This window comes from Myxacorys sp. (assembly GCF_059501405.1).
The window spans coordinates 1-57,671 of record NZ_JCACCM010000184.1 but is presented as its reverse complement, the minus strand read 5'-3'; the positions used below and the strand labels follow the sequence as shown (position 1 = coordinate 57,671).

The following is a 57,671-nucleotide window of genomic DNA, read 5'->3' as shown; positions in this document are numbered from 1 at the left end:
GATACTCCTGAAACTAAAGATTTGATTCACCTAGCCCTCAATCGGTTAAAGCAACTGCGCCGAACCGTTTTGGGTGCCGTGGTCAAAGCACGAGTCTTGATGGCTCAACCCCAGCTTACGATTGTCCCCTAACGCACAATAATCTATGCTGCCTTTACTAGAAGTTAATCCTAAAACTCAGAACCAGCGCGTCAATGGCTATGACGTGATGGATGAGGACGATCCGATTAAATATCGGCTAGCGGACGCAAGAGGTCCAGAAGATGTCGAGCTCATCATCTGGGCAGCCTACCGCCAGATTTTCGGGGAGCATCTAATCCTAGAAAGTTACCGTCAAAAAAATCTGGAATCGCAACTGACAAATCGCGCCATTACGGTTGCTGATTTCATTCGCGGACTCGGAAAATCGGATGTGTATCGTCGATTGGTCGCTGACACTAATTCTAATTATCGACTGGTTGATATCACGCTCAAGCGCTTCTTAGGTCGGTCGTCTTATGGAAAAGACGAGCAGATTTCGCAATCGATCATCATTGCGACTAAAGGCTTGCATGGGTTTATCGATACGATCGTCGATAGTGACGAATACCGCGAAAACTTTGGTACAGATATCGTTCCGTTTCAACGGCGTCGGCTCGAGGGGCGTCCATTTAACTTGGTCAATCCGCGCTATGGCGACTACTGGCGCAATCGCTTGATGTCGCTAGATTTTGCGACGCGTTCTTACTACCAAGTGCGGACTTACAGCGCGGGCGATCTCGATAAGAAAGTGATTCGCCAAGCGATTCCAGCCAACTTCTTAACGATGGCGCAAAGCTTATCGACGCCTCAATTGGATTCGCAACGTCACGTAGCACGGGCGACTTCCAGCGCGATCGCGGTTCCTGACATGAGCCGTAAGACCGTAACGACCGGATCCACAGTTCGCCGTCCTTCCGTCGCGTTGCCCTACCGCTACCTTCCTTCAACGAAGAAAGTGTAATTTTAGGAATGAGGAATGAAGGATAAGGGATGAATTGTACTCCTACAGCATCACATCTCTTCTTTCATCCCTCATGACTCCTTGCGTTAGTGTTGCCGAGAGGCATCCTTCATCCCTTACCTTTTACGCCTTATGCCTATTCCTCTCCTTGAGTACAAACCGTCTTCGCAAAATCAGCGCGTCGAAGGTTACGAAGTTCCGAGTGAAGATACGCCCTATATCTATCGTCTAGAAGACTGCGCGGATCAGAGCGATATTACGGCTCTGATCTGGTCAGCCTATCGTCAGGTCTTTAGTGAGCACGTGATTCTCAAGAGCAATCGTCAGACCAATTTAGAGTCCCAGCTTAAGAATCGGACGATTACTGTTCGCGATTTTGTTCGTGGCTTGGCGAAGTCTGAAACGTTTCGCCGATTGGTGATCGAAAAGAATTCTAATTACCGTTTGGTTGATCTAGCGTTGAAGCGATTGCTTGGTCGTGCGGCATACAACCAAGCAGAAGAAATCTCTTGGTCGATCAAGATCGCCACCTTGGGATGGGATAACTTTGTTGATGCGATCGTCGATAGTGACGAATACTCACAGTCGTTTGGCGATAACACGGTTCCCTATCAGCGCCGTCGGTATAACAATCGCCCGTTTAATCTCGTGACTCCAAGCTATGGTGACTACTGGCGCGATAAAGAAACCGAAGGTCGCTACAAGTGGGGTGACATCTCTAACTTCCGCGATATGGCGCGATCAGTGACCGTGAATCCAGTGCAGTATCAGCCTGTATCCACGGCCAACATTGCCATTCCTGATATGACTCGCGATCGCGTTGCCCCTGGAACAGCAGCCTCAATCAGTACTGGCTCTAATTTTCCGTTGCGCTAAGCGTAACGGTTGCGTCCTCGACGCGAGATAATAGTGTGACGTGGATGATACATCCATTCTTCAAAACAGACTTACCTTATTTATTACGGGGGAGATTCTGGCATGGCATTGCCCTTACTCGACTATAAGCCCACGACTCAAAATCACCGAGTCAAGAACTTCGGCAAGGTGGATCAAAACGAAGATACGCCCTATATCTACCGGCTGGAAGACATCGGTTCTTCAACCGAAATGGAAGCGCTCATCTGGGCGTGTTATCGGCAAGTGTTCAGTGAACATGAAACGCTAAAGTTTAACCGTCAGATCACATCTGAAACTCGCTTGAGAAACGGTTCGATTACGGTGCGTGGATTCATTGCTGAATTAGCAAAGTCTAGCCGGTTCTACAGCACTGTTGTCGAAGTCAACAACAATTATCGCTTGGTGCAGATTTGCCTCAAGCGTTTCTTGGGTCGTGACTCTTATAACAAAGACGAAGAGATCGCTTGGTCAATCAAAATTGCCACCAAGGGTTTTAAGGGTTTTGTGGATGAGTTGCTCAATAGCGAAGAATATACGGCAGCGTTTGGGGAGTACACGGTTCCCTATCAGCGTCGTCGGATGGAAGGTCGCCCGTTTAATCTGGTGACGCCTCGCTATGGCGAAGACTTCCGCGAAACGGCTGGAACGGTGAAGACCGACTGGCAGTTTGTGGTGAAAAACTTCTCTGCTAAGAAGTTCCAAGAGCGTCAGTTGGCAGAAGGCGATCCTCGCAAGTATCGCGATATGGCAGCTTCAGTGTCGAACAAGGGCAACTACGCTCAAAGTGTCTCGGCATCTAGCATCGACTACCTGAACAAAGTGCCTCGTCGGAAATAACGAGACATTCTTATCGGTTCAAACTTGGGTTTGATTTCTATTTATATTGCGTCGCGGAGTCATTCTGCGATCGCGATGTAAGCAGAGATCAAACCCAAATTTTTTGCTTAGAGCACTAATCTGCTCCCATCTTCTATTTTACTCTTAAGAAAGAGTTGAATGAGGTAATTCTGTCTTTATGGTTAGATTAACTTTCATAAATTTGATCTCTCCCATCTTCTATTTCACTCTTAAGAAAGCGTTGAATAAGGTAATTCTGTCTTTATGGTTGAATTAACTTTCATAAATTTGATATATGTCTATCGCCATAGGAGTTAAGATGCAGCCTCAATTGCTTGCATCACCTTCTGACGCAAGTCGTAACTGTAAGCTTTTGCGATCACGGGGGACCAAACTCCTATGGCGACAGCTATAAAGTGCAGCTTTGCCACCCAAAAAAGGAGATAGTTATTAAACTATCCCCTACCAAATTCCACCCAAATTCCACTGAGATTAATTAATCTTGAGGGAAATTAGCCATTGCTAGCAAGCAAGACTTCACCTTTCAGCATTCGTTGAGCAGCATCCAACAGAGCCTCTTCTAAGTAGGGCTTAGTAAAATATCCACTAGCTCCCAATGATGCCGCCATTTGCCGGTGACGATCCGCCCCGCGTGAGGTCAACATCGCGATCGGTAAGTTGCTCAAGTTGGGGTCTTTCTGAATTCTCGAAAGGAATTCTAATCCATCCATTCTTGGCATTTCGATGTCGCAGAACACAATATCACACGGCAATCCTGACCGTAGCTTCTCCCAAGCTTCCTGACCATCGCGAGCTTGCTCTACTCGATATCCAACCTTGTTAAACGTCATTGAAAGCAATTCGCGCACCGTAATCGAGTCATCCACAATCAGAACCATTGGCTCCGTCTTAGTGGTAATCGTTTCAGTCACACCTTGGGCTGCACCTTGATCCCACATGCTGCCGACATCTCGACGGATACGACCGAGAGAGAGATCAATCAGTTCCAACACATCTGCGATCGGCATAATCCGACCGTCTCCCAGAACGGTTGCACCTGCTACTCCCACTGGCTTTGGCACAGGGCCTTCGAGTTGCTTAATCACAATTTCCTGTTCGCCCAGCACCTGATCCACTTGGAGGGCCAAGTAGTTGCCTGCACTTCGTAAAATCACGATCGATACCATGTCATCGTCTTGACTCCCGCCATAAACCGTGCCTCGGCTGAGATGACGGCTGTAAGCGAGAAGCTCGTTGAGTGGACGAACAGGCAGCATGACATCCCGCCATGAAATAGAATGTTGTCCTTCAGCATTAGTTTGAAGACGCTCCTTGGGCACATCCAGCATGTCTTCAACACCGTCCATGGGGAAGGCAATCCGCGCGCGATCGCTGATGCAGCAAAGTGCCTTAGAGATACTAAGCGTCAACGGCAACCGGATCGTGAATGTCGTTCCCTTACCCTGCACAGAATCTGTATTAATTGCGCCGCGAATCTCGCTTAGGCTCGTTCGCACAACATCCATACCGACTCCACGCCCTGAGAAGTCATCCGCCTGATCTTTCGTGCTAAAGCCAGGATGGAAAAGCAAATCGTAGATGTCTAATCGAGACAGAGTTTGAGCTTCTGCCGAGGTGATTAAGCCCTTCTCGATCGCTTTTATTTTCACCCGCTCAATATCAATTCCAGCCCCATCGTCAGAGACCGAAAGTACCGTTTGGTTACCTTGGTGAAAAGCACGAATCGTAATTTGTCCCGTTGGAGCTTTTCCTGCCCGTTGTCGCACTTCCGGGGATTCGATTCCATGAGTAATGGCGTTGTTTACCAGATGGGTCAGAGGATCGTAGAGATGCTCCAAAATCATCTTGTCAATTAGCGTATCTCGACCGTCAATAACCAATTCGGCTTGTCTACCGCACTTCATCGCGATATCACGCACAGCACGAGGCAACCGATCCGCCGCTTGCGCAAAGGGAACCATTCGAGAGCGGGTCAATCCTTCCTGAAGCTGGGTTGTGACTTGCCGGAACATACGAGTCACTTGATCGGTTTCATCGACGATGAACTCAATGTCAGACGCCGATTCCCGGACTCTCACAATTAGTTCAATCATCTCTTGAGACAGAGAGTGAAAGCCCGTAAAGCGATCCATTTCTAGAGGATCGTACTCTACCCCAGTAGGACTTGTGTCATTACTATGACGCTCAGGCGAACCAAACGGCGCGCGATGATGTTGACGACTGGCTAACAAAGAGCTTTCGAGCAGCGATCGCTCATACAAATCTTGCATCCGTTGACCAACATCACTTAGCTGCTGCACCTGATACAGCAGGTTATCCAGCGATTGCCTCAGGCGTTCTTGGTCTTGCTCTAAGCTATTGCGATTGACAACGAGTTCCCCGACAAGGTTGCTCAGATTGTCGAGGTGTTTCACCGGAACTCGCATAGTCTGTTCGCTTAGTCCCTTAGTAGGACGAGGCGCACGACGTCCTGATGAAGCGACAGTTCGACCTTTGACGGCTGGAGAGCCTCCCATCGCGTTGTTGGTGTCCTCCAACATCTTCTCTAAATCATCAAACTCTGTATCTACCTCAGAAGACTCGATGAAGGAGGTTTGTGAAGTTACTGACGCATCAGGTGCATCAGACAGAAGCAACTCTAGATCCGCAAAGTTGTCAAAGTCGTCCTCGGCTGCCAGGTTAGATGCTGCAAGGTCGTCGTTCAGGAATACATCAAGGTTATCGAAGGAGCTGGTCGCCTCTAGTAACTGATCGAGATTATCTAAATCGTCCGTTGTTGGCGAACCAGAGTTCTCGAACAAGCCTTCATCTAACAAACTATCTTCATCCAGCAGACTATCTATATTTAGAGCATTTAGAGCATCAAGTTCTACCTCATCTGAGGCTGACGCTGATAGCTCCTGCTGTGGGATTAGGTTATCTAAAGAAGTAGTTGCTGCCTCTGCAATTTCAGCCTCTACAAGTGGATCAAACTCCTGCTCAACAGCATCACTAGGAGCATCATTGAGCAAGCTCTCTAGGTCTTCGAGACGATCAGGGGCTTCTGTAGATAACTCCAGATCGTCTAAGCTCAGCTCCAAAAGTTCAGAGTCTACATCATCAATCTTTAAATCTGTACTTAGATCCGGACCCTCAAAGTCTAAATCACCACTTGCTAAACCTAAAGATGGCTCTTCCAGATCTAGACCCTCAAACTCTAAGTTCATACTAGAGTTGTCTATTGAATAGGCCACCTCATCTGTACTCAGATCCAGACCCTCAAAGTCTAAATCATCACTTGCTAAACCTAAAGATGGCTCTTCCAGATCTAAACCCTCAAACTCTAAGCTGGTACTAGAATTGTCTATTGAATAGGCCACCTCATCCAAACTGTTCAGGTCAGATTTATGCAACAGTTCATTTTGAGTATCTGAAGGGAACGCCACTTCTTCAGGCGTTTCGCTCAGAGAGAAGTCTAGGTCTTCTAGATTGGGAAAAGAAGCATCCCCAAAAATCTTTTCAGAACTTTCGGGAACATCAGCCATTAAGCTGCTTAAGAAGTCATCATTCAAAGAAAGCTCAGTGCTAGAAGTCTCCTCTGACGGAGGTATCTGTTCTAAAAGCAATGACTCATCTAGACTGAATAGCTCATCAATTTCGGTTGATTCTAAACTTAATAAACCGTCAGGGTTAGCAGATAGCTCTTCTACATCTATTTCCAGAGATTCTATTTCTACAGCATCGAATAAATCAGACGGAGCTTCTATGTCTAGCTCAACTGTCTCTAGCTCAACTGTTTCGGCAACCAGCGAATGTGAATTGTTAGCTTCTGGCTCTACTGTCTCAAAATCATCATCGAGTAGTCCGCCTAGTTGCTCCGCCAAGCTAGAAGTGCTACCAAACTCATCATTAACCAGACTTTCAGTTTCAAATAACCCATTTAGCTCTGTTGGAGAAAACTCTATTTCTAGTGAATCTGGCCCTAGGGCAGAATTCAGCGTAACGGTTTCATCTATCAAGTCATCTAAATTATCTAAACTAACTGTTTCTGAAAAATCATCGTTTAGCCCTTCTACTTCTAAATCGAGTTCCACTAGCAAAGAAGCTTCTGTGTTGGTTTGATTCAGTAACTCGTCTACACTATTTGGATCGAGTGTTTCTGAATCTAGAAGATGATTATCCAAACTCTCCAAGTCTAGTGTGAAATTTGTCTCAGCATCAGGATGAACACCCAAAGATCGTTCGTTGGACAACTCCACTAATTCATCAAGCTGTAAATTAGAAAGCTGTAAATTAGATTCTGCACTCAGTAAGTTATCTATTGAGCTGAGCTCGTCTAAGCTTAGTGAGAATTCTGATAAATTTTCTGACTCACGCTCTACTTGTTCTTCTGTGAATGCAGACTCGATTAGCAGAGCATTATCTTCTAAGACAAAATTCAAAAGATCTAGCGGATCAAATTGTCCTGTCTCTGTTTCAACTGATGTCTCAACTGAATGAGTCACTTCTAGGCCAGCATTTAGGTCATCTAAAATTAGTTCATCTAAATCATTCGCATTTTGAGCATCTGCGTTTTCAAAAGGAACGTTTAACTCCAAATTTTCTAAATCGAAAAGAGAACTTAATTGAGTATCGTTCCATGGATCGCTCAAGTTCGAGATATCTATAGAACTGCCCTCAGAGATAGAGTCTGAGATCGCAGACCCCATCAATTCATCGATTGAATCACTCTTCTCAAAAACGGAGTCAACCTCTGAGTTCTCAAAAGGAGTGAGATTTTCTTCCAAACTGTTGAATGCATCAAGTGAAGCTTCAACATCAACATTGACGGGCAATGCTTCAAATAACCCACTCAGGTCAAGCTCATTAAGAAGAGAGTCGCTTGAGAAAGAATTATTCTGCAAACTATTAACGGCATCGAACGTTAAATCACTCTCGTCTAACCCTGCAAATAATTCACCGAGATTGGTGAGCGAATCAGACGTCTCCTCTGTCTCAAGTTGAGCAAATTCCACATCTAAGCTATTAGGATCAAGCTCTACTGCATCAGACGCTGCTGAATCTGCTGAAATACTGTCACTTAAGGCGCTGATATCTACTGATAAATCTTCACCTGTGGCCAGCATTTCAGACGACGGCACAGACAGTTCAAAACTATCGCTTGTTGCGTTAGAAGCATCAAAAGCTTCTAGTAAAGCGTCTCCAAACAAACTACTTAAATCGTCATCTGAGCCGGCCAATGTAGCTTCGTTAGTGACAGGTGTATTAAATAATAGGTCTGAAAAGTCGTTTGTGTTCCCATCAAATCCATTAGAGCCATCAGGCTCAGAGCTGGCAGGAGCAGCGCTAATCACTTCTTCCTTCTGCCAAGTTGAGCCTAGATCTGGAACTTCTCCTTCAAAAAGGTCAGCCAAACTGTTCAACTCTGCCATACCCATTTCTGGTCCATTGCGATTGGCTTCACCAAGCGCTGAGGGATCGCGCAGTGTTTCACTGACTTCATCAGTACTAACAGAGGCAAAATCGGATAGGTCAAACAGACTATCAAAATTCAAATCAGCCGATTCTGCATCAGCAGGCGTTGTTGCGGCCACATCGAACTCGCTAAGGTCCAGCGTAAAGGAGTCAGCCTCCGCCAAATCGAAGTCGCTGAAATCGAGTTCGTTTGTCGCTTCTAGACCATCTGCTATGGCGAAGAAGCTCGCCAGATCCGAATCTACTGAGGATTCGGTTTGAGCTGGAACTAACGCTTGTAATTCACTGCTAGGAGCAATTTCCTGTGCTCGTCCCAGAAGTACTAAATCCTGCGCCTGCTTAATGTCCTTCAGAACAATAGGTGCTAGGGATCGATAAGAATTTTCAGAGTGCGCGATCGCTAGTCGGGTCACTTCTAGCAAATTGATCCACTGCGTTAAGCCAAACGCTTCGCCTAGATCCCTCAAACCCTGGCAGAAATCTTGTAAGCGATCGCGACCATCCGACAGCATTTCTGCCTGCCGAAATAATTGCAACATCTCCCGTAATTGCATTGGAACATCAGTTTGAAAAATCAACACCAACGCATGAGCGTCCAACTGTGTTTCAGCCTGGATGATAGTTTCTCGGTCAGCACTGGGTCGTGACGGCTCTAATGTTGCCGCCTGACGTTCTAGCAACGTAAAGTATTGGCTAAGTTCTTCAAAGACGGGCTGAGCCGCTGTCATTGCCTCATCTGCGGCTTCATCTGTCAATCCGGCTGGCGTTGGCAGTTGCTCTAACAACGCTTGCAACGTGTCAAAAACCTGTAATAAAAGAGTTTCTAGCTTTTGATCAGGCTTGATTCTAGGTGTTTCCTTTAAGATTTTGAAATAGTCTTCGAGGCGATGGGCAGTCTTTTGGATGCTGCTTAACCCCAACATAGCCGCTCCCCCTTTCACAGAGTGGGCTGCTCGAAACACCTCATTCACCATTTCTGGATCGTCAATGGTGCTTTGCAGATTCAACAAACCCTGCTCAAGGGTATTGAGGTGGTCTTTTGCCTCCTCAATAAAGTAGCCCATGATTCGCTGCTGTTGTTCCGGCTGCATTGCAATGTCCCTTTCGTTAGATTGAGTGATCTCCGTCGGACCGTCTCCGTACGCGATGGAGCAAAGGTTTCAGAAGATGGATGACCTTTCCTAGAGGTGCGATCGCTGGGATAGATCATCCTATTGCTTAGACTCGATGCTCTGCGAAGCAATCAAATTCTAAGTTGTTGGCTTTACTGTAGCCGACGAATCCTAGATGAATGCACAAATTCTTCTGAATCTAGGATTGTTTTCGCTCGATCGTCTCAACGCGGAACCGCTCGACGGAGGTCAGCAGGTCGCGGGCCACCCCAACAAGACCCTGTAGCGACCCCGACACCCGCTGTGCTTCCTGAGATGTTTCTTGAGCAGTCAGTTCTACCGATTGCATCACCTGAGACACGGCTCGTGACGTTTCCGTCTGCTCTACCGTATCAGCAGTAATAGAACGGACAAGGGTGTCAATCACGCTAGAGACCTGAATAATGTCTTCTAGCGATCGCTTGGCTTGTTCTGCTAGTCGAGTTCCCTCAATCACCTGTTGGGTTCCTTCTTCCATCGCCGTCATCACCGACCCGGTTTCTCCCTGAATCTGCAACACAATCTGTTCGATTTCTTTGGAGGCCTTAGCGGCGCGGTCAGCCAGTTGACGCACTTCATCGGCGACGATTGCAAAGCCTCGTCCCGCTTCTCCAGCTCGTGCCGCTTCGATACTGGCATTGAGTGCCAAGAGATTGGTTCGGGAGGCAATTTGCGAGATCAATGCCACGATTTTAGAGATCTCTTGAGAGGACTCCGCTAGACGCTTCACCTTTCGAGTCGTTTCAGCCACCGTTTCACGGATTTCTAAAATACCCGCTACAGTGCGTTCTACGGCTTCACCCCCCTTAAGAGCAGTTGAGGAAGCGGTTCGAGCGACTTCTTCTGCCTCACGAGCGCTTTCCGCCACCCGTTGAATAGAGTCTGTCATCACTTGAACAGAATTCAAAGTCACCGCCAGTTCTTCCGCTTGTCTCAACGCATCAGAAGACAAACTCCGAGCAAATGTTTCATTCTCCGTCGAACTCTTGCTGACTTGACGGGCAGCTTGCTTCACCTGTTGCACAATTTCACGAAGGTTCTGAATGGTTAAATTAAACGAATCTGCTACTGCACCTAAAACATCGGCAGTAACTTCCGCCTGAACCGTCAGATCACCTCGTGCAGCGCCTTCTACATCATCTAGCAAGCGAATGACTTGACGCTGCAAGTCTTCTTTAGCTTGCTCTTGTTCCTCTGCCTTGCGCTGGGCTTCACTGGTCGTGGTTAAAATGACCCGCGCCATCTGGTTAAACTCAGTTGCCAGCCCGCCCAATTCATCTTCTGAATAAACTGTCGCCCGAGCATTAAAGTTTCCTTGGCAGACCGATTCAAACTGACTCTTAAGATCATGCGTCGATCGCTTCATTTGCCTAGCCGTCACCTGTCCAACCGCTAAGGCAGTGCCGCCTGCACACACTCCCCCTGCCAGTGCCATCAAAATTCCAGTGGTTCGGAGCTGTGAAACCACCGCCGTATTATTTTGCTGAGTAGCAGAATTTGCCGAAACAAAACTAACGGCTGCAACAGCAACGGCTGAAACTATTCCCGATGCCAGAGCAGTAATAATTTGCTTAGAGGCAAACGAAGCATTTTCTAACGGAGCTAACCAACCTTGTTCAACTGTAGGAGTGGGTTCACTCGTCTGATGTTCCAATTGAGTAAAGCTTGGAATCTGTTCGCTAGTACTCGCAATATTAAAAAGTTCATCTTCTCGAATTGTGGAAGAACGCTCATCCTCTCCAAAATCAATATTTGCTCCCTCGGGAGAGGTAGCAATGCTGCTAGAAAACCCAAATCCACTGCTGACAGAGGGACTCGTAAAGCCAGCAGAATCTTCAGACAAGTCAAAGTCAGACAGGTTGCGTATGTCATCAAAATCGTCAAAATCATCAAGGAAGCCTGTGTTGCCTTGATTTTGATCTAGATGCGGCGCAGAGCTGCCACCATTCCTACTACCCGAATTGCTGTAAAACGCGCCGAGGTGATTCTGCCCAACAGATGCGTCAGATTCAGAGCTATTAGGTTCATCATAGAAGTCAGGACCTCCCATAAACAAAGTGTCTTCACCCATCGTTCGCGGGTTGAAATTCATGCCGTTGGAGGAAGGAGCTTCAGGCGGTTGAGAATGGTTAAATGCGTCGGCTTGCGGTGTAAAAGATTGAAAGTCGGCGCGATCGTCTTCCTCTTCAACTGCAAAAATACTATCAAACTCTTCTAAGACCGTTGCAGCGCCGTTGCTATTATGAGCGGCGTGAATCGAATCCCCATCAAACGAGAACTGGTCCGCCTTCCCATAAGTTACGTTCGCCTCAGAGATCTGAGCAGAGGAATTTAGGGCGAACGGATCATCTATTGCTTCAGATTCTGTTGGCGTCTTTTCATTGTGATGGGAAAATGGATCGGCAAAAGGAGATTCGCTAAATAGAGCAGACTCCTCCGACTCAAACGGGAGGTCGTCCAATACAAAATTCTCGTTTAGAAAACTAGACTTTGAGAAAGCGTTGTCCGACGCTGTTGCAAGGTGATCGAATGCATCATGATCTGTTTCCAGATCACTATTGGAGTTATCGGACAGATCAAAGTCATCGGATAGATCATCGGTGAATTGACCCGCATAGGCTAAACCACTGTTGGCATAGTCTACAAATTCCGGATCGGACGTCAGAGCTAACACAGACTGGTACTGCTCTTGTGCCACCTTATATTGCTGAAGACCATAGCAGTAGATATGCCCGCACAATAGCCGCGCGCTTGGTTCTTGTGGATAGTCGTTGACCAAGCGATCGACGAGTTGAGCAGCCTCTTGATACTTGCCCTGCATATAGGCGCGTTCTGCCTGTTGATACTCTTGGGCAAATTCAGTCTCTCGTGCCATGTGCCTCCTCCTGCATGTACGCCGTTGTGCCAAAAGCTTGGCTACAAAGATTTAATAAATTACAGAGCAATTTTGAAAAAATGAGCAGTGAGTGTAAAGTGAGAATGATACATCTGAATAAGAATCAGTGAGCGCTGCGTCTGTCGAAAAAACAATTCTCCAGAGAGCTGGAAATAAGAGTTTGACCTCAAGTGGAATAGAAATCCACCGACTTGAACGCAATTATCCTTAAGACAGCATTCCCAGGTTTCTGGAGAAAGCGATGATTAAGCTTGATTCTACGAAGAGTTTTTGATTTTAGAGCAATTCTCATGCTGCCCACCGCGCCGAGCGCAAAATAGCAACTTGATCTAGCAACCGCAAAAATTGTTTGTTCGCCTCATTCATCACCCATTCCCCTCGAAGAAAGGGTGAGACACTATCCGGTACTGCGGTTGGTAGTTGTACATTCTCAACATCAAGCCATTCCATTCCAACAATGCGATCGACGGCTAAACCGAGCATAATATCTTGATCTTCGATCGCGATGACAGAAATCTCAGGCTTGTCCGTGTTCAACGGAACGGCATCGCCTAGAAATTGACCTAAATCTGCCACCCATACGACCCGTCCACGAACATTTAAGGTTCCGAGTAGGAGAGGCGAAACGTTGGGAACAGGGGTAATGCGATCGGGAGATGGAGAAAGCACCTCTCGAATTCCGGTAGCAGGCAACGCAAATTCAGTTCCTGAAGAGGTATAAAATCGTAAATGTAATTCTCCCTCTGGACTTTCAAGTTCCTGAAATTCGGGTGCTTGATCTTGCCCTCTACCCGTTAAGAAATCTGGATTTCCGACCATCACACCTGTCTTTAACCTCGCAACAACTGCTTGACTGTGCCGACTAGCTCGGTCGGCTGAAAGGGTTTTGCAATATAGGCGTCTGCGCCTTGCTTCATGCCCCAATAGCGATCGAACTCTTCACCTTTTGAGGAACACATCACGACAGGGACTCCCTGAGTTTTGGGGTCTGCCTTGAGTCGTCGACACACCTCATACCCGTTCATGCGGGGCATCACGATGTCCAGTACCACTAAATCAGGGCACTTTCCTTGAATGTGTTCCAACGCTTCAACTCCATCAGCGGCGACGGTCACTGTTAATCCACTGCCTTTCAGCAGATCCGTAATCATTTCCCGTTGCGTGACGCTGTCTTCCACGACCAGAACTGTACTCATAACCCCTTACCTGCTTGCTGGCTGAACCGATGCCGGGAGAAATTGACTCTAGTAAACCGAAACGTCGTAACCTTAACGTACCCTCGAACACCCACTTAATCTGACATCTGTAAAAAAGAACTTTGTGCAGTCTTGCTTTAGGTGATATTTAATTTAAGTTCTTCTAGATCGTGAGTGGCTGGATGATGTGGATCAGGGGGTTCCGGTTGCCCTTGTCCGACATATTTCTCTACTAGCATCAAAAGTTCGCTCTTCCCAAACGGTTTTGTTAAATAGTCGATTGCGCCTACCATGCGGGCTTTAACCCGATCGATAAAGCCATCTTTGCCCGTTAGCATGACAATTGGTGTTTGTCGAAATGCGGTGGACTGATGCAACATAGCACAGAGTTCATATCCATCTAATTCAGGCATTGATATATCACACAAAATAAGATCGGGCTTGAGTTGAAATACGAGACTTAGCGCTTTTAGAGGATCATCAATGGTACTGACTTCATATCCGTGCTGATCGAGAATATACTCGACTGCTTTGCGAACGGTGGCTCCATCGTCAATACACACAACTCGTGGAACTCGAGCCGCCCGCCGCCCACCTAGAGAAGGGCGATTTGCTCCAGATTCTTCAGATGAAGGGTGCGTTAGCTGCAACCATCCCCGTTGCACATAGGGATAGATTGCCCTTGCGACTGTTAAAATATCGCGGTTTAGGTAACGTGCAATTTTGCGAAGAGAGGTTTGCCCGTTGGCATAGCGATCGAGAGTCTGAAAAGTGGTTTCTGGCAGCGCTTCTCGCAGCAGAACAGCATTAGCAACTACTGGGCATTGATCTGGCGACTGCAGATGGGGCTGTAGCTGCTTCCATTCCTGCACTTGCTTGATGATGTTTGTGAGTAATGGCGCAATTTCTAAAGTAGTTAGTTGAGGGGTTAACGGCGTGCCTAATTCAAACGTGAATGATCCTTGGGGCAAGCTCAACAAGTCAAACAGAGTTTCATGAACCATGTTTTGAAGAATGCTGCGTCCCTGGGCAGGAGTGAGGAGATGGGCTTCTAACAGGGACCACAGGTAACCATATTCAGGAGTGTTGAACGGCGCGATCGCAGAAGCAACCGCCCGATTGAGCGTCGTTTCTGCCTTATAACGGCGTAAATAGTCTCTGAGGCGCGACAGATCACTTTCTGTCTCACCAGCATAAATTATTTGTCCATTGAGAAAAAATATGAACCAGGAAGGAGTGGACTGAGGCAGCCGAATGTCTGGAGATACCAGCCCGCCGAAACTAGAACTGCAAGTTGGATATCCCTGCACAAATAGTTCACCTGTACGCTGACCGAGTTCGATCAGTTGGAGGATACTACGAATATCAATCTCACTCAACTGTCCCTGCATTTAGTTCAACCATTTTCTAGAACGTAGATTTGCACTCAACACGATGTTGCTCTTGAAGGAATTACGTTTTTCAAACTGACTCGACTAGTTTTTTGTAGCATTGGCCTTAGCCGTTCATCATGCCAACCTAGAAACGGTGCAACGCTAAAGTCGCATCATCGATTTTCCCTAAAAATAGAAATTAGGAATGGACGCTCAGCAGGAACCTAATTGCCCAAACATTGTATCCACTAAATTGATTAAAATGACAAACTTTACTTAGGTTTGCTGAATACCTCAGAAATTATTACTAAAGAACAAGTGAAGAATTAGGGCTAAAGATCAAATCCCATTTAATAGTTTGGTGGGAACAGCGATCGTAACAATCCAAAACTCGCCACCTCGACTCAGCAATCGGTCAATGTATCTATCTAAACTCAGTAAAGCGATTGGAATGGGACAAGCCTGGGCATACTTTGAGGAGAAGGACTTTGCCCAACCCATCGATTGCACTTTACAAGCCGTTGAATTGCAAGCCGTTGAATTAAGTTACAACGTGCAGCTTCTTAATCGACAGTAAGAATGATGTCGTCAGCAGAAGCTTTAAAGCGTCTGAGCGGATTGAACAGAATTTGGGCAAACTACATCTCTAGGATTGAGCGTAGACACGGAAGAGGACTATCAGCGTGCTGTATCTAGCAGAAGTCATCCAGAAGAAAGGCGGGATCATGGGTGGTGGCAAGTGCGAGTTGAAGCTACTTGCTTGCCAACGAACGGAACAAAATTGGTCTGCGGTTTCTGGCGATGAGTCAGTCCAAACGGAGGAGGCAAATCGCTATGGCTCTGGAACATTGCTGCTAGTTGATTTAACTGGAAGTAAGCAAGTGCAGCGCATCCAGGAAGCGAGTCGTCCCTTAGTGAGCATTCTTCAGAACTTCTCGCGCTTGCAAGAGAAGTTTAAGACACAGGAAGAAGAGATTGAGCAGTGGAAGCAGTCATTGACATATCAAAGTCAAGAATTAAACCGTCGGGAAGTGGAAATGGAATCCCGGCAGGAACAACTTCAGCAGATGGAGTCGGACTTTGAGCACTTGGAGCAACAGCGTCAAGAGTTTGAGACAACGCGCCAAGAAATAATGGCGCAGCAAGAAGAGATGGAGCGCCAACGTCAAGAGATGCAAGGCGCGTGGGATCAGCTGCAAGGGCAAAAGCAGCAGCTTGAAGACCAACGAGCAGAGTTGTTGGGAGCATCAGTGTTAGACACCGAAAAAGCGCAGGTCATTCATCAACTTTTGGAGCAAATTTGTGATGGAAGTGCTTCTTCAGAGCAGATAAACATTCACCTTCAGCAGCTTTATGAGATTCTGGGTCAGCAGCAAACTATTCTGACGCACCACTGGCACATGTTGGAGCAACACCAGCAAGCCTTGCACCAAAAGCAGGAAGAAACTGAGCAGCAGTCGCAAAGATTAGAGCAGCAGTGGCATGTTTGGCATCAAGCTCAGGAAGCAGTAGAGCAGGCGCGAACTGAGGCGAAGTCACAAGAATGGGTGCTGAACACTAAACAGGAGCACGCGCAATTTGTGAGTTCGCAAATTCAGCGCTCCAACGAGTTATACCAGCAACTAAGCCAAATAACCGCAGGAGGTACAGTCAATGAGACAGCCCAAGTGGATCTAAATGCTCTAGAAACTATGCCTTTGCAGAACCTGCAAGCGATCGCTAAAACGCTACAGAAAGAGTTTGATCAGTCTTCTCAATTTGTTCACGGGCAGGAAGAGGAACTTGATCTCAAAGAAAAGGAACTTGAAGCCCTCAGAGCAAAAATTCAGCAGGTGAGTGAGTTCGATCGCATGAGCTTAGAGGCTGAATTGGCCGATGAGCAAGATGCCTATCAGTTTCTCAATCAAACGCTGGTTGGGCAGCGCCGTAGTCTTATCGAGAAAGAGACGATTTTACGTCAGCATAAAGCAGTCATCGCTAGAAGAACAGGTAAACCCGATCCAACGCTGGTCAATAGCGGCATTGATCTAAGTCCGATTTTGACGCAGATCGAGGCTCAGCGCCAACAGCAAGCAGATGAGCTAGAAACCGTCGAGGCTCAAATTGAGCAGATTCGCAGTGCTGTTCAGCAAGCGCAAGAGTATATGAATGCGCAAGCCGAGGAGCAAGATGCGAAACGTCATGAGTTGAGGCAACTTGAGGAGACACTTCAGGCTCAAAGAGCGTCCACCGCAGAGGTCGTTGGCAAAGTCTCGCTTTACCACGAGATGCTTCAACCGATTCAAGATGTGGTGGCAGGACTTCATCAATCCCTTGATGAGATCGCGGTGTTGCTTTCTCAACAGCAAGAAGTCGGTCACCATCATCAGCAAGGGATTGAGCAAATGAGACAGATGATTACAGATCTGACACAAAAGCCTGAGTTCGCGGCCGTTTAAGAGATAGAGGCAATCAGTCCTGAATTTAATGCGATCGCTTCAATAAGGGATTGAGCAAATGAGACAGATGATTACAGATCTGACACAAAAGCCTGAGTTCGCGGCCGTTTAAGAGATAGAGGCAATCAGTCCTGAATTTAATGCGATCGCTTCAATGGGGTAGCACTGATTTCAGCATTCATCGAACTTCTTGCAAAAGTGCTTATATTGGGATAGCCGCAGCCATTTGAGTTGGATCGTATACGATCCAACTCAAATGGCTGCGGCTTCAGTGTACAAAATACTTTGTTGATTTCGTGGTTAGCACTGAAACGATTGTGCAAACGACGCACTCAGAAACTGCTTTTTCATACAAGAACGATCGCGCGTCTCCTCAGAAGTGGGGCGGCGAATTGCAGGTAACCCCTCTCCACTTACAAAATTTTAAGCGCTGACCAACTGAAAGCGACGATCGGCTTGTAGCAGTATTTTGACCTCAGCAATAGGAATAGCGGGGCTGTAGAGATAGCCTTGCATGACTTGGCAGCCCATCTCTTGAAGCACCAGCAGTTGCTTAACGGTTTCAACACCCTCAGCGACAACTTTCATCCTTAAACTTTTTGCCATGGCCACAATAGCGGTTGAGATCGCATTCGCTCCTTCACTTGTGGCTAAATGTTGAACAAAGGATCGATCAATCTTTAGCGTGTCAATCGGTAAAGAATTTAGATAATTCAGCGATGAATATCCCGTGCCAAAGTCATCAATCGAAATCTCAATGCCTAGACTCTTCAGCTTCGACAAGATCGAGACAGTCGCTTTGACGTCTTGCATCAGGCAAGTTTCCGTTAATTCCAGGACTAGAAGATGAGGATCAAGTCCTGTTTCGTCTAGAATGGCGGCGATGCGATCGACAAAGCCTTCCTGCTGAAACTGTCGCATTGAGAGATTAACTGACACTCTAAGGGGCACTGAGTTCCATTGCTGCCAAACCTTTGCATGCTGACACGCCGTTTTGAGTACCCATTCTCCTAACGGAATAATTAATCCTAGTTCTTCGGCGATCGGAATGAACGTTGCAGGAGAAATCATACCCCGTCCAGGATGCTTCCAGCGCAGCAACGATTCCATGCCAACAATTTCGCCCGTTTTGAGATTGACCTGGGGCTGATAATGCACCTGAAACTCGGCCCGCTCGATTGCTTTGGTCAAATCCATCTCAATGAGGCGACGCTCCACTTCGAGTTCATCCATGCTGGATGTGTAGAAGCAATAGCTCTGCCCATGTTGTTTGCACCAATGACGGGCAGTTTCAGCTTGACTAATGAGATGTTCTGGATGTTGAGCCAGGTTTTGAGTCAGCGTGATCCCCAAGCTAATTTGAATGCAAACTTCTTGCCCGTTAATTTTGAAGGGGGACCCGATCGAATTGATAATTTGCTGTGCTAACTCCGTGACTTCCGCTTCCTGAGGATTATGAGTCAGCACAATCCCGAATTCGTCACTGTTAAGACGAGCGAGCAGCCCATGAGAGTCGGCGAGTTTTGCTAAACGGTGCGCCACCATTTTTAGGAGAATGTCGCCAGTTGCATAACCAAAGCTGGCGTTAACCGAGCGAAATCGATGAATGTTGAGACAGAAGATGGCGATCGCTCCATGGGCTTCTCTGAAAATTGCGCCGTTCTTGTTTTGAAACTTAGCAAGGCTAACCGGAGCTTGTTCTGAAGTCCAGCGCTGAATTTGCTGACAGAGCAAGCCACGACTCGGCAGACTCGTGAGTGGATCGAAAGTGGCTCCGCGTTGGAGGGCTTCGACGGCTTGGCGCTGTTCGTTCGCGTAAAGTTGAGCGATCGCAGTTCGTTTGGTCAGCCGAGATGCGATCGCGTCGAGCAACTCGGAGACCGAACACGGTTTTATCAAGTAGTCATCTGCACCTAAGTTCATTCCGTGCCTAATTTCTTGATGTTCGCATTTAGCGGTGAGAAAAATGACAGGAATTGCCGCTGTTGAGACGTGGCTACGAAGCTCCTCTAAAACGCCATACCCATCTAGTTCGGGCATGCGGATGTCACACAGAATCAAATCGGGCAAGTAAGCTTTTGCCTTACGAACTCCTGATGCACCGTGCTCTGCACCCATCACCCGAAACCCTTCCAAATCTAATATTTCTAGAAGATTTGACCGGATTGTTTCATCGTCCTCGATCACCAAGATTGTTTTCATTGGAGCGTGTAAGGCAAGATTTACGAACCCTTAAATTAGATTGAAACATACGATAAATCAAAGAATTGAAATCAGCGTCCAAAGTGAAATGAAAAGTTAATTGAGTACTGCCAGTAGTAACAGACTATTAACTACGTTTTTCAAAAGGTGCGCCGCTTTTATGTTCTGAGGATTTCTATTAAGCTGAAGATGCAATAACTTTTTGCTATTTATTTAGCATTACAAGAGTTATTTTGAAATTAAGCTTTTTGCCATCCAGACGCCGATCCTCTCTAGGTACAGAGCCTATGATGCGCTTGTTCCAGTTTATTGGTAACCTCGGTAAAGCTAAGTATTTCTTTAGTTTCATAGCTTGGTCTTCACGTACCCTAAGTGTTTTTACAATCAAGACGTTATCAGGAACTGGTTTAGGGAAGCTATCAGCAAGCTTTAGTAGTCCTCAATAGAACCGGCGGGCAGTGTAGAGAACAACAGAGGGATTACATTTACAGCTTACTGAACTGAGGATTATGCGGACAGTAAATTCTACTACTTTATACTTTTCATACTTAAGTTTGCCCCTGAACTTATTCTTTGACTACTCAAGATCACCAATTAAGACCACAATTTAAGTAAGGACCAGTAAAAACTTTGAGAAAACCACGGTTGTCAATTTACCTTTGAGTGTTTCAGCACCTCAGCTAGAAGCTGTTTGTTCGGCACTTGGTTTAGGTCGAGCCTAAGTGCTTTGAAAAGCTGTCGTCTGTCAAGACATGCAATAGATACTTTGATATATCGAGTTTAGTTTAAACTTAGTTGAAGAAACTTAAAGAAATTCTTTAAGTAATATAGTTTTCTTGTCAGAATTGGGAGAAAATACAATTTATCTTCAGCACAAACCAGTGGTTACACTCAGAAAACTTAGACGACCAAGCTTAAGTGATCAATGACTTGCAACTAAAACCAGTATTCACAGCGCCTATTTGGAGATGGCTGTATTGGGGATATTGCGGAAGAGGATTTGAGGTGTAGGAGTGGGGATCGGTAGGTTTTAATATTTTTGTTATATAAAATTTTCTGTTGCTTTCGCCTTCTCAGTTGATTTCACTACCTTTAGTCGTCAAAATCCATTTTCAGGTCCTACTCTATGCCTCACCGAAGTCAACCCATCAAGCGGAAGCGCGGAATTATGCTTAATGCAAGAGGATGGCAGCGCTTGCAAGCAGCTGAACAGCACGCCGCAGATCAGCACAATTCTGGTAAATCCTTCACATTACAGGAACTCAGCGATCGTACGGGTCTAAGTCCTAACACCCTCGCAAGAGTACGGGGGCGCAAAGTTTCAGTTGATCAGCAGACGCTAGAGAGCTACTTTCGTGCGTTCGGGTTGACACTGGGAACGGAGGACTACACCGATGCAGAATCGGCACCAGTGAGCAGCCGTCCACCAGTGATGTTGACGGGTCAACTTCCCAGCGATTCTCTGTTTTATATTTGTCGTCCACCGAGTGAAGCCTTGTGTTACGAGGGATTGCTGCAACCGGGTGCTTTAGTCCGCATCAAAGCGCCTCGGCAGATGGGGAAAACCTCCCTAGCCGCCAAAGTGCTGTCTCAAGCGAGAGAACAGCATATTCTAACTACAATGACCAGTCTGCGATTAGCAGATACAGTGGTTTTATCGGATTTGAAGCGATTTTTACAATGGCTGTGTGCGGTTATTACGCAGACTCTTGAACTGCCAAATCAGCTTGAGCAACATTGGGATGACCTGTTTGGCAACAGCTACAACTGCACGAACTATTTTGAGAGCTATATTTTATCGAAGCTAGATCAGCCTCTAGTGCTTGCACTAGATGAAGTTGATGTCGTGTTTGACTATCCGCAGATTGCGGCGGATTTTTTCGGGATGCTGCGAGCTTGGTATGAGAAAGCACGGTATGGCGATGCCAAAAGCGAGTTGTGGCAAAAATTGCGGATTGTGCTAATTCACTCCACGGAGGTGTATGTGCCGTTGAATCTGCACCAATCGCCGTTTAATGCTGGACTTGCGATCGATCTCCCCTCATTTAATTCAGAACAAGTAATGGAGCTGGCACAGCGCTATGGGCTTGAAAACCTCGACGAGACGGTTGCAGAACTGATGAGCCTGACAGGCGGCAACCCGTACCTAGTGCAAGTCGGACTTCATCACTTAAGTGGGCAGTTGGTTTCGTTAGAGCAGTTAGTGCAGCATTCGAGTGCGATCGATGGGGTGTATGGCCCACATTTGCGACATTTGCTAGCGGATCTGCAAAAATACCCTGATTTGATCGCGGCGCTAAAGCGGGTGGTGTTATCCACTAGCCCCTTTGAGCTTGAGCCGATGCAAGCGTTTAAGCTGCAAAGTAAAGGACTCGTCTCGATGCAAGATCAGCAAGTGGTGCCAAGCTGCAATCTGTACCGCAGATACTTTTCTCAAGCGTTGTCCACAACAGAAGTGTTTTGACTTATACATTTCTATTTGCAAGTCTCAACGCAATTCTTAATAGGGTCTTAAACAAGAGCAAAAGGATAGAAAGTTACAGACAATAGAACAAGCTGGTGCTAGTCAAAGGTTGCTTCCCCGTTGGTATCTGAACCAGAGCTTTGTCAGATCTAGAGTTAGTTACAAACGTTTCACCTAATGTAAAGTTGACGGCGAATCATGAATTATCAGGTGGGTGGAAGTTTGCCGCCCAATGCACCGTCTTATGTCAAGCGGCAGGCAGATGAGGTGTTGTATGACGCCTTGTTGAAGGGCGAGTTCTGCTATGTGTTCAACTCGCGGCAGATGGGGAAGTCAAGCCTGCGAGTACAAACAATGCAACGCCTGCGATCGCAAGGTGTGTGCTGCTGCGTGATCGACATTACTGCAATCGGCACTCAGCAAGTCAGCAGTGAACAGTGGTACGCCTCAATTGCCGCCTCTGTGATGAGCAGCGCTGGGCTGTCGATTAAATTGGCAGCATGGTGGCGCGATCGCGCTCATATTACGGCTGTGAACCGATTGGCAGAATTCTTTAGAACCGTTTTGCTAGAACAGATCCCAGGAAATATTGTCATTTTCATTGATGAAATTGACAGCGTTTTGAGCCTTGATTTCTCAGTGGATGATTTTTTTGCCCTGATTCGAGCGTGCTACGACCATCGCTTTGAGTATCCAGCATTTGAGCGACTGAACTTTGCGCTACTTGGCGTGGCTACTCCAGCAGATCTGATCACTGATAAAACTCGAACACCATTTAATATCGGTCATGCGATCGAACTGGGTGGATTGCAGTTTGCAGATGCTCTGCCGCTCTTACCGGGGTTAGCAAAGACCGTTCGCAATCCTAAAATGGTGCTGCGTCACATCTTAACCTGGACGGGCGGACAGCCGTTTCTGACCCAAAAACTGTGTCAACTGGTGGTCGAAGCGATGAGGGAACGCGACCTTCTAGACGGCGCTGCGTGCTCCTGCCAACGGGCTCTGTCTCCAGCGGAACTCGAACAGCTTTTCCGCATTCGCCTGATCGAAAATTGGGAGGCCCAAGATGAGCCGGAGCATTTACGAACGATTCGCGATCGCATTCTCACCAACGAACTCCGCGCTGGAGGTTTGCTGGGACTCTACCAGCAGATCTTGCTGAGTCAAACGGCGCTAGAGAGCGAGGCAGTTCTAGTGCACCACAGTGATGTGGCAAGTAGCACTGAGGGCAATGTCGGAACCAATGGTAGCCGCGAACAGATGGAGTTAATCTTGTCAGGACTCGTTGAAAAACACAACGGACATCTGCAAGTCAAAAATTTGGTCTATGCGGCGGTCTTTAATTTGGAGTGGGTCGAGCAGCAGTTGGCTCGATTGCGTCCCTATGCTGAATCCCTAACCAACTGGCTGCATTCGTCAGGCGACGATGACTCCCGTCTGCTGAGAGGAAAAGCTCTGATTGATGCTCAGGCTTGGTCAATTGGCAAAAGTTTGAGCGATCAAGATTATCGATTTTTAGCTGCAAGTCAAAGGTTTGATCAGCGCGAGATGCAGCGTGATTTAGAAGCCGCTCGCACTCAAGAAATTGAAGCTAGGCTCGACATAGAACGAAAAAGCACAAAACGTCAGCGCCTTTTGCTGGCAGGCATGACTTTGAAATTAGTTGTCGCGATCGTCATGGGATCTCTAGCCTATGGGCAGTATCGCCATGCCGCCCGCAATGAAATTCGGGCAATCACCAGCACGTCTGAGGCCCTTTATAGCGTGGGTAAAGGACTTGATGCGCTAGTGATGGCGTTGCGTGCCCAACAACGACTCGTCCGTTTGGGCATTGCTGACCCTACGATTCACTTGCAAGTCGAACGGGCGCTGGGTCAAGCCGTCTATTCTGCGGCAGAAGCAAATCGGCTAACTGGGCATCAAAGCGACGTGCGCTGCGTTAGCATCAGCCCAAACAGTGAATTTATGCTCACCTGTAGCACTGATAGAACGGCGAAGTTGTGGCGGCATGACGGTTCGCGAGTTGCTACTTTGAGACATCCGGCGAGCGTGTTCACGGCAGTTTTTAGTCCCGATGGCGCGATCGCAACGGCAGGGGCAGACAATACAATTCGGCTTTGGACGCACGATGGTTGGATCATTCGTGCCATGACCGGACACACTGCGCCGATTAACGGACTCGCCTTTAGCCCAAACGGTCAACTGCTGGCGTCAGCGAGTCAAGACAACACCATCAAATTGTGGAGCCGTGACGGGCGGTTGCTCAAGACCTTAACCGGACATCAAACGGCCGTGCAGAGTGTTGGCTTCAGCCCGAACGGGCAGGAGTTAATTTCGGGCAGCCTAGACGGAACAATTAAACATTGGAACCGAGCCGGATTGATTCGCACTCTAGACGGACATCGCGATGGCGTCATGAGCGTTGCCTTTGATCCGGATGGTCAATCGTTTGTCTCTGGTGGGCTTGACGACAAGATTCGAGTGTGGAAACTAGATGGCACGCTGATCAAAAGTCTTGATGCCGATCAGCAGGGAGTGACTGCGATCGCGATTAGTTCAGGTGGAGGGACGGTTTCTGCGGCGTCTCGCAGTGGGTTAATCGCTTCGGTTGGCTTTAACAAAACTTTTAAACTGTGGCGGCGCGATGGGACATTGCTCACAACGCTCCACGGTCATGACAACATCATCTGGAGCGTGGCATTAAGTCCCGATTATCACTACGCGCTCACCGGAAGCTTGGATCAAACCGGGCGAGTGTGGCGATTAAATAATGGACTGCTAACGCGCATAGAAGGACACCAAGCTCCCGTCCATTCGGTCAGTTTTAGTGCCGATGGGCAACAGTTGCTCAGCGCCAGTCAAGATAAAACGGTCAAGGTTTGGACGCAGAGCGGAGTTTTATTAAAGACAATTCGAGACGAACAGCGTTGGGTGACCGAGGCAAAGGCGAGCCCAGATGGACGAGAGCTTGTGTTGGTTGAATCTGATCAAGACATTCAGCTAAGAGGCCGAGACGGAGCGCTGATTAAAACGCTGTCTGAACCGGGAGAAGCGATTTATAGCTTGCAGTTCAGCCCGATGGGAGACTGGTTTGTGACGGGCGGAATCCAGAAGGTGCTGCGGCTACGAGGGCGCGATGGCACCTTGGTCAAAACTTTAGCGGGACACACAGATTCAATCTGGAAAGTTGCCGTCAGCCCAGATGGGCAAATGGTAGCCTCTGCCAGTCTAGATGGCACAGCGAAGCTTTGGCGCGTCAAAGATGGGGCGCTGTTGGCAACCTTAGCTCAGCATCAAGCCGATGTGCGTGCCGTGGCGTTTAATCCGAGTGTTGCAGCCTTGCCCAACGGTCAGGGGGCTGTGGCGACGGGCGGTTCTGATCAGACGGTAAAGTTGTGGACGCTGGACGGCAAATTACTTAGAACGCTCCAGGGTCATCAGGGGATGGTGTATGAAGTCAAATTTAGCCCAGATGGACAACTCATTGCATCTGCTAGTGCCGATAAGACAATCAAATTGTGGAAGTTAGATGGAACGCTATTGAGAACACTAAGCGGGCACACAGATACGATTCGAGGAATCGACTTTAGTCCAGATGGTAAACTTTTAGCATCTGCCAGTGCAGATAAAACTATTATTTTGTGGAACTTACAGCAAATCCTGTCTCTCGCTCCGATGACAGCCGCGTGTGATTGGGTACGAGATTATCTGAGGACTAATCCCAGCGTTGACGGTAGCGATTGGCTCAGCCAAGCTCCTGAGGATCGTACCTTGTGTGACAAACCGTAATTATTAATCGCGCTGTTATATCAATCGTTTAACTGTAATGCTTAACCATAGACCGATGTGTTTACCAACATTGACTAATGTGTTAGTGAACACACTACTAATGTAAGAATGAACACATTTTAAGCTATCTCAGATCTTGCACCATTCCTAATAAGCCAGCATTGGTCGTGATTTGAGAACAATCTCAAACTGGTATCGTGCAGCAATATGAGTTGTTCTTCGGAGATGTCGAAGAAACTGGAACCACAGCACAGAAGCAAACAAAATGGACAGAGTGAGATCGCTAGCAATCTTCCAATCGAGTTGAGGCAGTAAAGTGCTTTGATGAATCCAATGGACAAGGAGATAAGCAATCAGAACCAGAATCAACCAGCGATAGACTCCTCGCTTTGTGGATTGTCCAAAGCGATGTAACCCAAAGCGATGCTTAATCGTTTTGAAGAAGGCTTCAATTGCCCAGCGCTTGCGACCTAAGCGCACGAGATAGACACCAGAGTAAGGATAGGTGGAGACAACAAAGCGCAGTTCTCGCTTGCCATCGGCTTGTTTGAGCCAGAACCAAGAGACAGTCAGTGCAAAGGCCATTCCTTCGAGTTTGATTTGCGCTCCCCGCTTGCCGTGGCGGTAAAGCTGTTTGAGGTTGCTGCCATCTTGCAATTTTCGATTCCAACGCATCCCGACTACCGCTCGCCAACCTCGGTTGTGAACGGCTTGGAGAAACTCAATTGTGCCAAACTCAGTGTCGGCAAGCACAATCACAGGCGCACCCGCCGCCAAGCGAGGGGACACACTCGCCAGAAGCTTACAGGCTAATTGCGCGGGACTCGCTTGCCCCTTGCCTCTCCAGACCCGAAAGCTCCAAGGAATGCGCCAATTGCCATAGTTGAGATACAACACGACCAAATGCAGTCCGCGCTTGCCGTTGAGCATTCGCACCCATGGGTCAGGCGCATCTGGATTCTCGGTCGGGGTACTTAGATGCAAAAACTTGCCGCATTTCTCTAATGTTGTCAGGTCTATCAGCACTCGGATTGGCAGGTCTGGGCGTGGAGGATGCTGCCTCAGTTGGTCAAACGCAGCCTTGCGGGTGGCGCGAATCACGCTGCGCGTAGACCACGAGTAGTGGTTCAAAAATCGACTCAGCGAACTAGCAGATTTTACTTGGGTGTGTTGGGGCATGGGATGTCCCAGGGCTTCGAGGAATAAGCCAAACAGCGCATTCAGACTGTCTTTCTGATAAGTGCTAGGTATCAAGCAAAGGAGGCTATACACTAGCGATTGGGCGGGTACAACGATGGTTTCCATAACCGTCCATTTATTTTTCTACGCCCTTTCTTTCAGATTTTGATGCGTTTGGCAACCCCTATTGAGAATGGTGCAAGATCTCAGCTATCTCTTTCTCAGTCTAAAATTTCTCAATCTGAAACGCAGTGATGATTGTTCTGGCACACACTCGCCATTCCCCATACTCCTGACAGATTGCGATCGCGAGGTAATTGCTGATAATTACCGAATTCACTCGCGAGTTAACTTTTATGACCGTTGCTAACTCAGTTAAACTCCAATCGCCGTTGACAGCGGAAGAACTGCAAAAACTGAATGCCTACTGGCGCGCCGCTAATTATTTGTCAGTTGGACAAATTTATTTGCGGGATAATCCGCTCCTCAAGCAACCGTTAACGCTAGAGCAGGTCAAACCTAGATTGCTCGGACACTGGGGCACAACGCCTGGCTTGAATTTCATTTACGTGCATTTCAACCGATTGATCAAACGCTATGACCTCAACACGATTTATGTTTGTGGTCCTGGACATGGCGGACCGGGAATGGTCGCGAACACCTACCTAGAAGGAAGCTACAGCGAACGCTACAACCGCATTACGCAAGACGAGGAAGGGATGAAACAACTGTTTTTACAGTTCTCTTATCCCGGTGGAATTCCGAGCCATGCAGCTCCCGAAACGCCCGGTTCGATTCATGAAGGCGGAGAACTCGGCTACTCGTTGGCTCATGCTTATGGTGCAGCGTTTGATAATCCTGACTTATTGGTTTGCTGTGTCATCGGCGACGGGGAAGCCGAAACTGGAGCGTTGGCAACAAGCTGGCACTCGAATAAATTTATCAATCCTGCACGAGATGGAGCGGTGCTGCCAATTCTGCATTTAAATGGATACAAAATTGCAAATCCAACGGTTCTTGCCCGCATGAGCGATCAGGAACTTGAAAGTTTATTTGTTGGCTATGGATATAAACCTTACTTTGTAGAAGGTGATGATCCAGAAACGATGCATCAACTCATGGCGGGAACGCTAGATCAAATCGTAGCTGAGATTGGAAGCATTCAGCGAGAAGCAAGAACGCATGGATTCAAAGAACGACCGCAGTATCCCATGATCGTTCTAAGAACGCCGAAAGGGTGGACAGGCCCGAAAGAAGTAGACGGCTTGCCGATTGAAAACACGTTCCGCGCTCACCAAGTTCCATTAGACAAATTGGGCAGCAAACCAGATCATCTGCGAATGCTAGAAGCGTGGATGAAGAGCTACAAGCCAGAAGAATTATTTGATGACACGGGGAGACTCAAACCAGAACTAGCGGAACTTGCCCCATCTGGCGATCGCAGGATGGGAGCTAATCCTCATGCGAACGGAGGCGTGTTGCTGAAAGATTTGCACCTACCCGATTTTCGCAACTATGCGGTAGATGTGTCTGATTGGGGAACGGTGGAGGCAGAATCGACTCGCATTCTCGGTCAGTTTCTGCGCGATGTGATGAAACTGAACATGGACAACCGCAACTTCCGCGTCATGTCTCCTGACGAGAACAACTCTAACCGCCTTAATGCCATTCTAGAAGTGACCGATCGCGTCTTTACCGGAGACATCTTACCGATCGACGATCATATTTCTACCGATGGCCGTGTCATGGAAGTCTTGAGCGAACACCTCTGCCAAGGTTGGTTAGAAGGCTACTTGCTGACGGGACGACACGGATTTTTCTCTTGCTATGAAGCGTTTATCCACATTGTCGATTCGATGTTTAATCAACACGCGAAGTGGCTGCAAGCGTGTAACGATATTTCGTGGAGACTGCCGATCGGATCGCTCAATTATTTGCTAACTTCGCATGTGTGGCGGCAAGATCACAACGGTTTTACTCATCAAGATCCAGGCTTCATAGACATTGTGCTCAATAAAAAAGCCAGCGTGGTGCGCGTGTATCTACCACCGGATGCTAATACATTATTATCGGTAGCCGATCACTGTTTGCGCAGCCGTCAATATGTCAATGTGATTGTGGCGGGTAAACAACCAGAATTGCAGTGGCTGGATATGGATGCAGCCATCAAACACTGCACCGCCGGACTTGGCATCTGGGAATGGGCAAGCAACGATGATGATCAAGAACCTGATGTCGTGATGGCATGTGCTGGAGATGTGCCGACCTTAGAAACCCTAGCCGCCGTAGATTTCTTGCGATCGCACTACCCCGACCTAAAAATCCGCGTGGTCAATGTGGTCGATCTGATGACGCTACAGCCGCAAAGCGAGCATCCGCATGGATTAAGCGATCGCGATTTTGATTCTATTTTTACGGTCGATAAGCCGATTATTTTCGCGTTCCACGGCTACCCCTATCTGATTCATCGGCTTATGTACCGCCGCACGAATCATAAGAATTTGCACGTGCGCGGATACAAAGAGGAAGGAACCACGACAACGCCATTTGATATGGTGGTGGTCAACGACCTCGATCGATTCCATTTAGCGAATGATGTGATTGACCGAGTGCCAAAACTTAGAAACACAGGCGCATATACTAAACAGTTGATTCGAGATAAGCTGATCGATCATCAACACTACATTGTTGAACATGGTGAAGATATGCCAGAGGTTCGAGACTGGAAATGGCAGTACTATAGTGGTTCTGCTGTAGAAAAAGAGACAGGGAAAACAAGAGTTCAACAGTCGAGCAGCACGGATTCAACGATCGTCGGGGATGATTCGGCTGCCCGATCGTCGCGGTAAATTTACCAAATGGAGGGCGCGATCGCGCCCTCTATCCAACTTGCTCCACTCTGCAATCTCAATCTTCTAATTCCAGTCACTTAACTATTCAAGACATCCACAACCTGTTCAAACTTCATGTTTTATAATCTTCATGCCTCTTAAACTTTATTTTCTTCGCCACGGACAAACAGAGTTCAGCAGAGCAAATCTTTACTGCGGCTCTCTCGATCCGGACTTGACAGAATCCGGTACGCAAATGGCACAAGCCTTTGCAGATCACTATCGCACGTTTACTTGGGATGCCGTTTATGTGAGTCCGAGAAAACGCACGATCGCCACGGCAAAGCCACTGTGCGATGCAATCCAAACTGAGATGCACTTGAGAGAGGGCTTAATTGAACTTAACTACGGTAAATGGGAAGGTGAAACCGTACAAACTGTGCAAAAGACCTATCATGATGACTATGTAAAATGGTTGGCAGAACCCGCTTGGAACCCGCCTACTGGAGGAGAAACAGCGGTTGAGGCGGCGAGTCGATCTGCTCTGGTGATTACCGAAATCCAGCAGCACCACTCGACGGGCAACGTGCTGATTGTGGCGCACAAAGGAACAATTCGGATCATATTGTGTAATTTGCTGGGCATTGATTTAGGCAGATTTCGCGATCGCATTGCCGCTCCGGTAGCATCGGTGAGCGTCGTTAAATTTGATGAACATGGCCCATTACTCGAACAGTTGGGCAACCGCGACCATCTCAGCGAAGCACTGCAAAATTTGCCAGGAACTTAGGTCACATTAAAATAGGCAATTATCAGAGCCATGAAAATTTTAGTACTGAATGCAGGCTCAAGCAGTCAGAAGAGTGCGCTCTACGATTTGTCTGAGGAGGCATCAGATCGCCCGCTACAGCCCCTTTGGGAGGCAAAAATCGATTGGACGCATCGTGAGGGCGTCGCCGAAATCGAGGTAAAGACCAACAGCAGCAAAATTCACGAAGAACGTTCAGCATCAGATCGAATCGATACGCTGTCCCATCTGCTGGAAACGTTAACTAGTGGTGATACTCAGGTTATTCAAAACCTATCGGATATTGAAGCGATCGGGCACCGTGTCGTGCATGGCGGACAGGACTATCGAGAAAGCGTCCTGATCACACCCGAGGTCAGAAGCGCGATCGATCGTCTATCTACCTTTGCGCCGTCTCACAACCCTGCAAATTTAGAAGGCATTGAAGCGATGGAACAGTTGCTCGGAACCGTTCCTCAAGTCGCTGTTTTTGATACCGCATTTCATGCCCAGCTACCTTTATCAAGTGCAGTCTATCCGATTCCTTACTCATGGTTTGAGAAGGGCATCCGTAGGTATGGCTTTCACGGCATTAGCCATCAATATTGTGCGAACCGAGCGGCTCAACTGTTAAACCAAGATCTAAGAGAATTGCGGCTGATCACCTGTCACTTGGGCAATGGGTGTTCTCTAGCGGCAATTCAGAAGGGGCGGAGTATTGATACGACAATGGGATTCACCCCGCTCGATGGCTTGATGATGGGCAGCCGTTCTGGCTCGGTTGACCCTGGAATCTTGATCCATCTGATGCGGGAGAAACAATACTCTCCTGATGACCTGGATCATCTTTTAAATGAAGATTCTGGGCTGAAAGGAGTGTCTGGCATTTCATCAGATATGCGGCAAGTTCTAGCGGCAATCGCCGCAGAACATTCTTCTAAAGAGAGCGACGCCACCCATTCGCAAGCAAAATTAGCATTTGAAATCTATATCCATCGCTTGCGATCGGGAATCGGTTCGATGATGGCATCGCTACAGGGAGTTGATACCTTAGTATTTACAGGGGGAGTTGGTGAAAACAGTGCTGATGTGCGATCGCAGACCTGTGAAGCCTTCCGCTTTTTAGGATTAGAATTAGACACTCAGAAAAATGCAAACCATCCTGTAGATCAAGATATTGCAACACCAGCATCAACGGTACGAGTGCTGGTGATTCACACCGAAGAAGACTGGGCGATCGCTCAAGAGACCCAACGCATCGTTTGCAAACGGTGAACCTTGCTCAACTCGTCGAGAAGGTCAGGACACTTGCTTCAGCACAGTGCCCAATAAGTCAATCATCTGATCAATGTGCTGCTTTTCTAGAATGAGTGGGGGCGAGAGCGCAATGATATCGCCTGTCGTCCGAATCAATAACCCTTGCTCAAAACAACGCACCATACAGTCGTAGGCGCGTACTGAAGGCTGTCCAGCGATCGATTCCAATTCAATTCCCGCCACAAGCCCTAAATTCCGAACATCAATGACATGGGGCACTCCCTTTAGGGAATGCACCGCATCCTCCCAGTAGGGCGCTAGTGTGTTTGCCCGCTCAAATAACCCTTCTTCTTCGTAAATATCTAACGTTGCTTGCGCCGCTGCACACGCTAATGGATGCCCCGAATAGGTGTAGCCATGAAATAGCTCAATCATCTGTTCTGAGCCTTGCATAAAGGCGTTGTAAATGCCCTCGCGCGCAAACACGGCTCCCATTGGTACAGTTGCATTGGTAATGCCTTTTGCTGCCGTCACCAAGTCCGGCATCACCCCAAAATAGTCAGTCGCAAATGCTGTTCCTAACCGTCCAAATCCAGTAATAACTTCATCGAAAATCAGCAGAATGCCGTATTTCGTGCAGAGCGATCGCAGCCGCTCTAAATATCCCACTGGCGGAATTAACACACCTGTTGATCCGGCAACGGGTTCAACAATCACAGCGGCAATGGTAGAAGGATCATGGAGCACCACAATGCGCTCTAACTCATCTGCAAGATGAGCACCCCAGCTAGGCTGACCTTTGCTAAACGCATTCTGCTCCAAATTGTGCGTGTGGGGTAGATGATCGACACCCGGCAGCATACTGCCAAAAAATTTGCGATTAGGAGCAATGCCTCCCACCGAAATTCCGCCAAACCCGACGCCATGATATCCCCGCTCTCGCCCAATCAGTCGCGTGCGGCTGGCGTCTCCTCGGACTCGATGATAGGCCAGCGCAATTTTAAGCGCTGTGTCAACTGACTCAGAGCCAGAATTGGTAAAAAACACATGATTGAGATCTCCTGGGAGCATTTGCGCTAGCCGTTCTGCCAACGCAAAGGGACCCGGATGTCCCATCTGAAAGGTTGGGGCGAAATCGAGCGTCGCGGCTTGCTGCGCGATCGCGCGTGCAATTTTGTCGCGGCAGTGCCCTGCGTTGACGCACCAGAGTCCTGCCGTTCCGTCTAGCACCTGCCGACCGTCTACAGTGGTGTAGTACATGCCTTTTGCCGATGCCATCAGCCGGGGCTTCGCCTTAAACTGCCGGTTGGCAGTAAAGGGCATCCAGAAAGCCTCTAAGCTCTCTGGCAATGAAAACGATTGTGCAAGGTCTTGCATGGCAGATCACTTCAGACATAGCGATACGTTCCACCATACCGTAAATGGAGGTGCGTTCTCTTGCGTCAGCCTGTGCTAGTCACAGATCAGGGGTAGCCCATCAAAAGCAGATTTTTTCTGGGTACAAGATATGGGCACAGCAGAGTGATTGCTCGGGTGCAAGCCTATGCGCGATCGCAAACTAGCCTGCGGCTTTCTTCCGAGTTCTACTGGCGGCTGTTTTAGCGGCAGCGGGTTTTTTAGCGGCGGGTGCTTTAGCGGCAGCGGGTTTTTTAGCGGCAGCGGCGGCTTTAGGCGCAGCTTTGCCTCGCTTGGCAGGAGTTTTAGCAGGAGCCTCTGCTTCTGCTTCAGGCTCTTTTTCCATAGCCGCGTCAGACATGCCATTTTGCAGAGCTTCTGCGGGCAAATTTAGAGTTCTGCGGCGTCTGCGAGTCTTGGTTTTGCCACCCCCATCGTCTTTCCGCGCCGAAGACAGATAGTACTTCAACGTAGATGGGCTGATTTCTACACCTGTTTTCGATAGCATTTGCGAAACTTCGGTGTAGCTGTATCCGCGATCGAGTGCCACTGTGATCTGATCTTTGAGCAAGTTAATCGCTTCTCGGAGTGACCAAATCTCTTTTGGCTTTTCGGGTAAGTCTTGCAGAGAGGTAGAGGCTTGGCTGATAGCGTTCTTTGAAACTAACGTTGATGTCGGTGATCTTCTTTTGGTTGCTGCCATTGTTTTGTTCCTTGTTGCTGGGTAAGGTTGATAACTTTGCGCGATATTTACCTCAACTGTGGAGTTTTCGGTTGCTTCGCAGTTCCCTGTTCGGGGTAATTGCAGATGCAAACGAACTGCAAACATGACGTTACTCGCTGAGGTGGATTGTTGAATTTCTGCTCTCAAGAGTTGTTTGCGACTCTACGAAGTTTGCGATTTGTATCGCATTGCTGTTATCGCTGTAATTATAGAGACATTTTCTAATTTAGCACCAAAATTTAAGAAATTGATGTCTAAATTTGTCTATATTGCCGTTGTGATTACTTCGATGTTGGTATTGACGAGTCGGAGTGAGGCGTATGTTATCGCTTCTTAGCCAATGATCGCTGCCCTGATCGCGCTGCTTATTCCCGATGGGTTAGCGGTTGTGATCAGGCGAATTGTTGCAGCAACGCGATCAGTAACGGAGCTAAGATCAGCGCGGGTAAAAAGGACGCAATGCTAAGCTGAGTGACTTCGAGCAGGTTTAGACCTAAGCCGATGATCATAAGTCCGCCAACGCCAGACGTAAGCAAGACGGGCGGTGCGGTGGCTGGATCGGGCAGAGATTGAGCGAAGATGCCAGCCGCGATCGACAGTCCGCCTTGGTAGATCAAAATGATGAGGCTAGAGCAGGCAACGCCGATGCCGTAACTGCTGCTTAGTGCGATCGCAGCAAAGCCATCCATCGCTGATTTGATCGATAGCACGGTGTTATTTCCTGCTAAGCCATTATTAAGGCTGCCAAGAATGGCCATCGGTCCGACACAAAACAGAAGGCTTGCGGCGACAAATCCTTCGGTAAAATTGCCGCCTCCTTTAAACAGTTGACGGAGCCAATTGCCTAACGTCTGTAGGTGGGTTTCGATCTGCCACCATTCACCTAAAAGTCCACCGATTACTATGGTGATCAGTCCAAGAATAATTCCGTCAATGTGGGCGGCTTGCACTTTGAGCAAACTTCCAGCCATGGTGACGCCTAAAAATAGGGTGAGTAGTCCGAGACCTTGGGTGATGATGCGCTGCATTCTGCGGGGCAATGCGTCTTGGAGTAGAAGTCCTAGAAAGGTGCCGAGCAGGACGGTGACGATGTTAATCCAGGTTCCACTGGTTTTGTCCCATAGGCTCAACGTTGCGGGGTAAATCAGCCACAGTGGGGGTAAAGACATGAATGAGGATTAGAGGATGGTGAAGTGGTTAATTGGCTGGCTCTAGTCTTTGCTTGGCAGCAGGCCTTTGGGACGCATCATATCAAAGATAAGGTTGCCTCACCGGAACGACGTGTAGTGGCTAATTTGTTAGTGGTGTGTCGGGTTCAAATTTAATGAGGAATAAAAAATCTGTGTTCGTTTCATCCCTCATAAATTTATGCAGTAATACTTTAGTCTAGCGATCGCGGTTTCTCAGCGATCCAGCATTTTATTTTCTGCACTCTTTCAATAGAAAGAATAATTGGCTGGGTAGATCCACTCCCTCGATAGAGAGATCTACCCGCTCTCTCCTGTATAAGTTTTGATAAGTCAGCAGTCTACTGTTTAGGTCAACGAATGCGATCTCAATGGGCTTGCTAAATCACTAGGGAATGGAAAGGATGAGTACAGGAATGATTTCAAAGCCCAAGTTTAGCCAAGACCAATCGGTGCGCTTTATTGGCGGTAAGGGCAAGGTGAAAGGATTGAATTCGGAGCCGGGTGGCTGGTTGTATATGGTTGAGATGGAGATGGGCCCTGAGCCGGAGATGGGCAGGATTGGGTATGAGACAACAGTTGTGCTGTCTGAGGTGGATTTATTGGCGTAGAGGGCGGCAAACGCTACTGTGACGGCTTGAGTTTGGTTATGGTCATGATCAGCCTCTAGGGGCTGTTTTCTTTTGTCCTAAAAGCAAAACGGATGAAAGATAGAGTGCTCTCATCCGTTATTAATCGGGTTCATAAATTCAATGGGTCGATTGTTTCTTAAAAATCAGCGGCTACGAAACTTTGCTGATGGGAAGGTACAGAACGTGAGGCTTGCGCTGATTGACAGGTTCGGGGCTACCCAAAACTCGCTTCTGAGCTTCTAACCAAATTACAACTTTAGAACTACTAGGGTAATACTGCTGCACAAACTTAATAAAATCATCAATCGTGCAAGGCTTGCCATACCCTCCCATGTATTGATGGAACTGTTCGTGTACTTCACACGTAAGTGTAATTAAATTGTTCTCGATATCTGCAAGATAAGGATAGGCGCTGCGAGAATATAAATGATGGGCAGCGATTTTAAGAGCATTTACTCTGTTTGGCTTCTCTCCTGTAACTTGGCATGTCTTGCGATCGCGCCTCTTTGCTTTATCCATTGCTTTCTGAATTCCCTTATCTCGGTCAACAATCTGACCGACAATATCTTTAACTTGCGGTTGAATCACTTCGCCCACATCCGTACACCACTCCTGACGGTTCTTCTTTGTTAGGGACGTCCCTAAGGTTTGGGACAACTTGACAATGCCTGACAGCGAATAGTGCAAGCCGCCTTCATCAATGAATTCGTCGTAATCTTGACCTTGAATAAGCGGTCGCTCGGCACGTTGTGCAGTCTCAGACATTTTGCTGAGGTAACTAGGCTTAGTTCCAAAGATGGCAACTACATCAGATTTTGAGATGAAAAAAATATCGTTTCGTTTAACCAGTGAGGAACAGTTATCTAGAATCTTTTTCCTAACGAATGCTCTACGAACTTCGCGCTTGGTATGCGAGAACCACTCTTTGATTACATCCCAAAAACCTGGCTTTCGCGTTGCATCCAAATAACGAGCAATTGTGTAAGCTCCCGATGTGGTGTACTCGCGCAATCCATTTCCAGCGACAACTTTGTAGTCTTTTCCTTCAAGCAGTTCCCATTCATCGTCTGGAATGGCATCAAAAAATTGTTCAATCGTAATCAGATCTTGAGAGCTAATCTTTAGGGTGTTGACTAGTTCTTTGGATGTAATATAATGCTCTGCCATTCTTAAAATCTCTCAGTCAAACTTTTGTAGAAAATAGTCAAACGGTTAAAAACTTCGGCATTCCCTGTTTCACTGTTATCGGGGTGGTAGATCTTGCTTAATGATCGGTAAGCAGATTTCACATCTTCTGTTGAAGCAGTTTTACGATCGAGTCCAAATGCTCGCCAAGGCAAATCATATTTAAAGATATTGATGCCGTTGATGCATCCCGCGCCTGTTTCGTTGTCTTCCTCAGGTAAAACTCCAACGAACTTGCGATACAAGGCTTCCCAGCCGTCTTTTTTGCCAAGCTCAAGCTTGCCCATGCCACTGGTCGCCATCTGGAAAGAGCTAGATTTCTTCAAAGCTGTTGTGTCTTGCTCACCGAAGTGGTCATAGACTGCTGCTTTAAGTTGAGCGAGCGTTAAGGGCTTGATTTTTCCAGGTTTGGGTAGTTTCGGCTTCTTCTTATAATTCTCAATAACAAATTGAGCGAAGTCTTCAAGAATAGCTGAATCTACACCTTGTTCTGAAATACGAGAAATTTCATTCTGTATCAGGTCGTTGAGCAGCACTTTAGTTTTGCTTGGTTGATCGCTTTTGGGTTTCTTAGAGGCTGATGTTTTGTTTTTAGTAGAAGTTTCTGCCATGATGCAAACCTCTGTGATGGATGACTGAATGCCGTAGCACTCGAATTTAGACTTTTCTGCGTTCTGAGTCTTTAGCAGATAAAGAGTCGTATGGAATGAAGCGAAATGTCGTGTCGAAAGTCTAGTACTCGGAGAATACCCTAGCTTAGACAGGGACTAACGTAAAAAAATTACGAACCTATATTCAGTAGGGTAAGAATTACTAGCTTGCTGGCAATGCACAGGTTTTGACTTGCTTTTGACAGTTTCAGCATTACAAAGCTGCCCTACAAACCAAGATACAAACTTTAAACAGGAAGTGCCGTATCAGTACGATGAATTCAACACTGATAGGCGTAAAGTTGCTATAAAGAATAGATTTAAGTATCAATTACAAATCAGCTTTGCGTAATTACACACAAAATTTTAGCGTTAACGATGCTGATTCTCAATCCACTGAAATAGTCCTAATGTACTTGTGGTTGCAACGAAGTTTCCAGCAATCCCATTCATATTTGCGATCGCGACAAGAACATCAAGCGATCGAATGATGCGCGCCGGATCGTAGATCGCCACTCCTTGAGGTTGCGCGATCGCTTTAGACAGCAATAACCCTAGCGTTGCTCCGCCGCCCAAAATCGTAACCAACATTCCAATCAGTCCAGTAATAACGCCGACTCGCAGCACTTGTAGCACTTCCGCTTTCTTAGGATGCACATTCGCGTTCGGATTGCGTAATCGTCGCGCAAATCGCGTCAATCGAAAAGCAAAATAGAGATTTGCAAGCAGCACCACTACCCCACAGGCCGCCCAAAAAATACCAATTCCTAACCCTGGCGTTACTCCTTCCGTTGGAACCCCGCCCGGAACACCTGGAACAGTCGTCTGGCTCACCTGTTGGCTAAAACTTCTGCCCGTGATTGCAAATACTAAGGTCAGGGCAGCAGCAGCCGTTAAAATGAACTGGAGGCAAAAGCTCGCCAGTCCAGCCCATCGAAGAACAGTAGCAATCCGATCGAGTTTGTGTTGGTTGAGGCTAGTTGGGGTTTGGGTTTGCATGAGAACGAAGGGCCACCGGACGACAGAATCTGAACGATTGCCTTTCACAGTAGCTCCAGATCAACTTTGTCAACACGACCGCAAGTAGCAAATTTTAAGTAGCGAATTTTGGTAAACCCATCACTCAGGGCATCACCCATTCGATTCCCAGTTCCCAACAGTTCTAGGAAATCACATCCGGCGGAAGAAAAAGAGAATTGACGAATTCCAAACCAGACGTTTCAAAAAACTCGATGGTCAGATTGCCAACGGCTTGAGTTGTAAACCAATCTACTCCACCGCTAATTGTTGCACCCAAAATCGGAACCGTAACCGCGAATGACCGTTGCAGCAGTTTTTCAGTCATTTTTCTGCCAGACACTTTGCACAGCAGTTCGGCTAAATATTTAGGAGCCTCTTTTGTTGCAACCTGAATTGACGACGTTTTAAGGACATCTACTGCGTTAAATGCAGAGTGTTTCATCATATTGGAGGCTTCGTTCATTGCAAATTCCTTCAGTTCATTTAACGAACCGTTGGCAAGCAGGAGAAAAACGGCGGTTTTGAGGTCAGTATTGTAAGGCGTATACCCATAAACGGATGCGATCGCTTTAATCATAAAATCCTGCGTCTTCCACGTTCTCACGAGATCTAGGGGCAACGTGAACGGCAACGCACCAGTTCCCATTAAGCCTGTTGCAGCGCCTAACCAACCGTTATTAAACGCTTGCTCCTCAACAATCTTTTGGGCAATTTCTTTGCGATCGAGGTGAGAATAGCTGACGCGAAGATTCTCAACGTAGGCTTCAATCGCCTGAGCATCAGAAACTAAAACCCAATCAACAAAAAATTCAAACGTCTTTTCTGCTAAGTTGAGGGATACAACATTCATAAAAATCTGCTCACAAAAATTTATAAACTGAACTTCAGTTCTCTGCATTCTAAATGATTTGCGATTCAGCCCGATTAAGGTTTTTCTAAATGAATAACTGAACGGTTAGAGATCTGCTGCGGGCTACGCTTGACCAAACGGTAACCTCACTGTAAACGTTGTCCTGCCGTCTCCACTATCAACCTGAATCTCTCCATTGAGGCATTCGACCAAGCGTTTAACCAGGGCGAGTCCTAGCCCTGTGCCACCTTGCTTCCACGGGTCAGCTTTCGGCACTCGGTAGAAGCGATCGAAGACCCGGGACAATTCTGCCTTAGGAATCTCAACGCCCGAATTGCACACCGTAATTTCAAATTCTGGATCTACCGCGTCTGCCGTCACCAAAATTTCTCCTTCAGGAGGTGTGTATTTGCAGGCGTTATTCACCAGCTCTACAATCACCCGTTCTAAACTAGAGCGATCGCACTCAACCTCTAGTAGCTCTTCATCGACTCGAACGGTTAACGCCTGCGATCGCGCCTCGGTGCGCTTGTAGAACGGTTCGATTAGCTCTGGAAGCCAGCTTTGTAAATCAAGTCGCTCAGGGCGCAGCACTTGCCCCCCCACTTCTAAACGCTGTAAGTCGAGCAAATCATTGATCAGTTCTGTTTCGCGCGTGCATTCGTTGTCGAGAATTTGTAAATAGTGATCGCGCTGAGTCTCCGTTCCCACCATTTTGAGGAGTTGAATGGCCATTTTCATGTTGGTCAAGGGCGTCCGCAACTCGTGAGACACCGTACTCAAAAAGTCGTCTTTGAGTTGGCTCATCTGATGCAGTTCATCAATTTGCTGATCTAAACTCGCCTCGATCTTTTTGCGATCGCTAATGTCTTCGAGCAAAATGAGAATGCCATCTAATTGAAAATCGCTCTCCGTTTTCTCAAACGAACGAGACTGATAGGATAACGGCTCTAGCTGCAAACGGTACCAGCGCGCGCCGAGCAACTGCTCTTTCGGTCGAGCAGGATGTTCAGATTGCAATGCGGCTAAGGCGTCTTGCCACTCACTTTTGCTCAACCAGTGGGGCACTAGCTCAAATTCTAATCGACTGCCGATCTCGAGTTTCAGCAGATTGGTGGCGGTAGGATTGCAAAACCAAACCAGCCCATCGAAATCAGCGGCAGCAAGCCCCATTGAAAGACTGCGTGCGATCGCAGCTTGGGTCGATTGCGATCGCCCAAATCGCTCAGCAAGGGCAGCTAGCTGAATCACGCGTTGCATTGAGGCAAGCGAGTTGGGCGGCAGCGACTGCGGCTCCCTAAACGTGGTCGGGCTAATCACAAGGTCAGACTCGTAGCGTTGCCACAGTTGCCGCACCTGCTGCTGCAAAATCGAATTCATGCGCAACCGCTCGGTCAACGCGACCAATATTGTCGTTGAAACAATCAGCCCAATCGGAAACGCAACTGGAATCAGAACATTAAATTTCAGTAAGAGTAAGCTCGCTCCCCCCCAACCTAGAGAACTGCCTAGGGCAATTAACGCTTGAATCTCCGACCGCCAAAAACTGAGAATCAAGCTTAGCCCTGGGCCTCCTAACAGCAGCAGCAGCCAGACAGGCTCCACAGGATGCAGCGCATTGTTTTGCAATACATTGTGAATCAGGGTGGCTTGCAGATGCACCCCGCTCGCAGGCGGATTGAGATTAAACGGAGTCCGCGCTGGATCGAGACCCGAAGCAGTTGCGCCGACCAGCACAATTTTGTTCCGAAAGGCACTATCGCCCACCAAGCCTTGCACCACGTCTGCAAAGGAATGACGATGAATGCGTTTGACCGAGCCTGCCCAATTGAGCCAAATCGGTCGGGTTAAATCTACGTGTGGAACAGGAGCTTGAGTCAGTGAGTAGCTATTGGTCGCAACTAGCCCAAAGGCAAGATTGGTTTGAAACTGAGGCTGGAGTTTTCGCACAATCCCATCCGAATCCATACTGGCTCGGATATGACCACTACCGAAAGCGGCATCTTGCAGTTGGGGTACGGGAAGCAGTGGAAACTCGCTTTGCTCGTCGGCTTGGGCCAGCACGACTCGCCTCGATCGGGCGATCGCTTGCGCTAAAATCGCGTCGTCTGGTGTTGTCTCAGAGAATAAAACATCGATCGCAATAACACCTGCTCCTGCTTTAGTTAAGCGATCGATGAGTTGAGCATAATATTTTCGCGAAAACGGAAATTGCTCTAACCGTTTAACGCTAGCATCATCGATCGCGACTAGCACCAAGCGATCATCCCAGGCAACTTCACCCCGCGCCTGAAATAGGGCCGTGTACGCCAGCTGTTCAGCAGGTTTCACCACTCCTAACTCTAGTAAGGCGGCGATCGTGATCGCCGCGATTCCACCCGGGAGTAAGCGCCATCCGAGTTCACTAAAGCGCCAGTTCATAAGTTTGTGTCTTTCCAAGCGGAGTAGTGACAACGACTTTAAGCTTCAGGAAGGAAGGAGCCAGATAGAGAACCCGGAAAAACCCATTGCGATCAACGGGTTCGGGCACTCCATCGATCGTGACTGTATTGACCGGATCAACCTGACCCACCAGACGCACATTCCGAATGCCTCCACGAGCGATTTGTCGGTCAAATCGGTATGCCAAGCCCGGATCATCTCTTAACGGTACTGGGTTTGTTGGCGCTTCACCTGAAATTGTAAAATTTTGATAGCCGCCTGGAACTCTCACTTCTACTCCTTGCGCGGTGGTGGCGACGGCTCCTTCTAGGGTTGCGATCGCGGTTTTGCCGCTCGGCCCGACGTTGAGTCCAAATTCTGTTCCTCGCACGCCACTCAGCCCTGCTGGAGTCCGAATCTCCAACTCCGATTCTCGGTTGGTAAACCTGCGGAGCTTGAGGCGAACCTGCCCTTGCAGGACATCGAGCCGCGTAATCCGTCCATTGTTTGGGGTTATTTTGAGTTCTCGCACCCGGAGTGTAGTTTTCTCTAACACCCGAATCGTCCCAAGTCCAGTATCGACCAATAGGGTTGCTGACGAATTCTTACCGGTGGTGATGCTGTCTCCTACAGCAGTTAAGCGATCGCCCACACGGGCAGGGCGAGCCACGTTTTTAGCCGCATAACTCACGTTGCCAGCGACCTGCTGAACTGAAATCCATCGATTCACTCGAACTCGGATACTGTCTTGCTGTGCTGTGCTTTGTGATACAAGCATCATTAACGGTGAGATAACGGCAGCAATAGCGCCGGGTAGAATCCTGCATTTCATAACGCTTTATTGTTGCATATCATCTCACATGTGCCAGAGTAAACAGAGTCAAATTTTACAGTCAAGTTTTTGCCGATCTGAAACAAGTACTTAACCTAATCCGTCACGCTGCTTTCAGGAATGCACTATTTCTATGAATGTAGTCGTTTCATGAATGGACTGGTTGAAAGCTGTAATGCCTCTCAGAGGACGGATTCAGATGGCTCTTGCATTTTTCTACTCAAACTAATATTACCAGTTCTAAAAGTCAAGTTTGAAAGAGGTTGACGACTGCGAACCTTACAGATGGATAGGAGTTATGAAAGTGGGTGCATCTACAAATGATTGGTCTAAAAACGAATAGATTGTGTTAGAAGAATTGAACAAAATCTGCTTGTTTAGCTGTTGAAGTGGGAGTTATGAAGAAAGTATTGACTTTAGGTGCAGTTTCATTGCAAATCAGTGGAGCCTTAATCGCAGGATGGTCAAGCTCAACTGCGGCGGCTCCAGCCCAATTAGCACAAAACGTGACTCCGAAAGCGGTAGATCAAGCTGTTGCCTGTGATGTGCTAGTTGTCGGCGGCGGAATTTCTGGAGTGGCCGCGAGTTATGAAGCGCTAAAAGCGGGGCGAACGGTTTGTTTAACTGAGATTACGGATTGGATTGGCGGACAGCTAACCGCTCAAGGAACCTCTGCCCTCGACGAAAAGCCGACTCAGCGATCGCAGCTTTATTTTCCACAAGGCTACACTGAACTACGGCAGCGCATTCTTGCTCAAAATAACAACAAAAATCCCGGCAGTTGTTGGGTAAGTTTGGTGTGTTTTTTGCCGAAGGAGGGGCACGAGATTCTACAATCTCTCTTGAAAGAAGCTGAAAAGCAAGGCAAAGGAAAGCTTTATCTTTTCCCCAATACGGCGGTCAAATCGCTACAAATTGAAGGGAGCCAGATTCAGTCGGTGCGGGGCATCCAACACAGTCCAGCCGCAGGCGCACCACCGTTAAATACATATCCGTTGTCTCGCACGATTGAAGATAGCTATCGCGAAGCGGACTCTGAGCTATTTAAGAAGAAAATTGTCCGGTTTACGCCGCCTGCATCGGGCAAATGGTCTGTGGTTGAAGCGACCGAAACAGGAGAATTATTAGCCTTAGCGGATCTGCCCTACCAAGTGGGAGTGGATGCGCGATCGTATCGCAATCCGTCGTCGTCGAGCGAGACGGGCAATCCTTACTGCGCTCAGGCGTTGACTTACACGTTTGCAATGGAAGCAACCAAAACTCCGCAAACCGCTCAGCCGCCGGATTTTTATGCTCAATACGAGAAGTCCTATAGTTTCAACGACGAGCGTTACGCTCAGTCGCCCGAACTTGTGTTCACCTATCGTCGCATCGCTAGCCAAAAGCCAAATTCGGGATCTAAAACGGTGCTCCCCGGCGATATCTCGATGCAGAACTGGAGTTGGGGCAACGACTATGCTCCCGGAACCTCGGCAGATAACTATTTGCTGACTCGTGAACAACTGCGTTCAACCGGACAACTTGAACCGGATGGCTGGCTGGGTGGCTACCGGGTCAGCACGCTCAAAGGAGCAGAAGAACAAGCGATCGGCTTTTTCCATTGGTTCCATTCCGGCACGTCCGATGCCAAGCAGCCGATCAAGAAGCCCTATCCCAACATTCGCTATCTTCAAGGCTTCGATTCTCCGATGGGAACGGCGCACGGATTATCGAAATATCCTTACCTGCGCGAGTCTCGTCGGTTAGTCGGTCGCTATGCCTATGGCTATCCCAACGGATTTTTAGTGGATGAAGTCGCGATGTCGCGCAAGAACTTTAAAGATCGGTACTACACTGAAACCTTGTCGCCAGAAGCCTACCGAAATTTAGCCGCCTCGATCGCGGGATTGCGCACTATTGATGTGATTCGCGGCAAGCTTGAGCCGCAGCAGGTCGAAACTCGGGGGCGATCGCACATCTATCCCGATAGTGTGGGCATTGGTCATTACAATCTGGACTTCCACCCCTGCATGGTCGAGTCGCCGCCCGAAAAACCGGGCAATCAGGAGCGTCCTGGAGAACGGCAAGGAGCCGGTGAAGCGTTTCCGTTTCAGATTCCGTTGCGATCGATGATTCCGCCGAAGATCGATAATTTACTTGTGACCGGAAAAAGTATGGCGATGAGTCACATTAGCGCCTCGGCGTACCGAGTTCACGCGATCGAATGGTCGATGGGTGCGGCAGCAGGAACAACAGCCGCCTATTCATTAGAAACGGGAATCATGCCGTATCAGTTAGTGGAAAACTTACCGAGAGCAAATCCTAAGTTAGAGGAATTGCAAAAACGGTTAAACGCGAATGGCAATCCGACTGCGTTTCCAAACACATCGATTCTGAATACGAATTGGAAGGATTGGAAATAAATCTAGGAATCGGGGTTGGTGATCAATGTTGGAATGTTGGTCATTGATACGTCGTCGCGTAGAGGCGCGACATGTCGCGCCTCTACGCGAATTTCCATCGCCTGCGATCGCGTTGAACCGTACCCCGAAACCTATCAAAATCCTGCGGCGATGCCTTCGCCGCGTGGATCAGCCGCTCCTTCCAACAGTCCATCTGGCTGCACGACGATCGCAGTTGCATTGCCCCAGTTGGGTCGCGATTCGTCAATCTGATGTCCGCGCTGTCGCAGTTCTGCAACGGTCAACGGATCAAATCCCCATTGTTCGATCATTAACTTATCAGGCAACCATTGATGATGAATACGGGGGGCGGCAACGGCTTTTTCAGCGCTCATGTTGTAGGCTAAAACGTTCAACACCACCTGCAATACGGTTGTGATAATGGTGCTGCCTCCGGGTGCGCCTGCGGTCATTCGCAAGCGCCCATTTTCGGTCACAATGGTTGGCGTCATGCTGGAGAGCGGAATTTTTCCCGGCGCGATCGCATTGGCCTCTCCGCCGACTAACCCAAAGGCATTCGGTGTATTCGGCGCACTTGCAAAGTCATCCATTTCATTGTTCAGCAGGATTCCGGTTCCTTTTGCCACCACTCCTGCCCCAAATCGAAGATTCACAGTGAACGTCAAACTCACAGAATTGCGATCGCGATCGACAACGGTCAAATGGCTCGTCTCGTTCGACTCGCGAGACAACTGCTGGATTAGTTTTGGATCACCCGCTTTGACTTGACTCGATGGAGTTGCTGTTTTAGGGTTAATTTCTTGCCGCCGAAGTTGGGCGTATTTTGGACTCGTCAACGCTGCAACGGGCACTTTGACAAATGCTGGATCACCTAAATAAGTCGCGCGATCGGCATAGGCAATTCGCATCGATTCTGTCAACAAATGCAATGTATCGGGACTATGCCACCCCAATGTTTTGAGATCAGTTGTTCCAATCAGATTGAGCATCTCAAGTAAATGCACTCCACCGGATGAAGGCGGCGGCATCGAACATACTCTTGCTTTGAGGAAATTGCCGCACACCGGATTTCGCCACGTCGGACGATATTGCTTCAGATCATCGAGCGTAATTAACCCACCGTTGACCGTCATATCCTGCGCGATCGCAGTCGCCGTCTTGCCTGTGTAGAAACTATTGGGATTTTCGGAGAGCGATCGTAACGTTGCCGCTAACTCTTTTTGCACCAAAAGTTCGCCAACTTGCAGCGGCTTTCCGTTGCGGGTAAACAGGCGTCGAGCATCCGCATTTTTTCCTAATATTTCTAAGCGCTCTTGTGAAGCCGTGGCTAAAGGCTTGCTGATCGGAAATCCAGTTTCAGCAATCCGAATTGCGGAGGCCATCACGGTCTTCCAAGGCAACTTCCCATAAGTGCGATGGGCTTCATACAGTCCGGCAACGGTTCCTGGTACGCCCACAGCGAGATGTCCGTCAGTGCTGGCCTTTGGACGCACCTTACCTTGAGCATCGAGATACATCGTGCGGCTGGCTTTGAGAGGAGCCTTTTCGCGAAAATCTAGCGCTCTAGTTTCGTTCTTGTTCGCCTGATACACCAACATAAATCCACCGCCGCCAATTCCGGCTGAAAACGGTTCGACAACAGAGATTGCAAATGTTGTGGCAACAGCCGCATCCACGGCATTTCCTCCTTGTTGCAGCATGGCAAGCCCCGCTTGAGAGGCGAGGGGATGGGCAGAGGCAACCATGCCCTTAGAGGCGCGATCGAGGAAGGGATAGGGAGTATTGGATGTAGGAGATGGGGAAGCGGAGGATTGAGCAATATCTCTAGCGTTCCGCTCTGCGCTGATGGCAGCAGTGATGGTTAGGGGATAAAGAATTGCAACAGAAGTTGAAATACTAAGGCAGATAAATTTGGAGAAATGTGAAAAGGCAAGTCGTTTCATAACTGACATCGATGCAGATTTAATGACGATACCATCAACCCATTTCTGTTACTTTGTTTTCGCAAATTTTGTTGTTTTCGCAAATCTTGTGAATGTCTTTTACATCTATTGCCCTATCCGCTGCCAAAGTTGCTCACTATCCCATACCCTACGCTCCATACTCCAAGCCAAATTAGAAAACACCAGCGCGTCAGCCGCAGCGCTGCCCGAATTCGCTCTGGAGTGATCGGGCGAATGGGTTCGCCTAACAAGGGCTTCGGTTTCTCAAGGCCGCGATAGTAGTTAACACCGCCAACTTGTACCTCTAGCGCGGCAGCGTAAACACACTCGCTCCAACCCGAGTTTGGGCTTGGATCTTGAGCCGCATCCCGTTGACATACCTTCCAGACCTGAATAGGTTTACCCGAAAGAAGACCTAATGTAATCACCGTCAATCGGCAGGGAAGCCAGGTTAAAACATCATCTGTTTTGGCACTAAACCAACCGATTTCAGCATAGGGCGCGGTTCGATAACCGACCATCGAATCGAGTGTACTCGCGGCTTTGTACGCGATCGCGAGTCCAACGCTCCCCACTGGAAAAAATGCTCCGACCAATGCATAGAACAACGGAGCCATCACCCCATCAACCGCATTTTCAGCAACGGTTTCAAACACGGCTCGGAGGATTTCGGGTTCTGATAAGGCGTCTGTATCACGTCCGACGTATAATCGCAGCCGCGATCGCGCCGCTTCCAAGTTTCCCTCGGTCAATGGTTTCAGCACATCTTCCGCCGCATGGCGCAAACTGCGCCCGGCAAAGCAACTGGCAAGTAGAACTACTGCGACTGCAATTCCCAATCCTGAATGAATCGAGTGAGCAATCGCAACGATAATTTGTGCGATCGCACTACTTCCAACAATGAGTGCGATCGCCAACCCAACGCCTGCCCCTTTCCGCAGTATTGGGTGTTTAACAAATCGGAAGGCAGTCGTTGTATATTGACCAATGCTCCAACCCATTACCTGTACCGGATGCAGCCATCCCCACGGATCACCAATCAGATAATCCAATACTGCCGCACTCACTAGAACGATCGCTGCATCCTTCAAATCTGCCTCAACCAAACTCATACCAACTCAGCAAATACTTAAATATCGTACAGACGTTTCGCCGAAACATCTCTTCACGATTTCGCACCATATAGCAATCTGCTGCATTGAAAAATAAATTGGCATCACACAATAAAACTAGCTTCTTCCCCTTGGGCAGCTTGCCAGCTTCGCGCATCGTAATATAAATCTTCTAACGAAATGCTGTACAAGGCTTCTTTCATTTTCTGATGCAGTCGATTCCATAGACTAAACGTGACCCAGTCTCCCGCCTGAGCGCTGTCAGGAGTGCGACGCGGCAACGGATCGATTGTCTCGCCCACCGCCTCTAAAATTTGCCCTAGCGAAATGTGAGCAGGCTGCCTTGCCAGTTGATAGCCGCCTTGGACGCCCCGCACGGAGCAGACAAGTCCTGCCCGTCGCATCTCAATCAGCAGTTTTTCTAAGTAAGGTGCAGGAATATCTTGACGCTGCGCGATCGCGCTCACTGGGGCGGGCTGTTGTTGAGGCTGAAAGCATAAGTCAAGCAGTGCCTTAACGCTGTAATGTCCGCGAGTTGTGAGTTTCATAATCGCAATAGCTACGTATTGATATTTTATGATGTGCAACGGCTGGTTGCACCTTGCATTCAAGTTTTCGAGGTGGTTTCATTCTTCCACTATTTTATCTGGGTACAGTGGTTGGGTTTGCGCTCTCATTGAGATTTCCGCAACTCCATCCGACGATTAGTATGATGTGCATGATGGCAGCCGTGACTGTAGCCATTACAAAGACGCCGATTAGTACAACGGTGATTCTCAGCATTTTGTCGAGGACATCAATGGTGCCGGTGATCCTAATTTCGTGTATTGTTAGTTTCTTGCTGACGACTGAATTGTCGTTAACTAAAATGCAGCGATCGCAGAGTGAGCTTCCTTCAGAATCACGCATTTTCACCAGCGAATCGGCCCCCAATCCGTTCCAGCCGAAGTTTAGTGAATAATTCAACACAACAAAAATTCCTCCAGTGCTACGCTCAGAACACCGGAGGAATTTTTGTTATGCGTCCTACGAAGTCTCGCCTAAATTATGGTCGCATCTTCAGCAACTCTTGTGCTGAGGCGACTAGTTTGATGTAAACATCGGTTATTTCTTGTGCTGGATTTAAGTGAAATGTCCAGACAATGTTGACTTTGAATCCTGCGTACTTCGCAAAGCCCGTCACTTCTACCTGCTCGTCTTGAGTGTCAACAGTCTGCGGAGTGGCTTGCATTCCCTTCGCTTCAGTTTGGAGATAATGCGCGATCGCATCTCTGCCCATCACCTCAGTCTTAAACGGCGCGTGCATGATGGCATCAACCGTAAATAGCTCTGCGGTTGCCTCAAATTCACCTGCGTTAAAGGTTTCAAAATACCGTTGAACCGTTTCAATCTCAATACTCGTAGAATCTAAAGTAACGTCACTCATAGTTCATTCTCATTACGCTTCTACAAATTACGAACTACAACGGGCGTATAATCTTCTCTCCCTGGATTGAAATGCACGACTTGACGAACCAAATTAAACAAAAAGCGTTAGAGCTTGGATTTCACAAAGTTGGAATCGTTCAGGTAGAAGATTTTAAGGACGATACAACTGCAACGGCATCTCTGCGATCGTGGCTCGATCAAGGTTACGCCGCAGATATGGCATGGATGGCAAATCCTAAGCGAGAAGATATCTCTCAGGTGATGCCAGAGGTGCGATCGCTGATCTGTGTAGCGCTTAATTACTACACACCTCACGCTCGACAGGAGGGCAAGGAGTACGCCAAAATTTCTCGCTACGGCTGGGGACGAGACTATCATCGCGTGTTGCAAAAGAAACTCAAAGCGTTGGCCTCGTGGCTAGAAACTCAGGGCGATGGGATTGTGGCTCGTTACTATGCGGATACGGGACCTGTGCAAGATAAAGTCTGGGCGCAGCGTGCTGGGATTGGTTGGATTGCGAAGAACGGTAATGTGATTACGCGGGAGTATGGATCATGGGTGTTTTTGGGTGAGGTGCTGACGAATGTGGAGTTAGAGCGCGATTGCCCGCACACTCACCACTGCGGAACCTGTACGCGATGTATAGAAGCTTGTCCTACTGGCGCAATTACTCAACCCTTTGTCGTTGATGCGAATCGATGTATTGCCTATCACACGATTGAGAATCGGTCTGAAACGTTGCCAGATGCGATCGCGCCTCATCTCAACAATTGGGTCGCTGGCTGCGATATCTGTCAGGATGTCTGTCCTTGGAATCAACGCTTTGCCCAAGAAACCGACGTTGCTGACTTCCAGCCTTACCCGTGGAACGTGAATCCGACGTTAGAAGAATTAGCCGAGATTTCTGATGAAGAGTATGAGCGACGATTTCCAGCTTCTGCATTGCGGCGCATCAAACCTGCAATGCTGCGCCGCAATGCTAGCAGCAATTCTCAGTATGGCGATTCAACAGGTGTTTAGCGGGATGTCTATCTCTAGACCTTCTAGCATGAAGGTGAGCAGATGATCCCAACTGTCGAAATATAATGTAACGGGTCAACGCCCGCAAATCATCAAAGAAGGTCTTACGAGTCGGCAAGTGAGACCGCAGCAACTTGTACTTTTGGTTGAGCAACTCTAGCAACGTGTGGAATAGCAGGGACAGGATATTCAAGGTCGCAAGCCGCGAGGAGAGGTGCTGTTTCCCGTGCCCGAAATTGTGTTCCAGGTTGTAGCCTTTGGTCTTAAGCGTGTTGTTATTTTCGTTTTCGACCTTCCATCAGGTACGCCCTGCTAGAACGATCTCTGCTAGGTTTTCATCGCTCAGCAGGTGATTGGTGGCAAGCGAATTCTTATATGTCACCAATTTAGCGATTACAACACTGAGTCAGAACCTCCACCGAAACCATTGATTATTTCGGATTTGGCTCGTTTCTGTGCTGTTGTTCACACTTTAATCAATAGCTAACTTGAAAGGGAATTACCCATGATGGTACTTTGTAAAATAGCCATCTCGGTTGCATATTAGCTTTTAGTAAGGCGGCAGAATTTTTCAGCGTAGTAGATATCCATACATATGTTTAGCTACTTGATAGAGATCGACTTAAAAACGATCTCTATCAAGTAGCTATTCCGCCCTGAACTGAGGTTCAGGGCGAGACAAAATCGCAGCGAAGAAGCTTTAAAACATGCCCTGGTTTCTTACTGCTATTCAACTAGGACACAGCATTATTTGTTCCTCCGCCTAGTGCCGCCAACTATTCAATTCGGCGTTTCGCCAAAATGTTTCTAATGTGTTTTTTAACTGTATGTTCTGTAATGTATAGCTGCGCCGCAATCTCCCTGTAGGATTTCCCCAGCAGGCGAAGTTGCCAGATTTCGCCTTCACGAGGCGTGAGACTATGTTTCTGAATGTCTGTCCTTGCGAGATTTTGTAGTGCCTGACTGCGATCTTCTAATGTTACCAATATATATGACTGAGACGAATGAGAGCTGTGTTTGACTTGGTCAAACATTGAAGCAGCATTGGTAGCATTAATCGTCAGCCACTGCGATCGAATGCGGATGATGGTCGAATTCATCAGCACTTCAGATTCTGGTATGAGTTTTTGATTTGCGAAGAGTTCATTACTTTCAATCAGCGCTTCACAAACACGCCAAATAGCAGCGGAAAAAACAAATGGCTCAAAGTTATCACTGTGATTAAAAGAATGCTTAATCGAATGACTTTGGTTCAATGTAGGGCATAACTGAGCAGCACGATGATTAAACTGAATAACTTCGCCATTGGTTGTCACAACGATAATGCCATCGATAAATCCCTCGATTACGGCTTGTGTAAAAGCTGAGTGGGATAGTGTCGATCCATTCGTGAACTGATGTAAAGAAGAGCGATCGTGTAATTGAAGAGAAGGCAGTTGAGTAGTAGCAAACACTGTTGTTTCCTCTTGAAGTAGGATTAGGCAGAGACTTCCAAAGATTTGCTTTCAAACTGCGATGCGATCACAAGCTGAAAGCTTACATAGAATTAGAACGAGAACCTAACGAGGAATATTCCAGAACTCCAAAAATTACTATTTAGGAAGCTGATCAAGATAGATTAAGAAGAATAAGAACGAAGCACTTTTAGAAAATATTCCAGACTAAGCGGAAAATTTTCTCTAATTTGCAAATGAGTATTCAAGCGCTCAGTCAGGATTCGTTAGAATTTGATTTCGCCTCTGACCCTAAATTCTGTGTAAATTTTTCATTATTTGATACGGAACATTGCAGTGCAGAACTGAATTGATCCTCCATACGTCTACTAGACTGACCGCCCCGCAGGTTAAAGAGCAATGCCTATGATCTCCAAGCCTTCAGCAGATCCTCCAGCCTCAGAACTGCTGCCCTGGTGGGGCAATGCCGAGCGCTCTGCCAGCCTTCAAGAAAATCACCAGCTAGAAAAACTCTTGGTCGATCGTGAACATCGACGACGGGTAGACCGAATTGCACAAAAGCAAACGCGAGGAACATCTATTCCCTGGGAAGAAGCCGCCCAAACCGCTCACCTAAAACTGGTTCGGGTCGTTCGAGCCGGAAAGTTTCAGGGTGAGAATCCCGATGCTTTCTATCGATGGGCAGCAACGGTAGCACGATTTGAAATCATCGATCTCGTCCGCAAGGAAAGCAACCACCGCTGGACTAGTCTCGACCAAACATTTCCGGGAACCGATACTTCATTATTAGAGACGATCTCTGACGATCTTAACTTACTCGATTCCGTTGAGCAGAGTGATTTAGTGCTCAGAACGATCGATGCGATCGCGGTTCTTGATCAACAGTATCCTGATCGGGGCTACCTTAAACTTTGGCAAGGACAAATCGCGGGCAAAAATCAGTCGCAGCTTGCAGCAGAATTAGGGTTAACCCAAAGTACGATTTCAAAGCGTTGGAAGGAATTAACCAAGCGGCTTGCGGAAGCACTAGGACTACTGCAGCCTGAAGCGGTACAGCATACGAAACTGAGTAAATCCTCTAGTGTTGGCTCCCTTGAAAGCTTGCGGAGCGATCGCAAGCGTACATCAACGCAATGGTAAATGGAGCGTGCCTGAAATTATAAAAAATTGAAGAATGAGTCATAGCCTGGCCTAACTTTCCGTTAATACAATTAGATCCATCTCCCCCTCCCGCTGCCCCTATGTATACAGATGTCATACCCGCCATGCTCCAAACCCTAGAACTTCGGCCTCCTAAACCCGGAGAAATCTGGGAATTAAAACGCTCTGTACAAAGTCCCATTGCTTTTTCCGACGACGACAAGCAGCGTCTTTACTCGGAGACCGCTCGATCGTTTCTATCAGGGATGTCTCCTGCTCGGTATATCATGATTGTTCGAGAAGCTGATCCCGATAGTTTAGAGGATCATTGGCAGACGATCGCAGTGATGGTTCTCTCTGAAGAGACCGGCTTTCTCAGCAATGTGGATGTACTGATTCCCAGCCGCGTTTCAGGGCTAGGACACAATCTACTTGCAGAATCTTGGCATGTGTTGCCGATGTTGACCTGTAATTTGTTGCGACCTGTGGGTCATCGCTTATCTCGTCAACAATTTGATCTGTTACTGGATGTAGGAGATTACTATCATGGGTTACGGGAGTGGTGTCCTACTACTATAGAGCTGGAGCAATCGGCACTGACGATTGGTACAGCCCCTCACTCACCAACCTTCCACAACCATGAAACTGCTTGGAGCGATGTGTTGAGTGTGCCGATCGCTGCATATCATACTTATCTCAATGCTACCCGGCGAATCGAAGTAGCAATGCATTCTGCATTGCAGGTCGAGCGGGATCTTACAGAAAATTCTAGAAATATCCTTCCCACTGCTCAGTCTCTAAAAACAGCCCTAAACCAATGGTTACACAACGCGTTTGCATTGGAGTGGCAAGCATTTTCTGATCTTCTCCGTCCTCAGCCGAATTGGGCACTACGCGGTTCAACTGAGGACGCGACAGAAACTGAGCACTTACCCGCTAATATTCACTTAACGCCAGATGAAATCTCTACGTTAGCTGGGCAACTCTCTCAAGCATCCGATGAACACCAGCGGCGGAAAATTGCTAAACGGCTGGGCAACAGCCCAGTGAAAGATCAAGCCGCGATTCGTGCTTTACTCGATCTGTTGCAAAGTACTCAAGATGATGAAACGGTGTGGGCAGCGATCGAGAGCTTATGGAAAATTGATCCAGGAAACTCTGCGGGCGCAGTTAGACGGGTAAAACGACTCGATTTAGGGATGCAAGTTGCCGGACAAGCGGTAGCCTTGGCAGTTGCCTTAGTGCAGAAAATGAATCAAAGAGTTGGTATTCTCCTACAGGTCTATCCGATTGAGAGTGAACCGTATTTGCCAGCCAATCTGAAACTGATTTTGCTCGATGAAGATGGAACTACCCTTCACGAAGTCACTGCCCGACAAGCCGATATTTGTATTCAGCTTAAATTTAGTGCTCACGCGGGTGAGTCATTTAGTGTCAAAGTTGCGCTGAATGATGCCAGCATTACCGAAGATTTTGTCATTTGATTGCGTCGTTTTCCAAGATTCATGACATTTAGCGAATACACACGGCGGCAGATTTTCAGGTAACGGCAACGAGGTGCTTCTATGTCATCAATGGCAGGTCTAAAAAATTCTGGAAAAAGCTTTCGAGGTCGTTCTTTTCAGGGGCGAGATTTAACGGGGGCAGATTTTAGCGGTGCAGATGTTCGGGGGGCAAACTTTCGAGGTGCCATTCTCACAGGCGCAGATTTTAGTCACGCCAGAGCTGGGTTACAACGTCGGTGGATCATAGCTTGGTGGATTGCCTTATTGCTCCTAATGCCTTTACTGGGATTATTATCGGCGCTTGCAGGTCTTTATCTAGGCTATATTACAACACCTGAAATTACTAATCAGTTTACCTTTCTTCCTAGTGCCGTCATATTCGTCGCTCTTGCAGTTCTCGGCGTAGTCATTTTACGCGAAGGATTACTAGCTGGAATTGGCTCGATCGTAACAACTTGCATTGTTGCGATCGCGGTTAGCAGTATTGGTATTGTTGCAATTCCAAATGTTCGTATCATTGACTTCCTAGATACAATTGCGACTGCCATTACAACACTGGTCTCTATCGTGGTTTGTGTTACAGTCGTTTATCCAACTATTTTTACAGTTATTATCCTGCTTACTAATTCGGCGAAGTCAGCGATTGCTAGTGCTGTTTTTGGTGGATTAGTTGGCATTGTAACGCCCACTCAACGCTATGGCAGTTTACTCTCGGTTATGACCTCTAGTATGGGTGTCGGGGTGTTTTTGCTGATTAGCGTTTATATCGCTTGGCGAGCGTTTTGCGAAGACGACAAACATTTGTTTGTCCATCAAGTTGCAACCTCATTTCTTGCCGTTGGAGGCACAAACTTTTCCGACAGCCATTTAGAGAAAACCAATTTTGCACAAGCTGATCTTAGCTATTGCAGTTTCAGAAACGCTCACCTTCAGCAGACCAATCTTCACACTGCCAAACATCTGAATCGAGCCAATGCTGGAAACACTATATTGTGTGATCCGCGCGTTCGTGACTTGCTCGTGACCCATCGAGGAGCAAATAAAGCTTATATCGCGTGCAATTTTAACGGCGCAAATTTAGCAGGCGTGGATTTGACGAATGCGAATTTGACCGGAGCCAATTTGCAACAAGCAACGCTAGAAGGGGCTTGGCTAGAACGATCAAATCTCACCAATACCCAAGCCTTGCAAACTAACTTTAAAGGTGCCACGCTCACGGGAGCCTGCCTGGAAGGATGGAATATCGACAGTACAACCCAGCTAGACGGCGTGATCTGTGATTTTGTCTATCTACTAAATCGATCGCGGGAGCGTCGTCCTAGCAGTGGAGAATTTGCTCCCGGTGAGTTTGCTAAGCTCTTTCAAGAAGTGGTTGATACGATCGATTTAATCTTTCGCAATGGCATCGATTGGAAAGCTTTTTCTAGTTCATTTGAGCAATTGCAAATTGAGAACGAAGGCATTGCGCTTCAGGTCAGAAGCATTGAGAACAAGGGTGATGGAGTAATTGTTGTTCGAGTGAATTCACCACCAGATGCAGATAAACAGAAATTACATGCTGAATTTACTCAAAGCTATCAACTCGCTCTAGAAGCATTAGACGGGAAATATCGCGCGGAATTAAAACAAAAGGATGAACAAATTGACTTCTATCAACAGCAGCAAAAGAATCTAACCGACATTATTCAGCAAATCGTCCGACCTGAACCGCTGAACTTGCCGCAGAAAGCCGGAAAGATCGTCATTCTCAATCTGGGACGAGGAGACTTTAGAACGGGGTTTGCGGTTACGCTGCAGATGGGTGAAGAAGGAGCGTTGCCGTCTATCCAAGTTGCTGCAGAATTGCCTTCTGCGCCGTACCTTCTAGAAGCTTATCAGCAGTGGCAATTAGCGTATCGCAAAAGCCTTAAGGCATCATTTCGATTGGATATTCCAGCGACCCAAATTACGAATATTAGCAATAGCGAGTTTTTCAAGGAGTGTGATGAAGTTGCAGCTCAGTTAAAAACCGGACTGAATCGGTGGTTAAACACGGATGAATTCCGCCCCATCAAAGAACGTATGCTGGAAAAGCTCAGTCCAGCAGAGCCAATTCGGATCATTATTCAAACTGAAAATATCCAGCTTCGTCGGATGCCCTGGATGGTGTGGGATCTCTGCGATCGCTATCCAAAAGCTGAGATCGCCCTAAGTCAGTCTGCCTTTGAAACAGTTGGCAAGAAAAACCGTTTAAACTCGAAGGTGAGAATTTTAGCAATTTTGGGGAACAGCTTAGGAATTGATGTTCAGGCAGATCGCGCTTTACTGCAGCAGCTACCCAATGCAGATGTAACATTTCTGGTAGAACCGAAACGCCAGGATCTCAACGAACAGCTTTGGCAGCAATCTTGGGATATTCTTTTCTTTGCAGGACATAGCGCCAGTCAGCCCGATGCAGAGACCGGCCATCTCTGGATTAACCAGAGCGATCGCTTAACCATTCCTCAAATCAAACATGGTCTTAGGTATGCGATTTCGCATGGATTAAGACTGGCGATCCTGAATTCTTGTGATGGGATTGGGCTGGCAGAGGATTTAACTGATCTGCATATTCCAGAGATGATTGTGATGCGAGAGCCAATTCCCGATCAAGTCGCTCAGATATTTCTCAAAAACTTTCTAACTGCTTTTTCGAGCGGCAAACCGTTCTACCAAGCTGTGCGCGAAGCAAGGGAACGCCTGCAAGGTTTGGAAGGACAGTTCCCCTGTGCAACATGGATTCCAGTGATCTGCCAAAATCCAGCGGAGATTCCACTCACATGGCAAGAGTATGTTCAGGAGGCATTGTCACCTTAACCGAGTATGTTCAAAGTTAAGCATGATAATCCTTGAACATTCAGCGTTTCTCAATATTACGCAACAGATTTCACACAAACGATTTCTTGCCTTTCACACAAGCGATTTCTCACCACTTCTCAAATCGTTGGGGTCGTGTTCTAGACATGGGGACGAGGATCAGGGAGAATAGGACGACTTGA

40 protein-coding genes and 1 pseudogene (1 of these 41 running past the window's edge) are annotated in these 57,671 nt (G+C 47.7%); 19 read left to right on the top strand and 22 right to left on the bottom strand.

Annotation, left to right across the window (positions count from 1 at the left end; genetic code table 11):
• The 4 genes from AC5I6P_RS25730 to cpcG4 form a co-directional block, all read left to right on the top strand.
• On the top strand, positions 1 to 132 hold the 3' portion of the coding sequence (locus tag AC5I6P_RS25730; protein WP_495696626.1) for a hypothetical protein. 66 nt of this gene lie to the left of the window's left edge; the window shows 132 of its 198 coding nt (coding positions 67–198); its start codon lies off the left edge, out of view; it ends in the stop codon at positions 130 to 132.
• Positions 133 to 145: 13 nt separating this feature from the next.
• Positions 146 to 982, top strand: coding sequence for a phycobilisome rod-core linker protein CpcG1 (gene cpcG1 / locus AC5I6P_RS25725; RefSeq protein ID WP_495696625.1), 837 nt, complete (start codon positions 146 to 148; stop codon positions 980 to 982).
• A 132-nt stretch (positions 983 to 1,114) separates the two neighbouring features.
• Complete coding sequence (gene cpcG2 / locus AC5I6P_RS25720) at positions 1,115 to 1,858, top strand: phycobilisome rod-core linker protein CpcG2 (RefSeq protein WP_495696624.1); 744 nt, start codon at positions 1,115 to 1,117, stop codon at positions 1,856 to 1,858.
• 102 nt (positions 1,859 to 1,960) lie between these two features.
• Complete coding sequence (cpcG4, locus tag AC5I6P_RS25715) at positions 1,961 to 2,716, top strand: phycobilisome rod-core linker protein CpcG4 (protein WP_495696623.1); 756 nt, start codon at positions 1,961 to 1,963, stop codon at positions 2,714 to 2,716.
• Positions 2,717 to 3,228: 512 nt separating this feature from the next.
• On the opposite strand, the gene AC5I6P_RS25710 is transcribed toward cpcG4, so the two are convergent.
• The 5 genes from AC5I6P_RS25710 to AC5I6P_RS25690 form a co-directional block, all read right to left on the bottom strand.
• The gene (locus tag AC5I6P_RS25710) at positions 3,229 to 9,282 is read right to left on the bottom strand and encodes a hybrid sensor histidine kinase/response regulator (RefSeq protein ID WP_495696622.1); all 6,054 of its coding nucleotides are present in this window, start codon (positions 9,280 to 9,282) and stop codon (positions 3,229 to 3,231) included.
• 220 nt (positions 9,283 to 9,502) lie between these two features.
• Positions 9,503 to 12,217 (bottom strand): methyl-accepting chemotaxis protein, encoded by a 2,715-nt coding sequence (locus AC5I6P_RS25705; RefSeq protein ID WP_495696621.1) that lies wholly within the window; start codon positions 12,215 to 12,217, stop codon positions 9,503 to 9,505.
• A gap of 309 nt (positions 12,218 to 12,526) precedes the next feature.
• Positions 12,527 to 13,057 (bottom strand): chemotaxis protein CheW, encoded by a 531-nt coding sequence (locus tag AC5I6P_RS25700; RefSeq protein ID WP_495696620.1) that lies wholly within the window; start codon positions 13,055 to 13,057, stop codon positions 12,527 to 12,529.
• 11 nt (positions 13,058 to 13,068) lie between these two features.
• Entirely contained in the window at positions 13,069 to 13,434 is a 366-nt protein-coding gene (locus tag AC5I6P_RS25695) for a response regulator transcription factor (RefSeq protein ID WP_495696619.1), read from the bottom strand.
• A 137-nt stretch (positions 13,435 to 13,571) separates the two neighbouring features.
• On the bottom strand, positions 13,572 to 14,825 hold the full coding sequence (locus AC5I6P_RS25690) for a response regulator (RefSeq protein WP_495696618.1): 1,254 nt from the start codon (positions 14,823 to 14,825) through the stop codon (positions 13,572 to 13,574).
• Positions 14,826 to 15,225: 400 nt separating this feature from the next.
• Here AC5I6P_RS25690 and AC5I6P_RS25685 point away from each other — a divergent pair, with 400 nt between their 5' ends.
• Both AC5I6P_RS25685 and hmpF read left to right on the top strand, forming a co-directional pair.
• Positions 15,226 to 15,384, top strand: a complete 159-nt coding sequence (locus AC5I6P_RS25685; RefSeq protein WP_495696617.1) for a hypothetical protein — start codon at positions 15,226 to 15,228, stop codon at positions 15,382 to 15,384.
• A gap of 106 nt (positions 15,385 to 15,490) precedes the next feature.
• Positions 15,491 to 17,245 carry a pilus motility taxis protein HmpF gene (hmpF, locus tag AC5I6P_RS25680; RefSeq protein WP_495696616.1) on the top strand — a complete coding sequence of 585 codons (1,755 nt, stop codon included), beginning with the start codon at positions 15,491 to 15,493 and terminating at the stop codon, positions 17,243 to 17,245.
• Between the two features lie 423 nt (positions 17,246 to 17,668).
• On the opposite strand, the gene AC5I6P_RS25675 is transcribed toward hmpF, so the two are convergent.
• On the bottom strand, positions 17,669 to 19,447 hold the full coding sequence (locus AC5I6P_RS25675) for an EAL domain-containing response regulator (RefSeq protein ID WP_495696615.1): 1,779 nt from the start codon (positions 19,445 to 19,447) through the stop codon (positions 17,669 to 17,671).
• Between the two features lie 1,126 nt (positions 19,448 to 20,573).
• Between AC5I6P_RS25675 and AC5I6P_RS25670 the strand changes: the two genes are divergently transcribed.
• Together AC5I6P_RS25670 and AC5I6P_RS25665 are read left to right on the top strand one after the other, a co-directional pair.
• Complete coding sequence (locus AC5I6P_RS25670; RefSeq protein WP_495696614.1) at positions 20,574 to 21,911, top strand: AAA-like domain-containing protein; 1,338 nt, start codon at positions 20,574 to 20,576, stop codon at positions 21,909 to 21,911.
• Positions 21,912 to 22,109: 198 nt separating this feature from the next.
• Positions 22,110 to 25,700, top strand: coding sequence for an AAA-like domain-containing protein (locus AC5I6P_RS25665; protein ID WP_495696613.1), 3,591 nt, complete (start codon positions 22,110 to 22,112; stop codon positions 25,698 to 25,700).
• 147 nt (positions 25,701 to 25,847) lie between these two features.
• On the opposite strand, the gene AC5I6P_RS25660 is transcribed toward AC5I6P_RS25665, so the two are convergent.
• On the bottom strand, positions 25,848 to 27,005 hold the full coding sequence (locus AC5I6P_RS25660; RefSeq protein ID WP_495696612.1) for a transposase: 1,158 nt from the start codon (positions 27,003 to 27,005) through the stop codon (positions 25,848 to 25,850).
• Between the two features lie 230 nt (positions 27,006 to 27,235).
• Between AC5I6P_RS25660 and AC5I6P_RS25655 the strand changes: the two genes are divergently transcribed.
• The 3 genes from AC5I6P_RS25655 to AC5I6P_RS25645 all read left to right on the top strand — a co-directional run bounded on the left by AC5I6P_RS25655 (position 27,236) and on the right by AC5I6P_RS25645 (position 31,772).
• Positions 27,236 to 29,728, top strand: a complete 2,493-nt coding sequence (locus AC5I6P_RS25655; RefSeq protein WP_495696611.1) for a phosphoketolase family protein — start codon at positions 27,236 to 27,238, stop codon at positions 29,726 to 29,728.
• A 133-nt stretch (positions 29,729 to 29,861) separates the two neighbouring features.
• Complete coding sequence (locus tag AC5I6P_RS25650; protein WP_495696610.1) at positions 29,862 to 30,500, top strand: histidine phosphatase family protein; 639 nt, start codon at positions 29,862 to 29,864, stop codon at positions 30,498 to 30,500.
• 30 nt (positions 30,501 to 30,530) lie between these two features.
• On the top strand, positions 30,531 to 31,772 hold the full coding sequence (locus AC5I6P_RS25645) for an acetate kinase (RefSeq protein WP_495696609.1): 1,242 nt from the start codon (positions 30,531 to 30,533) through the stop codon (positions 31,770 to 31,772).
• A 24-nt stretch (positions 31,773 to 31,796) separates the two neighbouring features.
• Here AC5I6P_RS25645 and aptA read toward each other — a convergent pair whose 3' ends face one another.
• From aptA to AC5I6P_RS25630, 3 genes are all read right to left on the bottom strand, one after another.
• Positions 31,797 to 33,131: an omega-aminotransferase AptA gene (gene aptA / locus AC5I6P_RS25640; protein WP_495696608.1), complete on the bottom strand. Its 1,335-nt coding sequence runs from the start codon at positions 33,129 to 33,131 to the stop codon at positions 31,797 to 31,799.
• Positions 33,132 to 33,312: 181 nt separating this feature from the next.
• Positions 33,313 to 33,852, bottom strand: coding sequence for a hypothetical protein (locus AC5I6P_RS25635; RefSeq protein WP_495696607.1), 540 nt, complete (start codon positions 33,850 to 33,852; stop codon positions 33,313 to 33,315).
• 413 nt (positions 33,853 to 34,265) lie between these two features.
• Positions 34,266 to 35,042, bottom strand: coding sequence for a DUF554 domain-containing protein (locus AC5I6P_RS25630; protein ID WP_495696606.1), 777 nt, complete (start codon positions 35,040 to 35,042; stop codon positions 34,266 to 34,268).
• Positions 35,043 to 35,066: 24 nt separating this feature from the next.
• Between AC5I6P_RS25630 and AC5I6P_RS25625 the strand changes: the two genes are divergently transcribed.
• Positions 35,067 to 35,198 (top strand): hypothetical protein, encoded by a 132-nt coding sequence (locus tag AC5I6P_RS25625; protein WP_495696605.1) that lies wholly within the window; start codon positions 35,067 to 35,069, stop codon positions 35,196 to 35,198.
• Between the two features lie 278 nt (positions 35,199 to 35,476).
• Positions 35,477 to 35,671: a hypothetical protein gene (locus AC5I6P_RS25620; RefSeq protein WP_495696604.1), complete on the top strand. Its 195-nt coding sequence runs from the start codon at positions 35,477 to 35,479 to the stop codon at positions 35,669 to 35,671.
• Between the two features lie 171 nt (positions 35,672 to 35,842).
• Here the strand turns inward: AC5I6P_RS25620 and AC5I6P_RS25615 are convergent, their stop codons facing one another.
• The 6 genes from AC5I6P_RS25615 to AC5I6P_RS25590 all read right to left on the bottom strand — a co-directional run bounded on the left by AC5I6P_RS25615 (position 35,843) and on the right by AC5I6P_RS25590 (position 42,599).
• A complete protein-coding gene (locus AC5I6P_RS25615) occupies positions 35,843 to 36,859 on the bottom strand; it encodes a hypothetical protein (RefSeq protein ID WP_495696603.1) in 1,017 nt (338 codons plus the stop codon).
• Positions 36,860 to 36,861: 2 nt separating this feature from the next.
• Positions 36,862 to 37,488: a DnaJ domain-containing protein gene (locus AC5I6P_RS25610; RefSeq protein ID WP_495696602.1), complete on the bottom strand. Its 627-nt coding sequence runs from the start codon at positions 37,486 to 37,488 to the stop codon at positions 36,862 to 36,864.
• Positions 37,489 to 37,899: 411 nt separating this feature from the next.
• The gene (locus AC5I6P_RS25605; protein ID WP_495696601.1) at positions 37,900 to 38,526 is read right to left on the bottom strand and encodes a DUF3611 family protein; all 627 of its coding nucleotides are present in this window, start codon (positions 38,524 to 38,526) and stop codon (positions 37,900 to 37,902) included.
• A gap of 163 nt (positions 38,527 to 38,689) precedes the next feature.
• Positions 38,690 to 39,397: a hypothetical protein gene (locus tag AC5I6P_RS25600; protein WP_495696600.1), complete on the bottom strand. Its 708-nt coding sequence runs from the start codon at positions 39,395 to 39,397 to the stop codon at positions 38,690 to 38,692.
• A 123-nt stretch (positions 39,398 to 39,520) separates the two neighbouring features.
• Positions 39,521 to 41,818, bottom strand: a complete 2,298-nt coding sequence (locus AC5I6P_RS25595; RefSeq protein WP_495696599.1) for a CHASE2 domain-containing protein — start codon at positions 41,816 to 41,818, stop codon at positions 39,521 to 39,523.
• On the bottom strand, positions 41,802 to 42,599 hold the full coding sequence (locus AC5I6P_RS25590) for a FecR family protein (protein ID WP_495696598.1): 798 nt from the start codon (positions 42,597 to 42,599) through the stop codon (positions 41,802 to 41,804). The genes AC5I6P_RS25595 and AC5I6P_RS25590 overlap by 17 nt, the downstream gene beginning before the upstream one ends.
• 449 nt (positions 42,600 to 43,048) lie before the next feature.
• Here AC5I6P_RS25590 and AC5I6P_RS25585 point away from each other — a divergent pair, with 449 nt between their 5' ends.
• On the top strand, positions 43,049 to 45,052 hold the full coding sequence (locus AC5I6P_RS25585) for an FAD-dependent oxidoreductase (RefSeq protein WP_495696597.1): 2,004 nt from the start codon (positions 43,049 to 43,051) through the stop codon (positions 45,050 to 45,052).
• Between the two features lie 134 nt (positions 45,053 to 45,186).
• Here the strand turns inward: AC5I6P_RS25585 and ggt are convergent, their stop codons facing one another.
• From ggt to AC5I6P_RS25570, 3 genes are all read right to left on the bottom strand, one after another.
• A complete protein-coding gene (gene ggt / locus AC5I6P_RS25580) occupies positions 45,187 to 46,995 on the bottom strand; it encodes a gamma-glutamyltransferase (RefSeq protein ID WP_495696596.1) in 1,809 nt (602 codons plus the stop codon).
• Positions 46,996 to 47,108: 113 nt separating this feature from the next.
• The gene (gene cbiB, locus AC5I6P_RS25575; protein WP_495696595.1) at positions 47,109 to 48,107 is read right to left on the bottom strand and encodes an adenosylcobinamide-phosphate synthase CbiB; all 999 of its coding nucleotides are present in this window, start codon (positions 48,105 to 48,107) and stop codon (positions 47,109 to 47,111) included.
• 104 nt (positions 48,108 to 48,211) lie between these two features.
• Positions 48,212 to 48,655 carry an Rrf2 family transcriptional regulator gene (locus tag AC5I6P_RS25570; RefSeq protein WP_495696594.1) on the bottom strand — a complete coding sequence of 148 codons (444 nt, stop codon included), beginning with the start codon at positions 48,653 to 48,655 and terminating at the stop codon, positions 48,212 to 48,214.
• A 53-nt stretch (positions 48,656 to 48,708) separates the two neighbouring features.
• Here AC5I6P_RS25570 and AC5I6P_RS25565 point away from each other — a divergent pair, with 53 nt between their 5' ends.
• Positions 48,709 to 49,068 carry a chloride channel protein gene (locus tag AC5I6P_RS25565; protein WP_495696593.1) on the top strand — a complete coding sequence of 120 codons (360 nt, stop codon included), beginning with the start codon at positions 48,709 to 48,711 and terminating at the stop codon, positions 49,066 to 49,068.
• A gap of 84 nt (positions 49,069 to 49,152) precedes the next feature.
• On the opposite strand, the gene AC5I6P_RS25560 is transcribed toward AC5I6P_RS25565, so the two are convergent.
• Positions 49,153 to 49,533: a ketosteroid isomerase family protein gene (locus AC5I6P_RS25560; protein ID WP_495696592.1), complete on the bottom strand. Its 381-nt coding sequence runs from the start codon at positions 49,531 to 49,533 to the stop codon at positions 49,153 to 49,155.
• Between the two features lie 71 nt (positions 49,534 to 49,604).
• Here AC5I6P_RS25560 and queG point away from each other — a divergent pair, with 71 nt between their 5' ends.
• Positions 49,605 to 50,555 carry a tRNA epoxyqueuosine(34) reductase QueG gene (gene queG / locus AC5I6P_RS25555; RefSeq protein ID WP_495696591.1) on the top strand — a complete coding sequence of 317 codons (951 nt, stop codon included), beginning with the start codon at positions 49,605 to 49,607 and terminating at the stop codon, positions 50,553 to 50,555.
• A gap of 64 nt (positions 50,556 to 50,619) precedes the next feature.
• Here the strand turns inward: queG and AC5I6P_RS25550 are convergent.
• Both AC5I6P_RS25550 and AC5I6P_RS25545 read right to left on the bottom strand, forming a co-directional pair.
• Positions 50,620 to 50,937, bottom strand: a pseudogene (locus tag AC5I6P_RS25550) (ISNCY-like element ISAtsp9 family transposase); the annotation flags it as partial.
• 394 nt (positions 50,938 to 51,331) lie between these two features.
• The gene (locus tag AC5I6P_RS25545) at positions 51,332 to 52,009 is read right to left on the bottom strand and encodes a helix-turn-helix transcriptional regulator (RefSeq protein WP_495696590.1); all 678 of its coding nucleotides are present in this window, start codon (positions 52,007 to 52,009) and stop codon (positions 51,332 to 51,334) included.
• 399 nt (positions 52,010 to 52,408) lie between these two features.
• Here AC5I6P_RS25545 and AC5I6P_RS25540 point away from each other — a divergent pair, with 399 nt between their 5' ends.
• The 3 genes from AC5I6P_RS25540 to AC5I6P_RS25530 all read left to right on the top strand — a co-directional run bounded on the left by AC5I6P_RS25540 (position 52,409) and on the right by AC5I6P_RS25530 (position 57,489).
• A complete protein-coding gene (locus tag AC5I6P_RS25540; protein WP_495696589.1) occupies positions 52,409 to 53,149 on the top strand; it encodes a sigma-70 family RNA polymerase sigma factor in 741 nt (246 codons plus the stop codon).
• 101 nt (positions 53,150 to 53,250) lie between these two features.
• The gene (locus AC5I6P_RS25535; RefSeq protein ID WP_495696588.1) at positions 53,251 to 54,633 is read left to right on the top strand and encodes a DUF1822 family protein; all 1,383 of its coding nucleotides are present in this window, start codon (positions 53,251 to 53,253) and stop codon (positions 54,631 to 54,633) included.
• 90 nt (positions 54,634 to 54,723) lie between these two features.
• Positions 54,724 to 57,489 (top strand): pentapeptide repeat-containing protein, encoded by a 2,766-nt coding sequence (locus tag AC5I6P_RS25530; RefSeq protein ID WP_495696587.1) that lies wholly within the window; start codon positions 54,724 to 54,726, stop codon positions 57,487 to 57,489.
• Positions 57,490 to 57,671: the final 182 nt, after the last annotated feature.

Coding starts and splice junctions, on each gene's coding strand:
- cpcG1 (WP_495696625.1), top strand. CDS start 146: ATGCTGCCTTTACTAGAAGTTAATCCTAAAACTCAGAACCAGCGCGTC.
- cpcG2 (WP_495696624.1), top strand. CDS start 1,115: ATGCCTATTCCTCTCCTTGAGTACAAACCGTCTTCGCAAAATCAGCGC.
- cpcG4 (WP_495696623.1), top strand. CDS start 1,961: ATGGCATTGCCCTTACTCGACTATAAGCCCACGACTCAAAATCACCGA.
- AC5I6P_RS25710 (WP_495696622.1), bottom strand. CDS start 9,282: ATGCAGCCGGAACAACAGCAGCGAATCATGGGCTACTTTATTGAGGAG.
- AC5I6P_RS25705 (WP_495696621.1), bottom strand. CDS start 12,217: ATGGCACGAGAGACTGAATTTGCCCAAGAGTATCAACAGGCAGAACGC.
- AC5I6P_RS25700 (WP_495696620.1), bottom strand. CDS start 13,057: ATGGTCGGAAATCCAGATTTCTTAACGGGTAGAGGGCAAGATCAAGCA.
- AC5I6P_RS25695 (WP_495696619.1), bottom strand. CDS start 13,434: ATGAGTACAGTTCTGGTCGTGGAAGACAGCGTCACGCAACGGGAAATG.
- AC5I6P_RS25690 (WP_495696618.1), bottom strand. CDS start 14,825: ATGCAGGGACAGTTGAGTGAGATTGATATTCGTAGTATCCTCCAACTG.
- AC5I6P_RS25685 (WP_495696617.1), top strand. CDS start 15,226: ATGTATCTATCTAAACTCAGTAAAGCGATTGGAATGGGACAAGCCTGG.
- AC5I6P_RS25675 (WP_495696615.1), bottom strand. CDS start 19,447: ATGAAAACAATCTTGGTGATCGAGGACGATGAAACAATCCGGTCAAAT.
- AC5I6P_RS25670 (WP_495696614.1), top strand. CDS start 20,574: ATGCCTCACCGAAGTCAACCCATCAAGCGGAAGCGCGGAATTATGCTT.
- AC5I6P_RS25665 (WP_495696613.1), top strand. CDS start 22,110: ATGAATTATCAGGTGGGTGGAAGTTTGCCGCCCAATGCACCGTCTTAT.
- AC5I6P_RS25660 (WP_495696612.1), bottom strand. CDS start 27,005: ATGGAAACCATCGTTGTACCCGCCCAATCGCTAGTGTATAGCCTCCTT.
- AC5I6P_RS25655 (WP_495696611.1), top strand. CDS start 27,236: ATGACCGTTGCTAACTCAGTTAAACTCCAATCGCCGTTGACAGCGGAA.
- AC5I6P_RS25650 (WP_495696610.1), top strand. CDS start 29,862: ATGCCTCTTAAACTTTATTTTCTTCGCCACGGACAAACAGAGTTCAGC.
- AC5I6P_RS25645 (WP_495696609.1), top strand. CDS start 30,531: ATGAAAATTTTAGTACTGAATGCAGGCTCAAGCAGTCAGAAGAGTGCG.
- aptA (WP_495696608.1), bottom strand. CDS start 33,131: ATGCAAGACCTTGCACAATCGTTTTCATTGCCAGAGAGCTTAGAGGCT.
- AC5I6P_RS25635 (WP_495696607.1), bottom strand. CDS start 33,852: ATGGCAGCAACCAAAAGAAGATCACCGACATCAACGTTAGTTTCAAAG.
- AC5I6P_RS25630 (WP_495696606.1), bottom strand. CDS start 35,042: ATGTCTTTACCCCCACTGTGGCTGATTTACCCCGCAACGTTGAGCCTA.
- AC5I6P_RS25620 (WP_495696604.1), top strand. CDS start 35,477: ATGATTTCAAAGCCCAAGTTTAGCCAAGACCAATCGGTGCGCTTTATT.
- AC5I6P_RS25615 (WP_495696603.1), bottom strand. CDS start 36,859: ATGGCAGAGCATTATATTACATCCAAAGAACTAGTCAACACCCTAAAG.
- AC5I6P_RS25610 (WP_495696602.1), bottom strand. CDS start 37,488: ATGGCAGAAACTTCTACTAAAAACAAAACATCAGCCTCTAAGAAACCC.
- AC5I6P_RS25605 (WP_495696601.1), bottom strand. CDS start 38,526: ATGCAAACCCAAACCCCAACTAGCCTCAACCAACACAAACTCGATCGG.
- AC5I6P_RS25600 (WP_495696600.1), bottom strand. CDS start 39,397: ATGAATGTTGTATCCCTCAACTTAGCAGAAAAGACGTTTGAATTTTTT.
- AC5I6P_RS25595 (WP_495696599.1), bottom strand. CDS start 41,818: ATGAACTGGCGCTTTAGTGAACTCGGATGGCGCTTACTCCCGGGTGGA.
- AC5I6P_RS25590 (WP_495696598.1), bottom strand. CDS start 42,599: ATGATGCTTGTATCACAAAGCACAGCACAGCAAGACAGTATCCGAGTT.
- AC5I6P_RS25585 (WP_495696597.1), top strand. CDS start 43,049: ATGAAGAAAGTATTGACTTTAGGTGCAGTTTCATTGCAAATCAGTGGA.
- ggt (WP_495696596.1), bottom strand. CDS start 46,995: ATGAAACGACTTGCCTTTTCACATTTCTCCAAATTTATCTGCCTTAGT.
- cbiB (WP_495696595.1), bottom strand. CDS start 48,107: ATGAGTTTGGTTGAGGCAGATTTGAAGGATGCAGCGATCGTTCTAGTG.
- AC5I6P_RS25570 (WP_495696594.1), bottom strand. CDS start 48,655: ATGAAACTCACAACTCGCGGACATTACAGCGTTAAGGCACTGCTTGAC.
- AC5I6P_RS25560 (WP_495696592.1), bottom strand. CDS start 49,533: ATGAGTGACGTTACTTTAGATTCTACGAGTATTGAGATTGAAACGGTT.
- queG (WP_495696591.1), top strand. CDS start 49,605: ATGCACGACTTGACGAACCAAATTAAACAAAAAGCGTTAGAGCTTGGA.
- AC5I6P_RS25540 (WP_495696589.1), top strand. CDS start 52,409: ATGCCTATGATCTCCAAGCCTTCAGCAGATCCTCCAGCCTCAGAACTG.
- AC5I6P_RS25535 (WP_495696588.1), top strand. CDS start 53,251: ATGTATACAGATGTCATACCCGCCATGCTCCAAACCCTAGAACTTCGG.
- AC5I6P_RS25530 (WP_495696587.1), top strand. CDS start 54,724: ATGGCAGGTCTAAAAAATTCTGGAAAAAGCTTTCGAGGTCGTTCTTTT.